Source organism: Candidatus Enterococcus myersii (assembly GCF_017316025.1).
In the GTDB taxonomy this organism is placed as follows: Bacteria; Bacillota; Bacilli; order Lactobacillales; family Enterococcaceae; genus Enterococcus_C; species Enterococcus_C montenegrensis.
In genome coordinates this window covers 1-57,671 of the sequence record NZ_JAFLVT010000013.1, presented here as the reverse complement: position 1 = coordinate 57,671, position 57,671 = coordinate 1, and the positions used below count along the sequence as shown (strand labels likewise).

General features: G+C 37.1%; 44 protein-coding genes and 2 other annotated features (1 of these 46 running past the window's edge). Of the genes, 9 read left to right on the top strand and 35 right to left on the bottom strand.

The genetic code is table 11. The annotated features are described in order from the left end of the window. A protein-coding gene (proS, locus tag JZO76_RS09520; RefSeq protein WP_206903841.1) for a proline--tRNA ligase crosses the window boundary here: on the top strand, nucleotides 1-868 show its 3' portion. 569 nt of this gene lie to the left of the window's left edge; 868 of the gene's 1,437 nt are visible here — the last part of the coding sequence; its start codon lies beyond the left edge, outside the window; its stop codon occupies nucleotides 866-868. 72 nt (nucleotides 869-940) lie between these two features. Here proS and JZO76_RS09515 read toward each other — a convergent pair whose 3' ends face one another. The 10 genes from JZO76_RS09515 to JZO76_RS09470 all read right to left on the bottom strand — a co-directional run bounded on the left by JZO76_RS09515 (nucleotide 941) and on the right by JZO76_RS09470 (nucleotide 11,636). Then, complete coding sequence (locus JZO76_RS09515; protein WP_206903840.1) at nucleotides 941-1,945, bottom strand: lipoate--protein ligase; 1,005 nt, start codon at nucleotides 1,943-1,945, stop codon at nucleotides 941-943. A 54-nt stretch (nucleotides 1,946-1,999) separates the two neighbouring features. After that, nucleotides 2,000-2,734, bottom strand: coding sequence for an MBL fold metallo-hydrolase (locus tag JZO76_RS09510; protein ID WP_206903839.1), 735 nt, complete (start codon nucleotides 2,732-2,734; stop codon nucleotides 2,000-2,002). Nucleotides 2,735-2,946: 212 nt separating this feature from the next. Beyond that, complete coding sequence (locus tag JZO76_RS09505; RefSeq protein ID WP_206903838.1) at nucleotides 2,947-4,029, bottom strand: M42 family metallopeptidase; 1,083 nt, start codon at nucleotides 4,027-4,029, stop codon at nucleotides 2,947-2,949. A gap of 150 nt (nucleotides 4,030-4,179) precedes the next feature. Then, entirely contained in the window at nucleotides 4,180-5,439 is a 1,260-nt protein-coding gene (gene dltD, locus JZO76_RS09500; RefSeq protein WP_206903837.1) for a D-alanyl-lipoteichoic acid biosynthesis protein DltD, read from the bottom strand. 2 nt (nucleotides 5,440-5,441) lie between these two features. Beyond that, on the bottom strand, nucleotides 5,442-5,678 hold the full coding sequence (gene dltC, locus JZO76_RS09495; protein WP_016172567.1) for a D-alanine--poly(phosphoribitol) ligase subunit DltC: 237 nt from the start codon (nucleotides 5,676-5,678) through the stop codon (nucleotides 5,442-5,444). Between the two features lie 16 nt (nucleotides 5,679-5,694). Continuing rightward, a complete protein-coding gene (gene dltB, locus JZO76_RS09490; RefSeq protein WP_206903836.1) occupies nucleotides 5,695-6,891 on the bottom strand; it encodes a D-alanyl-lipoteichoic acid biosynthesis protein DltB in 1,197 nt (398 codons plus the stop codon). After that, nucleotides 6,891-8,402 (bottom strand): D-alanine--poly(phosphoribitol) ligase subunit DltA, encoded by a 1,512-nt coding sequence (gene dltA / locus JZO76_RS09485; RefSeq protein WP_206903835.1) that lies wholly within the window; start codon nucleotides 8,400-8,402, stop codon nucleotides 6,891-6,893. Before dltA ends, dltB begins: the two co-directional genes overlap by 1 nt. Nucleotides 8,403-8,415: 13 nt before the next feature. After that, nucleotides 8,416-8,565 (bottom strand): teichoic acid D-Ala incorporation-associated protein DltX, encoded by a 150-nt coding sequence (locus JZO76_RS09480; protein WP_206903834.1) that lies wholly within the window; start codon nucleotides 8,563-8,565, stop codon nucleotides 8,416-8,418. Between the two features lie 265 nt (nucleotides 8,566-8,830). Beyond that, nucleotides 8,831-10,879, bottom strand: a complete 2,049-nt coding sequence (locus tag JZO76_RS09475) for an FtsX-like permease family protein (protein ID WP_206903833.1) — start codon at nucleotides 10,877-10,879, stop codon at nucleotides 8,831-8,833. Next, nucleotides 10,869-11,636 carry an ABC transporter ATP-binding protein gene (locus JZO76_RS09470; RefSeq protein WP_206903832.1) on the bottom strand — a complete coding sequence of 256 codons (768 nt, stop codon included), beginning with the start codon at nucleotides 11,634-11,636 and terminating at the stop codon, nucleotides 10,869-10,871. Before JZO76_RS09470 ends, JZO76_RS09475 begins: the two co-directional genes overlap by 11 nt. Nucleotides 11,637-12,059: 423 nt before the next feature. Between JZO76_RS09470 and nrdD the strand changes: the two genes are divergently transcribed. Then, on the top strand, nucleotides 12,060-14,249 hold the full coding sequence (gene nrdD / locus JZO76_RS09465; protein WP_206903831.1) for an anaerobic ribonucleoside-triphosphate reductase: 2,190 nt from the start codon (nucleotides 12,060-12,062) through the stop codon (nucleotides 14,247-14,249). A gap of 121 nt (nucleotides 14,250-14,370) precedes the next feature. Continuing rightward, the gene (gene nrdG / locus JZO76_RS09460; protein ID WP_206903830.1) at nucleotides 14,371-14,973 is read left to right on the top strand and encodes an anaerobic ribonucleoside-triphosphate reductase activating protein; all 603 of its coding nucleotides are present in this window, start codon (nucleotides 14,371-14,373) and stop codon (nucleotides 14,971-14,973) included. Nucleotides 14,974-15,198: 225 nt separating this feature from the next. Here nrdG and dinB read toward each other — a convergent pair whose 3' ends face one another. The 10 genes from dinB to dnaX form a co-directional block, all read right to left on the bottom strand. After that, nucleotides 15,199-16,317: a DNA polymerase IV gene (gene dinB, locus JZO76_RS09455; protein ID WP_206903910.1), complete on the bottom strand. Its 1,119-nt coding sequence runs from the start codon at nucleotides 16,315-16,317 to the stop codon at nucleotides 15,199-15,201. A gap of 98 nt (nucleotides 16,318-16,415) precedes the next feature. Then, complete coding sequence (rsmI, locus tag JZO76_RS09450; RefSeq protein WP_206903829.1) at nucleotides 16,416-17,303, bottom strand: 16S rRNA (cytidine(1402)-2'-O)-methyltransferase; 888 nt, start codon at nucleotides 17,301-17,303, stop codon at nucleotides 16,416-16,418. A gap of 77 nt (nucleotides 17,304-17,380) precedes the next feature. Further along, complete coding sequence (locus tag JZO76_RS09445; RefSeq protein WP_034864815.1) at nucleotides 17,381-17,722, bottom strand: DNA replication initiation control protein YabA; 342 nt, start codon at nucleotides 17,720-17,722, stop codon at nucleotides 17,381-17,383. Then, nucleotides 17,709-18,590, bottom strand: a complete 882-nt coding sequence (locus JZO76_RS09440) for a PSP1 domain-containing protein (protein WP_206903828.1) — start codon at nucleotides 18,588-18,590, stop codon at nucleotides 17,709-17,711. Before JZO76_RS09440 ends, JZO76_RS09445 begins: the two co-directional genes overlap by 14 nt. Nucleotides 18,591-18,647: 57 nt before the next feature. Beyond that, complete coding sequence (gene holB, locus JZO76_RS09435; protein WP_206903827.1) at nucleotides 18,648-19,586, bottom strand: DNA polymerase III subunit delta'; 939 nt, start codon at nucleotides 19,584-19,586, stop codon at nucleotides 18,648-18,650. Between the two features lie 12 nt (nucleotides 19,587-19,598). Then, on the bottom strand, nucleotides 19,599-19,928 hold the full coding sequence (locus tag JZO76_RS09430; RefSeq protein WP_206903826.1) for a cyclic-di-AMP receptor: 330 nt from the start codon (nucleotides 19,926-19,928) through the stop codon (nucleotides 19,599-19,601). 150 nt (nucleotides 19,929-20,078) lie between these two features. Further along, entirely contained in the window at nucleotides 20,079-20,717 is a 639-nt protein-coding gene (tmk, locus tag JZO76_RS09425; protein WP_206903825.1) for a dTMP kinase, read from the bottom strand. Between the two features lie 61 nt (nucleotides 20,718-20,778). Further along, nucleotides 20,779-21,375 carry a recombination mediator RecR gene (gene recR / locus JZO76_RS09420; protein ID WP_206903824.1) on the bottom strand — a complete coding sequence of 199 codons (597 nt, stop codon included), beginning with the start codon at nucleotides 21,373-21,375 and terminating at the stop codon, nucleotides 20,779-20,781. 41 nt (nucleotides 21,376-21,416) lie between these two features. Next, the gene (locus tag JZO76_RS09415) at nucleotides 21,417-21,731 is read right to left on the bottom strand and encodes a YbaB/EbfC family nucleoid-associated protein (protein ID WP_206903823.1); all 315 of its coding nucleotides are present in this window, start codon (nucleotides 21,729-21,731) and stop codon (nucleotides 21,417-21,419) included. A 32-nt stretch (nucleotides 21,732-21,763) separates the two neighbouring features. Further along, complete coding sequence (gene dnaX, locus JZO76_RS09410) at nucleotides 21,764-23,638, bottom strand: DNA polymerase III subunit gamma/tau (RefSeq protein WP_206903822.1); 1,875 nt, start codon at nucleotides 23,636-23,638, stop codon at nucleotides 21,764-21,766. Between the two features lie 208 nt (nucleotides 23,639-23,846). On the opposite strand from dnaX, the gene JZO76_RS09405 reads away from it, so the two are divergent. The 3 genes from JZO76_RS09405 (at nucleotide 23,847) to JZO76_RS09395 (ending at nucleotide 27,277) form a co-directional block, all read left to right on the top strand. Next, nucleotides 23,847-25,085 carry a DUF7130 family rubredoxin-like protein gene (locus JZO76_RS09405; protein WP_206903821.1) on the top strand — a complete coding sequence of 413 codons (1,239 nt, stop codon included), beginning with the start codon at nucleotides 23,847-23,849 and terminating at the stop codon, nucleotides 25,083-25,085. Between the two features lie 243 nt (nucleotides 25,086-25,328). Next, nucleotides 25,329-26,477 (top strand): TFIIB-type zinc ribbon-containing protein, encoded by a 1,149-nt coding sequence (locus JZO76_RS09400; RefSeq protein WP_206903820.1) that lies wholly within the window; start codon nucleotides 25,329-25,331, stop codon nucleotides 26,475-26,477. Beyond that, nucleotides 26,474-27,277 (top strand): TPM domain-containing protein, encoded by an 804-nt coding sequence (locus JZO76_RS09395; RefSeq protein ID WP_206903819.1) that lies wholly within the window; start codon nucleotides 26,474-26,476, stop codon nucleotides 27,275-27,277. The genes JZO76_RS09400 and JZO76_RS09395 overlap by 4 nt, the downstream gene beginning before the upstream one ends. A 110-nt stretch (nucleotides 27,278-27,387) precedes the next feature. Here the strand turns inward: JZO76_RS09395 and JZO76_RS09390 are convergent, their stop codons facing one another. The 8 genes from JZO76_RS09390 to ptcA all read right to left on the bottom strand — a co-directional run bounded on the left by JZO76_RS09390 (nucleotide 27,388) and on the right by ptcA (nucleotide 45,846). Further along, a complete protein-coding gene (locus tag JZO76_RS09390) occupies nucleotides 27,388-28,359 on the bottom strand; it encodes a pyridoxal-phosphate dependent enzyme (protein ID WP_206903818.1) in 972 nt (323 codons plus the stop codon). A 165-nt stretch (nucleotides 28,360-28,524) separates the two neighbouring features. Continuing rightward, nucleotides 28,525-38,811, bottom strand: a complete 10,287-nt coding sequence (locus tag JZO76_RS09385; RefSeq protein WP_206903817.1) for a SpaA isopeptide-forming pilin-related protein — start codon at nucleotides 38,809-38,811, stop codon at nucleotides 28,525-28,527. 359 nt (nucleotides 38,812-39,170) lie between these two features. Continuing rightward, nucleotides 39,171-39,968, bottom strand: a complete 798-nt coding sequence (locus JZO76_RS09380) for a MurR/RpiR family transcriptional regulator (RefSeq protein WP_206903816.1) — start codon at nucleotides 39,966-39,968, stop codon at nucleotides 39,171-39,173. 8 nt (nucleotides 39,969-39,976) lie between these two features. Then, complete coding sequence (gene aguA, locus JZO76_RS09375; protein ID WP_206903815.1) at nucleotides 39,977-41,074, bottom strand: agmatine deiminase; 1,098 nt, start codon at nucleotides 41,072-41,074, stop codon at nucleotides 39,977-39,979. A gap of 163 nt (nucleotides 41,075-41,237) precedes the next feature. Then, nucleotides 41,238-42,224 (bottom strand): carbamate kinase, encoded by a 987-nt coding sequence (gene arcC / locus JZO76_RS09370; protein ID WP_206903814.1) that lies wholly within the window; start codon nucleotides 42,222-42,224, stop codon nucleotides 41,238-41,240. Nucleotides 42,225-42,226: 2 nt separating this feature from the next. Continuing rightward, nucleotides 42,227-43,327: an agmatine deiminase gene (gene aguA / locus JZO76_RS09365; RefSeq protein WP_206903813.1), complete on the bottom strand. Its 1,101-nt coding sequence runs from the start codon at nucleotides 43,325-43,327 to the stop codon at nucleotides 42,227-42,229. Next, nucleotides 43,314-44,702: an APC family permease gene (locus tag JZO76_RS09360; RefSeq protein ID WP_206903812.1), complete on the bottom strand. Its 1,389-nt coding sequence runs from the start codon at nucleotides 44,700-44,702 to the stop codon at nucleotides 43,314-43,316. The genes aguA (JZO76_RS09365) and JZO76_RS09360 overlap by 14 nt, the downstream gene beginning before the upstream one ends. Nucleotides 44,703-44,811: 109 nt before the next feature. Continuing rightward, a complete protein-coding gene (ptcA, locus tag JZO76_RS09355) occupies nucleotides 44,812-45,846 on the bottom strand; it encodes a putrescine carbamoyltransferase (RefSeq protein WP_206903811.1) in 1,035 nt (344 codons plus the stop codon). A 394-nt stretch (nucleotides 45,847-46,240) separates the two neighbouring features. Here ptcA and JZO76_RS09350 point away from each other — a divergent pair, with 394 nt between their 5' ends. Then, complete coding sequence (locus JZO76_RS09350) at nucleotides 46,241-46,942, top strand: MgtC/SapB family protein (protein ID WP_206903810.1); 702 nt, start codon at nucleotides 46,241-46,243, stop codon at nucleotides 46,940-46,942. 55 nt (nucleotides 46,943-46,997) lie between these two features. Then, a complete protein-coding gene (locus tag JZO76_RS09345; RefSeq protein WP_206903809.1) occupies nucleotides 46,998-47,867 on the top strand; it encodes a helix-turn-helix domain-containing protein in 870 nt (289 codons plus the stop codon). Between the two features lie 58 nt (nucleotides 47,868-47,925). On the opposite strand, the gene JZO76_RS09340 is transcribed toward JZO76_RS09345, so the two are convergent. The 4 genes from JZO76_RS09340 to JZO76_RS09325 form a co-directional block, all read right to left on the bottom strand. After that, nucleotides 47,926-49,131: a M20 family metallopeptidase gene (locus JZO76_RS09340; RefSeq protein WP_206903808.1), complete on the bottom strand. Its 1,206-nt coding sequence runs from the start codon at nucleotides 49,129-49,131 to the stop codon at nucleotides 47,926-47,928. Between the two features lie 84 nt (nucleotides 49,132-49,215). After that, nucleotides 49,216-50,058 (bottom strand): MetQ/NlpA family ABC transporter substrate-binding protein, encoded by an 843-nt coding sequence (locus JZO76_RS09335; RefSeq protein ID WP_206903807.1) that lies wholly within the window; start codon nucleotides 50,056-50,058, stop codon nucleotides 49,216-49,218. Nucleotides 50,059-50,086: 28 nt separating this feature from the next. Continuing rightward, on the bottom strand, nucleotides 50,087-50,767 hold the full coding sequence (locus tag JZO76_RS09330; RefSeq protein WP_206903806.1) for a methionine ABC transporter permease: 681 nt from the start codon (nucleotides 50,765-50,767) through the stop codon (nucleotides 50,087-50,089). A 1-nt stretch (nucleotide 50,768) separates the two neighbouring features. Next, entirely contained in the window at nucleotides 50,769-51,839 is a 1,071-nt protein-coding gene (locus JZO76_RS09325) for a methionine ABC transporter ATP-binding protein (protein WP_206903805.1), read from the bottom strand. A 132-nt stretch (nucleotides 51,840-51,971) separates the two neighbouring features. After that, nucleotides 51,972-52,209: a binding site (T-box leader), on the bottom strand. Nucleotides 52,210-52,244: 35 nt separating this feature from the next. Next, nucleotides 52,245-52,487 (bottom strand) — a binding site (T-box leader). A gap of 274 nt (nucleotides 52,488-52,761) precedes the next feature. On the opposite strand from JZO76_RS09325, the gene JZO76_RS09320 reads away from it, so the two are divergent. Next, nucleotides 52,762-53,871, top strand: a complete 1,110-nt coding sequence (locus tag JZO76_RS09320; protein WP_206903804.1) for an ABC transporter ATP-binding protein — start codon at nucleotides 52,762-52,764, stop codon at nucleotides 53,869-53,871. A 154-nt stretch (nucleotides 53,872-54,025) separates the two neighbouring features. Here JZO76_RS09320 and JZO76_RS09315 read toward each other — a convergent pair whose 3' ends face one another. The 3 genes from JZO76_RS09315 to JZO76_RS09305 form a co-directional block, all read right to left on the bottom strand. Beyond that, nucleotides 54,026-55,393 carry a gluconokinase gene (locus JZO76_RS09315; protein ID WP_206903803.1) on the bottom strand — a complete coding sequence of 456 codons (1,368 nt, stop codon included), beginning with the start codon at nucleotides 55,391-55,393 and terminating at the stop codon, nucleotides 54,026-54,028. Nucleotides 55,394-55,623: 230 nt separating this feature from the next. After that, nucleotides 55,624-56,946, bottom strand: a complete 1,323-nt coding sequence (locus JZO76_RS09310; protein WP_206903802.1) for a CHAP domain-containing protein — start codon at nucleotides 56,944-56,946, stop codon at nucleotides 55,624-55,626. A gap of 500 nt (nucleotides 56,947-57,446) precedes the next feature. Next, a partial coding sequence (locus tag JZO76_RS09305; RefSeq protein ID WP_206903801.1) for an LPXTG cell wall anchor domain-containing protein occupies nucleotides 57,447-57,671 on the bottom strand: 225 nt, incomplete at its 5' end.

The window sequence follows — 57,671 nt, the reverse complement described above, 5'->3', positions numbered from 1 at the left end:
AGGGCAAAAAACGCCTTCTGAACGTTTTGCCGGTGCTGTTGATACGTTTTCAATTGAAGCAATGATGCAAGATGGTAAAGCTGTTCAAGCAGGGACCTCTCATTATTTAGGCACAAAATTTGCTGAAGCCTTTGATATTACGTATTTGACAAAAGAAAACAAACACACCCATGTGCACACAACCTCTTGGGGTATGTCAACACGTTTGTTGGGCTCATTAATTATGACTCACGGGGATGAAAAAGGCTTAGTCTTTCCACCAACAGTTGCACCAACTCAGATTGTTTTAATGCCAGTTGGTCCTTGGAAGAAAAATCCAGCCATTATGGAAAAATTAGACGCATTATTTGCCACCTTCAAAAAAGCTGGTTACCGCGTTCGTCTTGATGATACGGATAATTCGCCAGGTTATAAATTCAACGAGTGGGAATTAAAGGGCGCTTGTTTGCGGATTGAATGCGGTCCTCGTGATTTGGAAAATGGTCACGTAATGGTAAAAGTACGCGACTTAGCTGAAAAAAATAAGGTCACCTTTGAAGAATTAGATGCTTACGTAGCTGAGCAATTAGCTATTATGCCAAAACGCTTATTAGAAAAAGCCAAAGCACGCAATAAAGCAAACGAACATTATGACATTAATACCTTGGATGAATTAAAAGCTCACATTGAAAAATGTAATGAAGCCGGTACAGTTCCTGGCTTTGTTTTAGTTGGTTGGGATGGTAGCGAAGAAACCGAAGCCAAAATCAAAGAAGAAACTGGTTTTACAACCCGTAATATTCCCTTTGAAGTTCCAATGGAAAAAGAGTTTGACTTAGTGAGTGGCAAACCTGCAAAACACACTTTATGGATTGCCCGCGCATATTAAAAAATAGTTTAGATAACTAAAGGTTCTAGTAAGAAGTCATCGCGACTTTTTACTAGAACCTTTATATTTTTATTAATAAAGTAACTCTAAAAATTCTTCTTGCGTAATATTCCCAAAGTATTTTTTTACGTCAATTTTTTCAACTGCTTTTGTTAGTGCTTCTTTTTCATATTTCACACCAACGAGTGCTGTTTCAACATCTTTAATATCACCTAAACCAAAGAAATCACCATAAATTTTAGCCGCGGTAATGATTCCTTTTTGAACATTTAAACGTACTTCAATTGAGCCGATGGCAAAACGTTTACGGCGCTCCAAATCAAATTCTGGTGAGCGACCGTAATTCCAATCCCAATTGCGATAGTAATCTTTTGAAATTTGATTGATTTTTTCCCAATCATCGGCAGTCAACTCATATGTTTTAACATCTCTTGGGTCGGTAACACCAAAGACTTTCAACAAAATTTCTTGCCGGAAATCTTTCGTGGTCATGTTTTGTTTATCTGCCGGCAAGAAAGGTTTCACATTGGTTACCCGAGAACGAATCGACTTAATTCCCTTTGATTCAATCTTATCTTTGCGAACTTTTAAAGCATTAACGACTTCGTTAATATCACTATCAAACATAATGGTTCCATGAGCAAACATTCTACCGTTTGTCGCATACATCGCATTACCAGAGAATTTTTGATCATCAATCACCAAATCATTGCGCCCTTTTAATTGGGCACCTTTAACCCCCATCTCTTGTAAGGCAGCTACAATTGGTTTAGTTAATTTTTCAAAGTCTCTAAATGAATCTCCATCATCTGGCATAATGAAGCTAAAATTCAAATTCCCTAGATCATGATAAACAGCCCCACCACCACTTAAACGACGAACTACATGGATACCGTGTTCCTCCACGTATTCTTGATTAATTTCTTCGATGGTATTTTGATTGCGTCCAATAATAATGGATGGTTCATTAATATAAAACAATAAAATTGGCTCGGTTAAGGGATACTCCTGAACCAAAAAATGTTCAATTGCTAAGTTTACTCTTGGGTCATTGTTTTCATTTGGTACGAAAATCACAATACATCCTCCTCGTTGTTGACGACACATTTTTCTTGAACTTCAGCTTCATCCTTAAATCAAAAATTCTTTACCTATAGCTGCTAATTCAACTGGTACTGCTCCTGAGGCAACTTGGGCTTGCTCTTTTAATAATTGTAAGTCCCCAAATTGCGGCAAGTGTGTTAAAACCAATTTCTTAACATTCGCATTTTTAGCAAAGGTGCCTGATTCTTGCGCTGTAAAGTGAGCTTTGTGATGTTCGTGGCCGTTAAATAAATACGTGTCGGCTAAAAAGAGGTCCGCATTTGTCGCAAATTCATTGAAGTCCGCTAAATAACCCGAGTCACCAGTGAATACAAATACTTTACCTGTATCATTTTCTACAAAGCGCATTGCATAACAAGTTACAGGATGAATCGTCTTCATAAATGTAACAGAAAACGGTCCCAATTCCAACTGTTTTGATTCGTAATAAGGACGACCTTCTGATACATTGGGCATTGTTAAATCATTAAAATGAAATTCATCTAAAGTATGACCGTAAATCGGCAAAATTTTCTTGTTTTCCGCTGGAAATAGTTGAAAATAATATTGTAAAACACCCAAGTCTGCAATGTGGTCGTGATGATAGTGAGAAATTATAACAGCATCCAATGCTAGTGGATCTAAGTGTTTTTCTAATTCCACCAAAGTAGTGCTACCACAATCTAGCAATAAATTAAAATCCTTTGTTTGTAACAAGTAACCTGTAGTTCCTTGTCCTTTATAAGGATAGGCGCCTAGACAGCCTAAGACAGTTAATTTCATTTTCTTCACACCTTTCTTTTCTTTTATGCTAGCACAATCTTTTCTTTTCATGAAATAATAGCTGTTTTAAGACTCTTTTTTCAGCAATAAAAAAAGACTTTACCAGCAAATCATCTTCTTTTAAAAGTTTGACCGAAAAGTAAACTTAAAAAAACATGACAAAACTGGAAAGTCTTTTTACATTCTAATGAAACAATCCCACAGGATATAAATTAATAACTACGAATGGCCTTAACTGCCTCATCGTCCAAACGACGAACAACTTCCGTTACTAATTTAACTGTATTTAAGTAGTCGTCCTCGTGAATAATTGAAGTATGGGAATGCAAGTAGCGCACTGGTACTGTAATGGCAAGAGAAGGTACGCCATCACGAGTTAAGTGCATTTGCCCTGCGTCTGTTCCCCCACCGGTAATAACCGTATATTGGAAAGGAATTTCTAATTCTTCTGCAACATTTACAACAAAGTTCAATAATTTTTTATGTGGTACCATCGAAGCATCAAAGATTAGAACTTGCGGACCTGCACCCAATTTAGAATCGGCTTCTTTTGGCGTCATACCTGGTGTATCACCAGCCGTACCGGTATCTAGTGCAAGTGCAATATCTGGGTTTACTAAATGTGTGCTGGTTCTTGCACCTCTTAAACCTACTTCTTCCATGACATCACTACCAGCAAAAAGACAGTTTGGGTGTCCTTCTTTTGCTAAGTTTTCCAAAACACGTAATGAAACAGCCGTACCGACACGATTGTCCCATGCTTTTGCTAGTAAAAATTTACCGCCGTTTAAACGCTCATATTCAATATATGGCGTAATCATATCGCCTGGACGAATGCCCCAATCTTTTGCTTCTTTGAGACTTGTTGCGCCAATATCAATGAACATGTCTTTAATTTCATAAGGTTGTTTTCGGGCTTCTGGAGTTAGGACATGGGGTGGTTTACAACCAATCACACCGCGAATTAATTTGCCCGCTTGTGTTTTAATTTCTACTTGTTGGGCCAACATCACTTGGCTCCACCAACCACCTAATGTTTGAAATTCAATAAAGCCTTGCTCGGTGATTTTGGTCACCATAAAGCCAACTTCGTCCATGTGACCAGAAATAAAAATTTTCGGGCCACCACCTTCACCTACGTGTTTTGCAATAACACTACCTAAACCATCAAAAGAAATATCTTCGGCAAACGGGGCAGCGTATTTTTTAAAGACTTCACGTACTTCATCTTCATTGCCTGGTACACCTCTAGCTTGGGTTAATTCAATTAGTAACTGCTCTTCACTTTTGTCCATCTCAATTGCAACTCCTAGCATTATTTATTACGTCCTTGATTATAACACGGGGCATATAAAAACAGTAGCTGGGACATTAATATAATCCCAGCTACTATTTTTAATAAGTGGTGCTCTAAATGTAGCTTTGCCACCAACTGCCGTTACAAATTATTTAATTGTTTCTGGATTTTGATTTTGCCAATCTTGTGAATAAAAATAATTATTCAAGTGATAGCTTGGCTGGGCTGTTTTTTCTTCCAAAAACGGTTGAATATATTGATCTGCTGCTAACCATCCGCGCCAGCCTAAATGGATAGTATCTGTCATAAAATAAGGCTCCTGATCTTTATTGGTGAAATCAGCAATTTGATTAAAGCCTTGAGAACGTAATTGATACGTGATTTTTTTGCTAAATTCTTGCAGCATATTTTGAGATAAGCCTGTATATTCGCTCCATTTCCCGTTAATTGGCGGAATAATAAAGAGGGCTTGTGTATTTTCTTTGGCAAGTTGATCTAAAACCAATTGGAAATCTGAAAATTCTTTTGAATAACGATAATCCCATTTTACCTGTGAATCATTAAATTTAGCCAACCGCGGTTTAATGCGATGCGTATAAAAATTATTTTCAATGCCAAAAGAATTATTCGTCGTAGCTTTTTGACCAATCTCTTTGGCTTGTTCATCTAATTTTTGCTCATTGTATGCAGCTGGTAATTTTTTTGCTTGTTGTGCAATTTGTGAATTTTTTGAAAGTAAGCCAATTTCACTAAAGAGTTCGTCTTCTCGATTTAACATGTTGATATGGAATTTAGCCACATCTACTTGTTTTGTCGTTGGTACTTTACCTTTAGCAATTTCTCTTAACAAAAGCTTCAAGGTTTCATCATGGTTGACTTTACCATAAGCTAACAGACGTTTAGCTAAGTATTTGTCAGTTTCAGAAACTTTGTCTAGCTTAATCGCCCAAGTATAAGTTTGTAATTCAGAAAAATACGCATCAAAATAGGCACGTTTAATCCCGCCTTTGACAAACCACTGTGGCGAAAGAATAAAGACTACTTTTTTATCTTTCAAATCACTACCAAATGACTGCATCATCATGTATTGCGTTAAAGATTGCGTTCCTGGTGCCCCTAGTAAAAAAGGAGTGTAATTTCGATTATATTTTTTGGCTAAAACAGACGGGTGAAAAGGACTGATACGACTTAGTTCAGAAGAACCAAAAAACGGTACATATTCACCAGATTTTACGGCTTCATTTTTAATTGAATTACCCCGTAAAATATTTCCTGACATGGAGCTGCTAGCTTTTTCCCATAAGCCTTTATCTTCGTCATTAATCTTAAAAGGTGAAAAGAAAAACAGCGCTAGCAGGACCACAGCTGCTATTACCGGCCCAAAAATAGCAAGAAGCTTTTTTTTCATAATTAATTTCCTTTTAATTCAGAAACTTTAGCAATAATTTTATTTGGTGTATCCCATTCTTCGCGGTCAAATTCTGAAACAGGCACTTGAACATCTAGTTGTCCTTCTAATTCAACTAGCAATTGAACCGTTGCCATAGAATCCATTAAGCCCTCATCAAATAAATTTACATCTAAATTTTGTTTTACTTCATCTGTTCCGGTAATTTCTTCTAAAATGTCTAATACTGTGTCTTTCATTATTCATTCTCCTCTTTTAAATTAATTTATCTAAAATTCCTGAAAAAATCATAAAGCTAAAGCATACTGCCTGAAAGTTTAAGAAGATTGCCAATCCATGGGTAAACTTATTTGACGGTAAATTTTTATGTTTTTTCTTATAACGCAACCAGGCATCGGTTAAACAAATCAACGTAGCATGGTATAAACCATAGACGATATAATACCAAGCCAAACCGTGCCAGACCCCCATAATTAAAAAGAGGGCAAAGTAACCAACATTTGAAGCAACGATCCGACTTTTGAATACTTTCTTTTTCAATAAAGTAAACATTAAACGCATGTAAATGTAATCACGGAACCAAAAAGACAACGTCATATGCCAACGATTCCAAAACTCCTTGATGTTCCAAGCTAAAAATGGTTTATTAAAGTTCATTGGTGTTTCGTAACCCAAAATATTACTCGTTCCAACTGCAAACAAACTATACCCTGCAAAATCAAAGAATAAATACATACTATAAACATACATATATAAAACTAAGGCCCATGAGATACCGCCATTGACGATAGTGGCCCGCTCAATTGGTGGTAACAAAACTGAACCAAAGTAATAGCCGATAATAAACTTATATAAGAAACCGACAAAAATGCGATGAATACCAGTACCTAAAAGATCCACATATTTTTCTGGTGTTGGAGGATTATCTAAGTCCTTATCAAACCGCCGGAAGCGATCAATTGGCCCAGAAGAAATCGTTGGGAAAAACAATAGAAACTGGATGTAATGCCAAACTTTATACGATTTAATCATGCCATCACGGGTTTCCATGATCATTTGTACCGATTTAAAGGTCAAATAAGAAATCCCTAAAAAACCTAATATAGAACTATGACCACCATTAAAAAAAGGTGTGACTTTGGTAATGGCTAAAGGCAAAATTGCCAAGACAACGGCGGTATAAAAGACACCACTGCTATTTTTTTGCTGGCGATATAAAAAATAGAGGTAAACCAGTAATGTTTGCCAAACAACATAGACAATCAGCGCTACCCCTTGATGCCAACTTGCACCGCCAAAACTAACGTATAAGAAAAATAACGTCACAAGGGTTTGGTAAAAAGAAGGCCTTTTACCTGCAATCAACATACTTAAAATCAGTGGAATAAACGCAACGAGCAATAATAAAAAGTATTTAGGATCTGCATAGGGAATACTATGTGGAAAGACCATTAGCCGTTCACCTCATTTATCAGACCCTTACGATCGATTTTACCGTTTGCACTACGAGGTAATTGTTCCACATAAACAAAGCGTTGTGGGATCATGTAATCCATCACACCTTCAGCTAGTTCAGCTTTAATGGCTTTGGTTAATTGAAATTCTTTAGCAAAATCATTTTCATTGGCGACTACAAAAGCAACCAATTGCTGTACCTTGTGATCTTGATACTTGGGTACCACTGTCGCTTGTTTAACTAGCGATACTTGGTTTAAATGATGATCTACGTCTTCTAATTCAATGCGATAGCCATGAAGTTTCACTTGAAAATCAATGCGGCCTTCGTAACGTAATAATCCATCTGCTGGTAAACTCCCCGCATCTCCGGTTCGATAAGCCCAGTTACCATCTAATAAAAAGAAAGCTTGAGCGGTTTTTTCAGGATTATTCAAATAACCTTTTGAAACACTTGGTCCAGAAATGACAATTTCGCCAACCTCACCGGCTGCTAATACATTCATTTCATCCATAATGGTTACTTTTGTATCCTCTTTTACATACCCAATTGGTAAGCGGTCAACTTGTTCTAATAATGCAGGGGTAATTTCCACACCAGAAATCGCCACTGTCGCTTCTGTAGGACCATAGGTATTGTAAATATGAGCCGCAGGAAAACGTTCCAATAAACTTTGAGCCGTTTTTTTCGTTAACTCTTCACCACAAAAGATAAATGTAGTTAAACTTGGAATATTTTTTGCGTTGAATTCTTTTTCCATTAAGCAAATATCCATAAATGATGGTGTTGAAACCCAAACTTCCAATGCCAATTTTGGTAATGTGGCAAATAAGGTCTTAAAATCGTTGATAATTTCTTTTTTCAAAGGAACTAAAGAGCCCCCTGAACACAATGCCGGATAAACATCAAAGACAGATAAATCAAATGAGTACGGGGCTTGTGATAAAAAGCGACTTTGCTCTGGTAAAACAAAATCAGTTAGAGTCCAATTTACAAAGGATAATAAATTGTTATGACTAATTTGTACCCCTTTTGGAACCCCTGTGGTACCTGAGGTGAAAATTAGATAATAATTTTCATCATTTTGAACACTTTCAAATTTCGCCACAGTTTGTTTTGCAGCAAAAATTTCTGCTAATGCATTTGGTGTTATTACTTCACAGTCAGAAGAAATATCAGGCCACGCTTCCACACTAATGATTAACGCAGGTTGCGCTACATTTAAAATCAATTCCACCCGATCATTTGGCGTATTAGCTTCGATGGGGATATAGGCATGTCCTGCTTTACTAGCACCTAAAAAAGCGGCTAACATTTCAAATTCTAAATCACCGTAAACTACAATAGGTCTTCTATCAGCAAATTTTTCAGCTAAAAAGGTAGCAAGCTGATCTGACCATCTTTTTAACTGACCATAGGTATACTCTTTTTCATCAATATAGGCGATACGATTTGGTTCTTTTACGCTCCAAGAATCAATTTGTTCAATAATGTTTGTTACAGTCATCTGCTCTCACCTCTTAAAATTCATTGTAAATAAATGTGCCGCCCTGAATGTTCTTGTAGTGATACAAATAAATCAGAATCAGTAGGACACAGAAGTAAAAGAGCGTTTTGCCAATAAATGTTAACCAATAATGGGTGTTTTCTTTTTGCAACCAATTTTTCATTATCACTCTCTCCTTTTCAATTTAAGTATAGAGTATTTGTTTAAATTAGAACATTTTTTCAACTTACAGTAAAAAGAAGAATCTAACACTTTCGTCACTTAAGCCCTTTCAATTTACTCACTTAAAAGGCTTTATCTAAGTACCATCGTTACTGATTTTTTTAATATGTAATGCACCTTTAATACTCACGGCATTTTCCTGAAATGAATTCTATTTTAAAGAAGCGTGCTATTTTAGAAAACAGGCCAAAATACAGGTATTATCCTCAGCTTTCCCAGCTGTGTAAGAAAAATTTGACTGTTAAAATGTAGGCGACTAAATAAATCACTGCGACGATACCACAGAATAAATAAGCGAGCCAATAACTACCGTTGGTGACAAATTGGGACCATGTATAAATCGCAAACCCGGCATGACCACACACCAATAAAACTGGGGGAGCAAAAATCCAAGCATTTTGATAATACAAGTTGCGCTTCATTTGTTTACGACTAACGCCTAATTTTTGCAACAACAAGAAGTCTTTTTTACCATTTTCAACTTCTGAAAGTTGCCGCAACATGACAATCGCAGCAGTAGTGATCGAAGCAATCATACCTAGAAATGTTGCCACATACATGAAAATTCCCGCTTCTCTTGTGGCCCTGCGTACAATTGGAAAGCGACTCGTGTGATTTAACCGGGAATAGTTTCCAGTAAAAGCATGGGGAGTAGCATTCTTCAATACTTTGGTGGTAATTTCACCTTTTAATTTGTCATTTTTATACGTAAAGTCATAGTAAATATCATTTCCCCAATCAGATTTCAACTCTTTTTCAACTGAAGTTGCTAGTTGCTCTTCATCTTTTGTCTTTACATTGACCATAGCAATGGTGTAGTCAACCCCTTGAATATTCTGAAACTGTTCATCTGGTAAAACCAACACCCCAGCAGCATAGCGCAACAAAGCGTCCCCCAGCAAATCCGAATAAAAATGTTCTACTTTAATATCTAGCCCATTTGGCAACGTCACTTGGCGGCTAAGCTCGCTGACACTGTTAAACATCATATAATTATAATCAAATAAAATGCCACGATTAACCTGTAATGGCTCAATTTTGGGCAAATCAGGATGCTGTGCCTGAAATTTTTGATAGTCACTAAAGCGTAAAATATTAATTAAATTAAATTGCTCCATTTCTTCACTACTAAAAAGTTTTAGTGCAAAGCGGCCTGCTGTGACTTTATACTGTAAATTTTGGGTCGTGGTTACCTTGCCATCATTTTCACGAACGATGGCTTCTAGCTTTCCCAGTTCACTGCTGTGCACTTGAAAGTCAGTTGGCGTTTCATTTTGACTGACGCGACTTTGAATACTAACAAGAGAAATTGCACCGCCAATTAATGCAATGGCTAATGATGTCAAAATAGTAAGCAGTGCCAAAGAACGCCAATTTTTTAATATAGCGACCAAACTGCGACTACGTTCGTAATAGTTTAGACCTTGATAACGACTTTTCTTTTTATCAAGAAAATAAAAAATAGTTTTTAAACCATAGCGATAAAATAAATACGTGCCGATAATACAAGCAAGTAAAATACCTCCCGGTAGCCAAATTAAAATAGAAAAACTTTTTGTCAGTAAGAAAAAGCGAAAAATTAGTGGTCGAATAAATACAGCAGCCAAATAGCCACAGCTAATTAACAAAACACTGAAAATACCTAATTTAATTTCATAAGGCTTTGTCTTTAACTTTTGCAAGTCAAACTGTGACTTAACCGAGAATACACCATCCACTTGCTTTTTAGATAAAACAATAATGTTTTGAAATGCACTGATAATAAAAACAAAAAGAAAAACAGCCGCAGTAACCTGAACAGATTGCCATGAAAAAAACAAGGTACTCGTAACATCTAAAGCCATTGCCTTTACTAAAATCATGGAAAAAAGTTTGGAAAAAATGACACCCAGACTAATCCCCACTAAAAATGCCAATAAGTTCAAGGCAAAAATTTCGACTAACGATTGTAAAATAATCCGCCGCCGTTTTAAACCAAACAATTGGTAAAGTGCAACTTCTTGCTGCCGTTTTGCGATAAAAAAGCGATTGGCACTTAATACAAAAAAGACCATCATCACAATGACAAAAAAACTACCAATCGTTAAGATATTCTCAATTTTTATATCTTGGCTAGCCCGTTTTGTTAGTGGCTGATCATGCGTCATGGCATTAAAAGAATAATAAATCATCACCGCCATCGTGATACTAATTAAATAAATGCCGTAATTGCGAAATTGTTTTAAAAAACTACGCCAGGATAATTTATAAAGCATTTCGTCGTCCCCCGCCGCCTAAAGTTGCCTGCATATCAATCACCTGTTCAAAGAAATTCTGCCTGCTACCTCTTTTAACAACCTCAGAAAAAAAGACTCCATCTTTAATAAATAAAATGCGATTGCAATAACTTGCGGTATAGGGGTCGTGGGTTACCATTAAAATGGTTTTATTTTGCTTTTGATTTAATTCACTTAAATAATACAGTAACTCCGTGGCAGATTTTGAATCAAGCGCACCTGTTGGTTCATCGGCAAAAATAATCCGTGGTCGCACGACTAAAGCACGGGCAGCTGCCACCCGTTGTCTTTGTCCTACTGATAACTCTTCTGGATAACGATGTAAAATAGCTTTAATTCCTAATAAGTCAGCTGCTTCTGTCACGCGGCTTTCAATCTCTTCGACTTTTAAAAAATCAATCGCCAAAGGCAAGATGATATTATCTTTGGCTGTAAGCGTAGGCAATAAATTAAACTCTTGAAAAATAAACCCCAAATCTTTACGGCGAAAATCACTTAACTGATCTTCTTTTAGTGCAGTCAGATCTTGTCCGTCCACTTTTACTGTTCCAAAAGTCGGCAGGGCAATGGAAGCTAATATATTCATTAAAGTCGTTTTTCCCGCACCGCTTGGTCCCATGATGCCGACAAATTCTCCTTCATCAACACTAAAGGACAGATTATCTAGCACCTTGGTCTGATTAAAACGATTTCCATATGTTTTACTCAAATGTTTTACTTCTATTATTTTTTTCATATTTCAACCTCATTTAGTCCTTTTGTTAAATAATTTAAGACAACTTACTTATTATCTTTATGGTAGCACAAGGTGTTTTAAATGCGCAGTTTTTAAGGTAAGTCAAGGGAAAAATTTAAACAAAAATTTTTTCTTGTGCACCATTCATCTTTTTATGCAAATTTCTGTTTTTTATAAATAGCAAAAACCTATCCCTATCTGTTTTCAACATTTTTACATATTTTTTATACACTAGATATAGTGTTTAATAGTATTAAATTAAAACAATGGCACTATATATAGTTGTGTTTTTGGTTGCACCTGACTTACTTTTCGGCTATCATATTATGTGAGTTCAGACACAATAGTCTGCTGATTAAGCTGGTCTTTTCTAACTAGTTAACAGTAAAGGACATGGTTTAAGAAATAAAGGAGTGAGCAAAAATGATGGATTTAAAAAATGAGCAGCTAGCACGCGAGGTGCATCCCCAACTGCAAACCATTAAAATCATTAAACGAGACGGACGCCTAATGGATTTTGATGACCAAAAAATTTATGATGCTTTGGTTAAGGCAAAACAACAAATTCACGGTGAATTATCCCCGATTGATCATGAACGTCTATTAGAAATTGTTGAGCGGATTGATGCTGAAATTGGCCAACGCTTTTCAACTGATGTCAAAATTTATGAAATCCAAAATATTGTCGAACACATCCTTTTAGAAAAAGGCGAATATGAAATCGCAGAAGCTTATATTAATTATCGCACCCGCCGCGATTTTGACCGTAGTAAGGCAACAGATATTAATTTTACAATTGGGCGTTTAATTAACAAAGATCAAAGTGTCGTCAATGAAAATGCCAATAAAGACAGTAATGTCTTCAATACACAACGGGATTTAACAGCCGGCATCGTTGGAAAATCGATTGGCTTAAAAATGTTACCGACACATGTCGCAAACGCACATCAAAAAGGTGATATTCATTACCATGATTTGGATTACCATCCCTATACCCCTATGACCAACTGCTGTTTAATTGATTTTAAGGGCATGCTAAATGATGGTTTTAAAATTGGCAATGCAGAAGTAGAATCACCAAAATCAATTCAAACTGCCACTGCCCAAATCTCACAAATTATCGCCAATGTAGCTTCTAGCCAATATGGCGGTTGTTCTGCTGATAGAACTGATGAGTTATTAGCACCTTTTGCAAAATTAAATTATCAAAAGCATATGCAAGATGCACTAAAATGGATTGAAAATCCTAAACGTCGTGAAGAATACGCCAAAGCAAAAACCAAAAAAGATATTTTCGATGCGATGCAAAGTTTGGAATATGAAATTAATACTTTATTTACTTCAAATGGTCAAACTCCTTTCACTTCCCTTGGCTTTGGCCTTGGGACAAACTGGTTTGAAAGAGAGATTCAACGGGCTATTTTACAAATTCGTATTAATGGCCTAGGAAGTGAGAGACGAACTGCTATTTTTCCAAAATTGATTTTTTCAATTAAAAAAGGCGTTAATTCTAACCCCACTGATCCAAACTACGATATTAAACAATTGGCTTTGGAATGTGCGACAAAACGGATGTATCCTGATATTTTAAACTACGATAAAATTGTTGAATTGACAGGCAGTTTCAAAGTACCAATGGGTTGCCGTTCTTTTCTACAAGGTTGGCAAGATGAGTCAGGGCAAGAAGTAAACGTTGGTCGGATGAATTTAGGTGTGGTTACCTTAAACTTACCACGTATCGCATTAGAGGCTGCTGGTGATCAAGATAAATTCTGGACACTTTTAGAAGAGCGCTTAGCAACTGTGAAAGATGCTTTGGTGTATCGCGTAGAGCGTTGTAAAGAAGCAATCCCTGCAAATGCCCCAATCTTATATATGTACGGTGCCTTTGGTAAACGTTTAAGCCGGACCGATGCCGTGAATGAATTATTTAAAAATAAGCGGGCAACTGTTTCATTAGGTTATATTGGCTTATATGAAGTTGCTTCTACTTTCTTTGGTGGTGCTTGGGAAAATAATCCAACTGCAAAAGACTTTACCTTAAGTATTGTCAAATCATTGAAAGCTCACGCTGATGATTGGGGTAATGAATATGGTTACCACTTTAGCGTTTATTCAACGCCAAGCGAAAGTTTGACAGATCGTTTTTGTCGTTTGGATACTGAAAAATTTGGTATCGTTGAAAACGTCACTGATAAAGAATACTATACCAACAGCTTCCATTATGATGTTCGTAAAAACCCAACACCTTTTGAAAAATTAGACTTTGAAAAAGATTATCCAAAATATTGTTCCGGTGGCTTTATTCACTACTGCGAATATCCGATGTTGCAACAAAATCCAAAAGCTCTAGAAGCTGTGTGGGATTATTCTTACGATAAAGTTGGCTATTTAGGCACAAATACGCCAATTGATCACTGTTATGAATGTGGTTTTGAAGGTGACTTCACCCCAACAGAACGCGGCTTTGAATGTCCGCAATGTGGCAATCACGATCCTAAAACCTGTGACGTGGTAAAACGAACTTGTGGTTATTTAGGTAATCCCCAAGCGCGCCCCATGGTACATGGTCGTCATAAAGAAATTTCATCCCGCGTAAAACATATGAAATAAGGCCACTTTTATGGAAGTTAGAAAAAATGACCCGAACTCAGGCAACTGATGCTCGGGTCTTATTGCAAAGAAGTAAACCCGCTTAGCTAAATAAGCGATTAACAGAAAGAAGGCTTTTTTTATGCGCAACCCCAAGCCTAAAGAATGGCAAGCAAGTAAATATAGTAAAAATTATATTGCCGACTATAAAGCATTTAATTTTGTCGACGGTGAAGGTGTCCGCAATAGTTTATATGTTAGTGGTTGTCTTTTTGCCTGTGAAGGCTGCTTTAATAAAGCTGTCCAAAACTTTAACTACGGTACTCCTTTTACTAAAGAATTAGAAGATCAAATCATCACAGACTTATCTCACGACTATGTTCAAGGCTTAACGCTATTAGGCGGTGAACCTTTTTTAAATACAAGTGTTTGTTTACAAGTAGTTAATCGAGTAAAAAAAGAATTTGGTGAAAAAAAAGATATTTGGAGTTGGTCTGGATATACTTTTGAAGAGCTATTGCAAGAGACTGACGACAAATTGGAATTGCTAAATAAAATTGACATCTTAGTAGATGGGCGCTTTGAACTAGCCAAACGAAATTTAAATTTACAATTTCGTGGCAGTAGCAATCAACGAATCCTAGATGTCAAAAAATCATTGGCGCTTGGAAAAGCGGTTATTTGGGATAAATGTCACGATGCAACAGAAAATTTTGAACAAATAAAAAAACAAGATTTAATCTAGCCCTCCATCGCTTAGCTTCACAAAAATCAAACAATTGTCCCACTCACAAAAAAGTAGGATTTTCCCAATTTGCCTTATTTCTTAAAAGGCCTGCACCTGAAACAAACGACATAAACTTTTGTAAAGTAATTTATTTTCGTGAAAATTTTATCTTTTTCTAATAGTGTACAAAAAGTGAGGCAAAATAAAAATTCTGCCTCACTTTTTACGTATATTTACATTCCATTACTTTTCATCTTCCCACAAAGGTAAGGTCATATTTTCAAAAGTCACCGGATCCAAATTCGTCACCGTCACCCCTAAAAGGCGAATTCCCTTTTCAATGCCTGCAACGTCTTCCCAAATTAGACTAGCTTGAGAAAAAATCATTTGTTTATCAATTAAATAAGTAGGCAGTGTCTTTCTTTTGGTTACCGTTTCATAACCTGTATAGCGCACTTTTAAAACAATCGTTTTACCATGTTTGCCCACTCTTTTTAAAGATGCTGCAACTTTTTCAGACAATTGTCTCAGCTGCGTTAACACTTCTTCTTCTGTAGTAAGCGGGTTGCCATAAGTATGTTCTTTTCCAACTGACTTTCGCTGTCTTGTCACGGCAACCGGTGCATCGTGTATTCCCCGCACTTTTCGATACAAAGAGTAGCCCATTTTACCAAAGGTTTGAATTAACTCCATTTCTGTTTTCTCGTATAAGTCCGCACCGGTAAAAATTCCCATTTCATTCATTTTGGGGACTGTCTTTTTTCCGACTCCATGAAATTTTTCAATTGGTAAAGCTTTTAAAAAAGTAATCGCATCCCGTGGTGGAATAACCGTAATCCCCTGAGGCTTCATATAATCAGAGGCCAACTTAGCTAAAAATTTATTATAGCTAACTCCTGCTGAACAAGTAAGGTGAACTTTTTGCCAGACTTCTTTTTGAATTAAACGGGCGACCTTCACGGCTGAAGTACTGTTCACTTTATTTTCTGTAACATCTAAATAAGCTTCATCAATGGATACTGGCTCAATAATATCGGTATAACGGGCAAAAATCTGACGAACTTCTTCTGAAACTTTTCGATACTTCTCGTGGTTTCCCGGTACAAAAATAGCCTTGGGACACAATTCATACGCTTTTTGTGCACTCATTGCAGAGTGGATCCCATATTTGCGCGCCTCATAATTGGCAGTCGTCACAACTCCTTTACCCCCAGTATCGCTGGGATGGCGTGCAATAACTAAGGGATGCTTTGCTAAATTGGGATCGTCTCGTTCTTCAACAGAAGCAAAAAAAGCGTCCATATCAATATGAATAATTTTACGACTTGTATCATTCTTTAAAGGAAATTGCAGCTCTCCCATACCCTCACCCCACATTCTAACTTATTATACTAACACAAACAAATGTTCGCAAGTTTTCTCGTTAATAAAAAATTTTTTTAACAAAAAAATCAGCCGCTTTAATCGGCTGATTCGAGGATTTCATGATAGTTTTTATAAACAACTTGCTTTTTAACTTGATTATTTTGTGCCACTGTTTTAATCGCTTGATTGGGTTTCATCCCTGTTTTAACTAAATTTTCTACCTGCTCTTTCAAAGATAACATAGCCGTCTCAGCAGATACATCATCTTTTCTGCTACCAGAAGAGCCTGCTACCATTAAACAGCACTCACCTTTTACAGCATTTTCTGCCAAATAGCTAGCTAATTCCACCAGATTGCCCCGTAAATACTCTTCATGTACTTTGGTCAACTCACGGCAAATAACTGCCTGTCGACTGCCAAAAACTTCAGCTAAATTTGCAACGGTTTGTTTTAAACGATAAGGTGATTCATAAAAAATTAAAGTTGCCATCTCGTTTTTCAACGTATTTAAAACTGTGAGCTGTTCACTTTTCTTGCGGGGCAAAAAGCCATAGAAATAATTAGGTTGCGGGTTTAGCCCGGAGGCAATTAAAGCCGTTAACCCAGCAGTTGCACCAGGTAGCGCAACAACGTTTATCTCCTCTGCGATACACGCCACCACTAATTCATGACCAGGATCACTAATTGACGGCATGCCGGCGTCGCTTACTTGGGCAATATTTATTCCTTGCTGTAACAAAGTAATTAATTCTGGCACTCGTTCTTTAAAATTATGTTCATGTAAACTTTTTTGTGGTGTTTTAATTTCAAAATGATTCAATAATTTTTGCGTATTGCGAGTATCTTCACTGGCGATTAATTGTACCGTTTTTAACGTCTCCACGGCACGATACGTCATGTCTTGTAAATTGCCAATTGGTGTAGGTACCAAATAAAGCGTTCCGCTTATTGGACTTCCTTTAAAACTGCTTTGCTTTTGCACTTGTTATCACCTTTTCATAAAGTGAAAAAGAATTGATTGAAAAGGATAGAATTACCTTTTAATCAATTCCTCGTCACTTAATTTTGACTTTCACGATATAATACTTCCAAACAAAAAACGCATTGCTCGTCGTTTTCTCTTCTGGCACCATAGGATTCACGGCAAATATGAAAACCTTCTTCATAAATCTTTTCCAAGTTCATCCGGGATTTTGACATACCCTGTTTAACTTCTTCCGCGGCATTTTCTTCTTTTAACTCTTGCAAGTATTCCCGTAGTTTTTGATTTTCTAATTCTAAGGTTGTATTCTTCTCAACAATTTCTTGCAGGGCCGCTTTCATTGCTGTCAATTGCTGTAACGAACTCTCTAAATCTAACTCTAATTTACTTAATCCATCATAAATATCACGTTTGTCCATGCTCACTGGCATCACCTGCTTTTTTTGCTTCATCGGCTGTGGCAGCTAGACTGGCTACTTGTTGCGCCTTGAAGTCTTTTAGTTCCTCATAATGATACTCCACCGGCGTTTCTTTTTGGAATAGCCGCACTTTTACAATCCGACTTAATAAATTCAAACCGATAACTTTTCCCTTGCCATCTGGTGTCTCAATCTCTTTACCATAATCTGGTAATTCTCGTTTTGCCGCTTCATATTCATCATTTTCATATTTCAAACAACACATTAAACGGCCACACAAACCAGAAATTTTGGTTGGGTTTAAAGATAAGCCTTGATCTTTAGCCATTTTAATCGAAACAGGAATAAAATCACCTAAAAAAGTCGTACAACATAACGGTCTACCGCAAGGCCCGATACCGCCTAATAATTTTGCTTCATCCCGTACACCGATTTGGCGCAACTCAATTCTTGTTCTAAACTCACTAGCTAAGTCTTTTACCAACTCACGAAAGTCAATTCGACCATCTGCTGTGAAGTAAAAAATCATTTTACTCCGGTCAAAAGTATATTCAACAGAGACTAGTTTCATCGCTAATTCATGTTGTCGTATTTTCTTTTTTCCAATCACAAAGGCCGCTTTTGCGTCTTCTTTGTTTTGGGCTGCTCGTTTTAATTCTGCGCTCGTTGCAATATGTAAAATCGGCAGCACTTCATCAGGTAAATCCCCACTGTCAATTTCCACTTTAGGAATGACAACTTCTGCCATTAATTTGACTTGTTGGGATTCAACTATCACTTTTTCTTCATAACGATACTCTTGATCTTTACCAGGACGATAATAATAAACGTGACCTGCTTCTTTATAGCGGACTCCCACTACTTCCATTTAATTCCCTCCCTTACTTTAAATTTTAAAAGCTCGGTAACTACTCCCTAAACTTTTTTATGAAAGACGAACAATCCGCAAAACCAATTGTTCACATACATTTTGAAAGGCAACATTGGCCCGTAATTTTTGTTCAGCTTGCAAGATCAACTCTAAAATACCGTTAACTTTTTGCAGCTGCGGCAAGTTTGCCACTTCTTTTTTTCGTTGTTGGCGAAAATAAAACAATAACATTTGTAATAATGTAAACTGTTGCTCTTTTTCTTTTGCCAAAGGCGCCAACTTCTTTTGAACAAAAATAAAGGCTTGTAAATCTGCTTTTTCAAGATAGCGATGCCAAGTTAAAACAGCATCCTTAGCACTATTAAACCATTCATCTTGTGAGAATTCAATTGCTTTTTCAAAGCTATTGGTAAGGCTTGCAAGTAAAGTTGCACTTTTTTCCCCCACCCCTTCAGCGATCAAACTTTCAAAAAGGTGAGTCTTTGATAAGGGGGTAAAGTGGATAAGCTGACAGCGGGATTGAATAGTTGGTAAAATGCGTCCTAACGCACTGGTCTCTAAAATTGCTAAAAGGCCTGCTTGGGGTTCTTCTAAAAATTTTAACAAACTATTCGCTGCGCTAACGTTCATTTTGTCCGCATCTGAAATAATGAAAACTTGTCGCTTTGCTTCAAACCCTTTTTTACTAAATTCAGCCTGGAGTCGTCGTATCTGATCAACTTTAATCGTTTGGCCCTCAGGCTTTATAACTTGAACATTCGGGTGCTCGTTTAACTGAATCCGGATGCAATTATTGCACACATTGCAAGGCTCGTTAGCTATTACATTGGTGCAAAAAAGACGTTTAGCCAGCCACATACTCATTTGATGTTTACCAGTGCCACTCTCCCCTTCAAAAAGATAAGCATGAGACATACGCTCATGCTCAATACTTTTTTTTATTTGGGCAAAGACCTGGGGCTCATTTTTTAATAAAAATTCTTGCTCCGTCATTTTACTTGCTCCTTAATATTGATGGAAACCTTCGACTGGTAGAACAAAAACTGTTGCGCCACCGACTTCAACTTCGACTGGATAGGGTACTTGTCCGTCTAGGGAAATATCTAAAGACATGGGGGTTGAAACATACTGTTTTCGTGACTGGCACGTCTTTTTAATCAATTCAAGTGCTTCTTGCACCCGTTCATCTTCAATCCCGATAATAAACGTGCTGTTACCAGCTTTTAAAAAGCCGCCGGTTGAAGATAGTTTTGTGGCCCGAATATTATTGTCAATAAACTCGTTAGCCAAACGGTTACTATCTTTATCTTGTACAATTGCCATAACTAATTTCATAAAAATTGCCTCCTTTTAATTGGAAAGACTTCACAAACTGACGTGACTGCAATGTATTCAGCTAAATTATTCTAAGCAAAGCTGGCTTGCCTTTGTGGATACTCGCTTTTCCAGTAAATCGCATTTCATTGTATCCTATGCTTTTGTTCTTTAGAAAAATTGAGGATATGCTTCAGTGATGGCAGTAAAACTCGCATCCACTACATCTTGTAAACTCATTCTGGCATCAACTTTGTGAATCCGAATGGGATCTTCTTCGGCCAATTTCAAATAGGCATGACGCACCCGTTGATGAAATTCCAAACTCTCAATTTCCAAGCGATCTGCTTCGCCATGACGGGAATTTTCGATCCGTTTTAATCCTGTGTCTGAATCGACATCAAGATAAAGGGTGAAATCTGGCTTTAAACCTTCTGTTGCAAATTCATTAATTTTAGCAATTTCCGGAATACCAATTCTGCGTCCAGCTCCTTGATAGGCCAAAGAACTATCTACGAAACGATCACAAATCACGATTTTACCAGCGTTTAAAGCAGGCATAATAACTTCAACTAAATGTTGACGTCTGGCTGCTGCATATAATAAAGCTTCTGTGCGATCATCCATTTCTTCATTACGAGGGTCTAAAATAATTTTTCTGATTTTTTCAGCGATTTTTACACCACCGGGTTCCCGCGTTTTAACGATGCCGCGTTTGGCAATCAGCTGAATCCGAGGAAATAATTCATTAACAACGCTCGTTTTTCCTGCGCCATCTGGTCCTTCAATCGTGATAAATAATCCGTTCACAAGTTTGTCCTCCAATTATCTATTAACATTATTGTACAAAAAAATTCTAAATTTTGAAACTTTACAACTCACGGCGTCCTTCCACCGCTTTTAAAAGGGTTACTTCATCGGCATACTCAATATCACTGCCGACAGATAGACCGTGAGCCAATCGGGTTACTTTAATTCCAGCTGGTTTAATTAAGCGGGACAAATAAATGGCGGTCGCTTCTCCTTCGGTCGTAGCATTTGTCGCCAAAATTACTTCTTTTACTTCATCATCATGTAATCTTTTCAAAAGAGTTGGCACGTTAATATCTTCTGGTCCGGTTCCTTCCATTGGCGATAAAACGCCATGTAAAACGTGGTATAAACCGTGATACTCCCGCATTTTTTCCAAAGCCATCACATCTTTTGGTTCTTCGACGACTAAAATTGTACTGCGATCCCGAGTTTGATCGGCACAAATTGGACAGGGATCTTCTTCTGTGATGTTGCCGCAAATGCTACAAAAATGTAGGTCCCGTTTAACACTTAAAAGGGATTTGGCAAATTCATTGACGACCTCGTCTTTCATATCGATTGTATAAAAAGCTAACCGTGTGGCGGTTTTTTGTCCAATCCCGGGCAGTTTCATATAGCTGTCAATTAATTTGGCAATTGGTTCTGGGTATTGCATAAACATTTCTCCTTAAGCTAAAACTGCTGTGCGACACTTTTTTAAAATCCTGGCATACCTTTTGTATATTTTCCTAACGTTTGTTCGGTTTCTTTTTCGATTTTACTTAAAGCATCATTGACTGCCATCATGACTAAGTCTTGTAGCATTTCACTATCTTCTGGATCAATCACATCAGAGACAACACTTAAGCCAGTCATTTTTTTATCGCCAGTAAACGTCGCTTTTACATATTCATTGGTTGAAACACCAACAAATTCTTTTTCATTTAAAGCCGCTTGTGCTTTTGTCATTTCCTTTTGCATTTTTTGTACTTGTTTCATCATGCCTTGCATATTTCCCATGCCACGCATCATATTAACCACTCCTTCAATTTTTAAAATTTAGACTAATCGTCGATTACTTTGACCACATCTGAGCCAAATAAAGCGACTGCTTTTTGGGCTGGATCTTCATCTTCTGTAGCAGTCGCATCTGGTGGCAAATGATTTAATAAATCGTCATCTAAAATACCAGCTTCCACTAAATCTAGCCCGTTATTTTGCGCTTGCCTATTTTCATTTGCAGCATTTTCGACTACTTTTTCTTGCTTGTTTGCTTTATTTTCTTCTTTTTGTGAATCATCATCAGCTAATAGGCTGCCATTTTTTTGCGCTGTCACAAATTCGCGCCTTAACTCTTGCCAAGCAGCACTGGTTAAATAGACCGGCTGCGGCGCATAATCTGGGATCATTTTGCTCAAATTATTGCCAATGAGCTGACTCATCTCCTCATCGGCAATAGCTTTTTGACAGATAATTTCATAATCAAAGGTCACGACAATTCCATTTGCACTAGCAGCTCGCACTTGCCCTTGCCGTAAAACTGCTTTTTTTGTAATCGGTAAACTTGCCAATAAATCTTCCCAGACGATTTGCGTTTGATGTAAATTATCTTTTGTTGCTGCTTTCAAAACGTTAAAGACTTGATTTCTGGGAACGCGCAGATTATTTTGCTTCCGATTATGATTTTTTTCCGGAGCTTTTGAAACGGTTGGCTCCTGCTTCACCACACCTGTTGATTGGAGTTGTTTTACCTCTTGTTCCAATTGTTCAACTTTTTGTTTTAAGGCAACAACTGAATTATCCGCATTTGATAGCGCAACTGGCGTGTTGGCCTCAGTTGAAGCTATGGCGGTAGTCGTTTTAATTTCAGCTAATTTAACAATACAGACTTCCAAATAAATTGTGGGGGAATTTGTAAAACGGACTTCATTTTGTGTCTCATTTAAAATTTTAATCCAATCAAAAATCTGTTGGCTACTTAACTGCTCAGACAAGTTTTTAAAAGCAGTAGTTAAATGCCCTGCCTTTTGTTGCAGTAATTGTGGCGCTTTTTGATACAATAATAAATCGCGACAATAAACCAATAAATTTTCAAGTAACCGCTGCGCTTCTTTTCCTTCGGCTAAGATAGCTGCTAAATCCGTTAAAGCTGCGCCGGCATCATGACTTAAACAATGGCCTAAAAGTTGATCCATCATTTCATACGTTAGACTACCTGTAACTGCCATAACATCAGCTAAAGTAATGGTCCCATCAGCAAATGAAATTGCTTGATCCAACATCGACAGGGCATCTCGCATACCCCCTTCGGCTGATTGTGCGATTATTTCTAGGGCTTGCTCTTCATAAGGTTGATTACTTTCTTCTAAAATATATTGCATTCGCCCCACGATTGCTTTGGTGTCGATGCGTTTAAAATCAAAGCGTTGCGTTCGAGAAATGATTGTCGCCGGAATTTTATGAGGCTCAGTTGTTGCTAAAATAAAGACAAGACTTTCTCTTGGTTCTTCAAGTGTCTTTAATAACGCGTTAAAAGCCCCCGTTGAAAGCATGTGGACTTCATCGATAATATAGACTTTATATTTACCCTTGGTAGGGGAATAATTAGCACGCTCGGTTAAAAAGCGAATTTCGTCAACACCATTATTACTAGCTGCATCGATTTCAATAACATCATCAAATTGGCCGTTAGTAATCCCGCGACAATTTTCACATTCATTACAAGGCTCTCCATCATGACTATTAGGACAGTTAATCGCTTTAGCAAAAATTTTGGCTGCACTGGTCTTCCCTGTTCCTCGTGGTCCGGTAAATAAATACGCATGGGAAATCTTCTGTTGGCTAATAGCATTTTTTAAGGTTTGCGTAATCGCGTCTTGTCCGACTACGTCATCAAAACGTTGTGAACGCCAAACACGATATAGGGCTTGATAGGCCATTTTTTGCCTCACTTCCTTTAAATTCACTATTTTCTATTATACGCAATTTCTGATAAAAAAACTAGTTTTGCTCTGTTCTTTTATCAATTCTAAAACCTTGTTTAAACAAAGCAGGCAGTCTGTTGCACCTATGCTATAATTTTATTATAGTAGGCGCTTTACTACTATTAAAAAAAGTGCCACGAAATAAAAAGGAGGATTTTTGAGTATGGGAATTATTAAAGCTGCAGCCGGGGCTGTGACAGGCGGTTTAGCCGATCAATGGCTTGAGGTGATTGAACCTGCTGATATGGGGGATAATACTGTCTTAACAAAAGGTGAAAAAGTTAGAAAAGATGCCAAGCGTAACGCCAACAAAAAAGGAACAAGCGACGTTATTACAGATGGTTCTGTCATTCATGTTTATCCAAATATGATGATGCTTTTAGTTGACGGTGGTAAAATCATTGACTATACCGCCGAAGAAGGTTATTACACAGTCAAAAATGATACCGCTCCTTCTCTTTTTAATGGCTCTTTAAAAGATGCCGTTAAAGAAACGTTTAGTCGCGTTAAATTTGGTGGAACGACACCGCAAAAACAACAAGTCTTCTACATTAATTTACAAGAAATTAAAGGCATCAAGTTTGGCACCCCTGCACCGTTAAATTATTTTGATAATTTTTACAATGCGGAATTGTTTTTAAGAGCCCACGGAACTTATTCAATTAAAATTACCGATCCGATTTTATTTTATACAAATGCAATCCCTAAAAATAAAGAGCAAGTGGAAATTGACGACATTAATGAACAGTATTTAAATGAGTTCTTGACTGCTTTACAGACTGCTATTAACCAAATGTCAGCTGATGGCGTCCGTATCTCTTATGTTCCATCAAAAAGTATGGAATTAAGTAAATATATGGCCAATGTTTTGGATAGTGATTGGAATACTTTGCGAGGAATGGAAATTGTAGCCGTTGCACTAGCAAGTATTTCTTATACCGATGACTCGACTAAATTAATTAATATGCGTAACGAAGGTGCTATGTTAGGCGATCCAAGTATTCGTGAAGGATACGTACAAGGATCAGTGGCACGAGGCATGGAAGCTGCTGGCAAAAATGATGCCGGCGCAGCAACGGGATTTTTTGGCATGGGAATGGGGATGAATACAGGCGGGACTTACCTAAACCAAGCTAGCCAAAACAATCAACAACAGCTAAATAATCAACAACAAAAACAAAATGAAAAAGCAGATGATAATACATGGACTTGTCCGCAATGTGGCACAGAAAATACCGGTAAATTCTGCAGCAATTGTGGCACACCAAAACCAGCTGCATCTGGAAAAGTTGATTTAAAAATGAAATGTAGCGAATGTGGCAGTATCATTGATCTTTCCAATGGAATTCCAAAATTCTGTCCGGAATGTGGCAAACCATTTAAAGGCGTCCCTATTGATTAAGCAGTTGTAACAGAATTGTTACATTTAAAAAATCAATGAGTTACTATTTCACATCAACGTAGCTGACTTATTGCAGCTAGTCAAAACAATAAGTCGGCAAATCCCAAAATAGCAACTCATATTTTTATGATTGTTCGGCTTGGTTTAAAAAAGTTAACCTTAAAACACCACTATTTAAAAAAAGAGGTGTGACAAGACTTTTGTTATATCGCTAACACCTGACAAAAAATAAGGAGTGACGCCATGGACGCCTTAACACATAAATGTCCCAATTGTAACGGTGCGCTAACTTTTGATCCCGATGACCAAAAGTTTCATTGTCCTTATTGCGGTAGTATTTTTACCGTAGATGAGTTAAGCGCATTTGAAGTAAAACAAGCTAGTTCACGAGACATATCCACCGATAACACAAAAACAATAACGCCACCCACTACCACAGATGAAACTACAAGCAAAAAAGAAAATGCAACACTTGATAATTCACTTACAGATATGACCGTGGCAGATGAAGGCGCAATGGAGCTCTACCTCTGCCCCAACTGTGGTGCTGAAATTGTAACAGATGCTACCACGGCGGCAACTTATTGTTATTATTGCCATAATCCCGTCGTCTTAAAGGGCCGTTTATCGGGGGAATTTTTACCAGACAAAGTCTTACCCTTTGCAATTGGAAAAGAAAAAGCAACCGCAGATTTTCTAAATTGGGCTCAGAAGAAATTTTTCGTGCCAAAAGATTTCTTTAACAAAAGCCAAGTAGAAAAACTGACGGGAGTGTATTTTCCTTATTGGCAAGTTGATGCTAAAGGCAGCGGCAGTTTGACGGGAAATGGTACTTCTATTCGTGTTTGGATTGTCGGTGATATTGAATATACCGAAACCAAACAATACGCTATCAGTCGAAAAGGAAACCTTATTTTTAAAGAACTTGTTAAAAATGCTTTAACAAAAAACACGCCACAAAAAATGGTCGCAAGCGTCCAGCCTTTTCCACTAGAAAAAGCAGTAACGTTTCAAAATCAATATCTCGCCGGCTTTCAAGCTGAAAAACGCGATATTGAATACGATAGTTTAAAAGATGAAGTAACAAACGAATTAGCTGATTACGGTGAAAAAAAGTTGCGAGAAACAGTGGGAAGCTACACAACCTTTACCAAAACGCAGCAAGACCTCAATTTAACAGAAACTAAAGCCTCTTATTTGTTGTTACCCGTCTGGCTCGTTACTTATCGCAGTTCAACTAATGATGAGAAAGTTTTTTATTATGCGATGAATGGCCAAACTGGAAAAGTGAGTGGTGTTTTGCCTATCAGCTACAAAAAATTAGGACTGGTATCAGCAGGTATTTTCTTAGGGCTGTTCGTATTGTTTTTACTAGGAGGTTATTTCCTATGAGAAAACTTTATGGTAGTTTAGTTCTTATTGTCACCTTGTTTTTTTCTTTAATTGCGTTACCTGCTCATGGTGCAGTAAGTAACGTTGAAGATGCGGCTAATATTTTTGAACCAAATCAACTGAGTCAATTAAATGAAGGCGCAAAAAAACTCGGCCAAAAAATAAAAGGCGGCATCTACATTGTAACAACGACAACCAATGAAGAAGAGCCTCGTACTTTTGCCAATGAATACTTGCGGGATAAGGTCGGAAATAATCAAAATGGGGCCGTCTTTTTAATCGATTTGAACCAACGGGAAATGTACATCGCCACGTCAGGAAATATGATTGATTATTTAACAGACAGCAGACGGGAAGATTTTTTTGATAAGGTTAGTTCCGAAATGAGTAATGGCGATTATTACGGGGCTAGCACAATCTTTCTAGAGCAAATGACCGCCTATGTAAATGCTGGCGTACCTGGTGGACATTATCGCATTGATGAAGAGAGTGGCAAAATTACCTATTACAAAACAATCACCCTTTTAGAAGGACTCATTGCTTTTGCTTTGGCATTCGTAGGAAGTATTGCCTTTTTTATTATCGTTAAATCACGGTATCAATTAAAATTAGGAACTTATAAATATCCTTTCCGTCAAAATACACAGCTGGAACTAACGGAAAATGAAAATCGCTTAATTAATTCTTTTGTCACCACCAGGCGCATCCCTAAAAACAACTCAAGTGGTGGCGGCTCTGGCGGCAGTACTACAAATTCTAGCGGTGGCGGTACCTTTGGCGGCGGTGGTCGCGGCTTTTAAAAATAAAAACTAACTCTTAGTCACGTCACGTAAAAGTGACGACAGCTAGCTAAGAGTTAGTTTTTTTATAAACAAATAAAAAAATTTTAATGCCGTTTCCCCAGACTTACTTAAATAATTTCTTTAAAAACAGAAAAATCAATATTGCCACCAGAGACTACTGCGATCGTTTTTTTTCCATGAAGCAAGTGATCAATATGACCACTTAAAATTGCTGCCGTACTTAAGGCACCAGCACCTTCTGCAATGACTTTTTCTTTTAAGGCCAAATAATGGATCGCTTGTTCAATCTCTTCTTCTTCTACCAGCACCGTTTCATCGATTCGATCTTTCAAAATTTCATAAGTTAATTCACCGGCAAGAGCCACATCACAACCATCAGCTAATGTTTTATGACTACGATTGGCAATTAATTTTTGCTGCCAAATTGACGAAATCATGCCATGAACGTGATAAGATTGCACACCAATAATTTTAACTTCTGGTCGATAAGATTTAATGGCTAACGCAATTCCTGCAATTAACCCTCCACCGCCAATGGGTACGATAACATTATCAACTTCAGGCAAGTCTTGTAGTAATTCAATTCCAATCGTTCCCTGACCTTCCATAACTGCACAATCATCAAAAGGCGAGACAAAAACTTCGCCACTTTTTGCTGCTTCTGCTAGGGTTTTTGCTTTTGTTTCATCAAATGTTTCTCCGACTAATTCAACTTTAGCACCATAATTCTCTGTAGCAGAAATCTTAGTTTTGGGTGCACTTTTGGGCATAAAAATTCGTGCATCAATCTTCAGCAGTGAGGCTGCTAGCGCCACACCTTGGGCATGATTCCCCGCCGAGCAGGCAATAACACCGCGTTTTTTTTCTTCAGGTGTTAAGGTTGCTAGTTTATTATAAGCTCCTCTAGCTTTAAAAGAGCCAGTGCGTTGCAAATTTTCTAGTTTTAAATAGATTTCACCTTGTTTTTCCTGGCCCAAAATATTACTCGGTGCCAAAGGTGTATGAATCATTAATGGCATTAAGCGTTCATAGGCTTTTAAAATACCGTAGAGTGCTTGGTTCTGTGTTTCTGAAATCATTTTTTCACCTTCTTGTTAGCGTTTACAAACAAATTAAAACATGAAATACGGCAAATAGCAATGGAAAAATATTACAATAAAATAACTAACATTCAAATGATCATAAAAAAACGAAGCCAAGCCAATGGAATTGACCATGGCTTACGACTTCGCTTTTTTATTTACTTACGATTGATGAAATTTTCTTTTCAAGAACATTCCCACTGCGACTCCTAGTAACCCAATTCCAATTAAAGCAAGAGAATAATTCACAATATCTCCTGTTTTTGGATAATGAGTACCTGGTGGTGTTTTTTGAGGTGAATTTTTTACGATTACTTGTACTGAGGCAGGTTTACCTTTTGCCTGATCGACAATTGTAAATTTAACAACGTTAGATTCTAAAATGTAGCCTGTTGGTGCTTTAATTTCTTTAAAGTAATAAGCTCCTGGAGCCAAATTCAGAACTTCAATCTCGCCTTTGTTATCCGTAACCAGATTTGTTTTAACAATCTGGTGCTGTTCATCCAATAATTGGAATTGTGCATCTGCAAGTTTTTTCTCACCTTTTGCATCCAATTTCAAAAGTTTCACAGTACCTTGATAATTTGTGGCAGTCACTTGAATTGGTGTTGGACCTTTTTGTGGATCATAGTTTCCTTTTGCTGCAATTGTAAATTTAATTGGTGTTGTATTTAAAAGATAACCAGCTGGTGCTTTTGTTTCTATAAACTGGTAATCCCCTGGAGCTAAGTGTTCTACCATAAGTTTACCCGTATCATCTGTCGTATCTTCTGTTAATGGTAGCTCGTTTCCCTTAGCATTCAGCAATTTAAACTGAGCGTTTGCCAATTTTTCGTCGGCAGCATCTTCTTTAGTTAGTTCTACTCTGCCTTGATAGTTGATAAAAGCACTGGCTGCTTGAACTTCTTCAGGTTTGCCTGCTGCATTACTTGAAATTGTAAAGTCAATTGGTTTTTCGTTTAGAATATAATTTTCTAAACCTTTGCTCTCAGTAAATTGATAATCTCCTGGCGCCAAGTTTTCAACTTCAATTCGCCCCACTTTATCAGTAGTAACACTCGTTATCACGTCATCAGAATCTTTTTCAGATAAGTTAAAGACTACACCTTCCAGTGGTTCGTTTTTCTCATTGACCTTTTGTAGATAGGCTGCACCTTGATAGTTAATAAAATTATCGTCAGTCATAACTGTAGTTGGTTTGCCCTCATTTTCATTTGGAATGGTAAACAAAACAGGCGTCGTATTCACAAGGTAGCCAGTTGGTGCCTGGGTTTCTTTCAGCTGATAGTCTCCTGGGGCCAAATTCTCCACTGACACGATCCCCTTTGTATCAGAGATAAGATTTTCAACGATATTACCTTGTTCATCTTGAAGCTCAAAAATTGCACCAGATAATACCTTGCCCATTTCATCTTTTTTGACTAAGGTAGCTGACCCGCGATAATTAATAAACGGTTGGCCTGCATTTGCTAAAACATTTTCTGGTTGCCCAATTGCACTATTTTTTACTGAAAAAGTTATCGGCGTTGTATTAATCAAGTAGCCCGCTGGTGCTTGTATTTCTTTTAGCTGATAGTTTCCTGGGGCTATTCCCGGGATCGTCATCACGCCACGACCATCTGTCATAATGCCTGATTGGATTGGTAAGATATTATCTTCTTGATAAAGATCAAAAACTGCACCGCTTAAAGATACGCCTGTTTCATTTGTTTTGAGCAATTGAACAGTTCCTTTAAAATTATTGAAATCGATCCCATTATTTGCAATAACTACATCTGGCTCACCAGCAGCAAAATCAGCGATTGTAAATGGAATCTCAGTTGTATTAATAAGATAGGCTGGTTTACCTGTTAGCGGATCAAAAGGCGCTTGTTCTTCAACTAAGCGATAATCTCCAGGTGCTAAATCAGCTATTTCGATTAGTCCACCATCTTTTGATACCTGCTTAATCTCTTGATTATTTTCATCTCGTACTGGCTTTCCTTCATGATCTAAAATACCAAATACAGCCCCATCTAATGGAATAGTCGCAGTTGGGCCCTCAGAATCAGAAGTTGGCGTAGTTTTTCGTAAGCGAACACTTCCCTTGTAATTAATAAAGGCTTTGCCATCATTTGCCAAAACAGTCGCTTCATCTTCACTGGCAGCTTTATTTGAAATTTCAAAAGGAATTGGGGTTGTGTTAATTAAATAACCAACAGGAGCTTTAGTTTCAACTAATTGATACTTTCCTGGCGCCAAATTATGAATCGCTAATTTTCCATCACTATCCGTTTGGGTAATGATTTCATTACCTTCATAATCTTTGATAGGGTTGCCCACGGTATCTTGTAAAGCAAAAGCAGCTTCTGGCAAAACTTTTTGTTTATCTGACTCTTTTGTTAATAAAACTGAACCTTGATAATCAATAAACGTTTCATCAGCCAAAGCGTTTACGGTTGGCACTTCACCAGTGTAGCTAGCTTGAATAGCAAACGGTATCGGTGTTGGATTAATCAAATAGCCAACAGGAGCCGTAATTTCGACAAACTCATAATTTCCTGGTGCTAAATTTTCTGCAAATACGCGCCCATTTTCGTCTGAGATAACGGTATCCACCACCAAATCAGTTTCACTGTCCGTTCCTTTTTTAATAACTTGAAATTCTGCATTTTTTAATGGGTTCTTATCGACATCTGTCTTAACGAAGCTAGCAGAACCACGGTAATTAAGAAATGCTGCACCATCATTTGCTAGGACAACCTCTGGTTTTCCAGCTGTCGTTTTATTGATAGAAAACTGAATTGGCTGCGAATTAATCAAGTAGCCATTTGGTGCTTCTTGTTCCACAAATTGATAATTACCTGGAGCTAGGCGTGCAACAATTAGTTCGCCATTTTCATCAGTTTTAAGCCCTGTTTGCGCTACCTGATAGTTACCTGTCTCACTATCAAGAATTTCTAAATTGAAAATTGCGTCTACCAAAGCCTTTCCGACAGAAATGCCCGCAGCGGGCTTGGCTGTCTTAAACAATTTTACTGTGCCTTGATAATTTGCGTATTCTCCTAGATCAACTACTTGCGGTTCGCCGCTTTGGGGATGAATTGTAAAGTCGTGAGTCTTCGTATCCAGCATATAATCTTTTGGTGCTGTCACTTCTTTTAGTACATAATCCCCCGCGCTCAATCCTTTGGCATAAAATTCACCAGTTGCATCTGTTTTTATTTTTGTTCCCTGCTCGTGATTGTTTTTATCATAAGTTGTGAGTGGATTTGAAAATTCGGTATCTGATTTTTCAAACACCTGATAAACGGCCCCAGACAAACCATTATCCTTATTATCAGTGCTGCCATCGATTTTCTTACCTGTGATAGCTGCTTGATAATTATTAAACGTAAAGCCAATCGTTTTTTCGTCGGTATCTGTCACAGTGAAATAAACTGGTTGGCTACTTAATAAAAAGCCTGGATTTGTTTTGGTTTCAATTAGTTTATAAAAACCCGGATTTAACTTACTTAAGTCAAACTCGCCATTTGCATTTGGACTTAAATTATCATCAATTAAATCTTCTTGCCCTGTTGCCTCATCGTAATGATACAGTGAAAAAGCAACTTCATCAAAATCAAAGGAAACATGGCTTTCCCCATTTTGCTTTTTCAATGAAATATTATTAGTAAAGTTCTGGAAATCGGCAGCGTCTAGGACATAATAATCGCCATCGATTTTTTGTGTATTTTGATTTTCATCGACTTTTGGTAAATTCTTGACCGCTTCTGCTTGTGCTGGAATGACAAAGGTAATGGGATAAGGATTTAATAAGTAACCATTTGGAGCTGCAACTTCTTGCACGTGATAGGTGCCTGGGGCAAGATCTTTAAACGCAACTTCCCCATCTTGATCCGAAGTAACCGAAGTAATCGGCTCGTTCAGATCATTTTCATTATAAAGATTGAATGTTGCACCTTCTAAAGGAATAATTGTTTCATCTTCTTCACTTGTATTCCCAACTTTATGCAATTTAATTGCACCTTTGTAATTGATGACATCTGGTAATTGAATTGATTCTGGCTTGCCCTCATTTTGCGCTGGGATAGTAAAATCAATTTTTTCGCCGGAAATCAAATAACCATTTGGGGCTGTTTTTTCTTTAAAATAGTATTCTCCTGGCGCTAAGCCCTCAGCTAAAACGATTCCCTCAGCGTTAGATGTCGTTGTTGCAACAACTTCATTCTCACTGTCAAATACTTCAAACACCGCATTTTCTAATGGGGATCCTTTACTATCAGTCTTTTTAAATTCAGCAGCACCTTTGTAGTTAATAAATTGCCCTGCGTCGACAATCATTTCTGCATCTTCTGATTCTGCCGGGACAGTCACATCAACAATCGCCGTATTTAACACGTATTCTGAAGATGTACCAATTTCTTTAATTTGATAATTTCCTGGAGCTAGATTCTCAAAAACAACCATTCCTTGTTGATCTGAGGAAGCTTCACGAATTGGATGGCCTTCTTCATTCAATAGCTGGAATGTAGCGCCGGAAATGGTATTTTTATTCTCATCTATCTTCACAAATTTAATCTGCGCTTGGTGGTTTATAAACGCATCAAATTTTACTGGTGTTGGTTGGCCAGAAGCAGTTGCATTTATCACGACCTCTACTTCTTTATTGTTAAGTAAATACCCATCTACGGCTGTCGTTTCTTTAATTGTGTAATTTCCTGGCGCTAATTTATCGAAAGTAACTTTCCCATCAAAATCCGAGCTGGCTGATTTTATTTCGTTACCATTTTGATAAATTGTAAACGTTGCCCCACGTAAAGCTTTACCACCACTATCTGTTTTATAAAATTCAACAGCACCTAAATAATTACGCAAAGTTAATTTTCCACCAGGAGGGGTATCCTGATTCGTCGTTACGATATCTGGACTTCCTTTAGCACTTTGAGGAATAGTGAATGGTATTGTTTCTTCATTCAATACATAGCCATTTACACTCACTTCTTTAAAATAATAGTCTCCTGGTGCTAAACCTGCTGCAATCACATTACCATCATTATTTGAAACCAGATTACTTTGAATTAAGGTATTATCAGCAGTATAAACATTAAATTTCGCTTGAGATAACGGGCTAAAATTATTGTCATTGGCATCTTCTGCCTCTTTAAATAGTTGGGCGCTCCCTTGATAATTAACATTTGCATCTGAGGTAATTGGAATATCCAAAATAGCAGGATCCCCTTCTGCCTGTAGACTAACTACAAAAGGAATCTCTAACGTATTTAGCAGATAATTATCAGGTGCTATTTTTTCAACAAATTTGTAACTTCCCGGACTTAAATTAAGCGCACTAACAATGCCTGTATCTTGATCAGAGGTAAAATAACCGTCCTCACCAGCACCATATTGAATATCGTCAATTAGCAGCCAATCATCGTTTTGCAAATTAAACAACTGATATTTTGCCCCACCTAAAGGCTCGTTGTTGACATCCACTTTTTTAAAGCGCACATGTTCTTTATAATTTTTAAATGGTGTTTGTTCATCAACGACTAACTGTTGATCACGCGTATTAATCGCAACCGTATTTCCAGACGCACCAGTAAGAGGCGTTGTAAAGCGAACCAGCTGATCATTTAATAAATAACCATTTGGTGCTTGTACTTCTTTAAAGCTGTATGTCGTACCCGGTGCCAAATTTGAAAAGACGAAATACCCATCCGTAGTTGAAGTTATCACATCACCAATTGGTGTATTTCCTGTCATGTCATACAGTTGAAATACTGCACCAGCCAATGGTACGCTTTCTCCTGCAGCATAGCGATGTCCGTCCACTTTTTTAAAACGTGCTTGTCCTTTGAAATTAATCAGTGATTCGCCTGCATTTAATGCTACCGTTTCAGGTGCACTATCACCTTGTGAAACAGGCTGAATGACAAAGTCCATTTCTGTTGTATTGAGATAATAACCATTCGGTGCTTTACTTTCAATTACCTTGTATTTCCCAGGAGGTAGATTATTTAGATAAAGCTTGCCATCATTATCTGTTACATAACTACTTTGATTACCAAAATCTGAAAATTCATTACTACCTAACGCAGCTTGTTGTACGTTAAATTGCGCGCCAGCTAAATTAGCGCCATCCGCATCAGTCTTTTGCAATATAGCCGAACCTTGATAATTTTTTAGCGTTAGTGTACCTTGAGGCTGTTTTTGACCGTCAATATACACACTACGCGTATTATCAGCATTAAGTTTTACTTCAAAGTTTATTGGCGTCAAATTCATCTGATAGCCATCTGGGGCAATAGTTTCTCTAATTTGGTATTGTCCATCACTTAAACCAGATAACGTTACCCCTTTTTCATCAGCACTAAAAGACTTTTGCATTGTAAATACAGGGGTTGTTGCCGTTCCCGTATTTTTAAATAAAGCAAATAGGCCACCACTTAAAAGGGTATTGCTATCATCCGTTTTATTAAAGATTATCGGCACTAAATTATTTTTAAGTATCGTTATTTTACCGCTATTTGTCGTATCAATATCTTTGGTCACTTCTACGCCGTTTAATAATTGATCGGAGATGGTATAGCCATCCGGAGCTTTGATTTCTTTGACGTAATATTTATAGTTATCACTTGTCGCAATTAAATTACCAAATGTTACTTTACCTTGACTGTCCGTTGTTGCTTCGTATAAAACGTCCTTTTCATTTTTAGCAACGTTTTCGCGAATTAACTGTAAAACTGCTCCTGGCACCACAGCGTCATTATCATTTATTTTTTGAAGATTTAATTGTCCTTTTTTACCAAAAGCACTACCGCCAGAGGTCTGCAGTTTAATTAACGTCGTGTTCTCCGCATTCGGTCCTGGTAATTCACCATCTTCACTGGTAATTTCTGCGCCATTGGTGACATTTTCAGATTGCGTTGCAAAATTTGGCTCCGCACTATAAGTTAGTACATAAGGTTTTTCAATAATTCCCGTTAAGTATTGTCCTTCATTATTTGGATCTGGCTTTTCCTTGATTTTGGACATATCCAATTGAAAACTCTGTTGTCCACTAGCAGGATCTGTGACAATTGAAAGATCATACTGATCTTTTGGAATAACCTGACTAGTATCAGCAACGACTGTTGTATTACTACCACTACCTGCATATTTGCCAGCATAAAGAGTAAAGCTATCGGCTGCTAAAATTTGATTGGAACTAGGATTATCTTGTACTTTTACATTTTTCAATAAAGATTGCGCTGGATTGATAATTAAATTCCAATTTATCAAATTTTTACTTTGATCGTATGACACATTCTTTAAGGCTGACTGGCCACCAAATGCAATTGAAATAGAAGCACTTAAATCTTGTTCACCTCTATCTACGATTGTTTTGGCAACATTGGTATAAGTAGATTGGTCATAGACAATTTTTCCTGCTAAAGAAGTTTTAAACTGAATTTGAAAGACCATTGGTGCGCCATCGGTTGCCCAACCAGGGATATAGTGATTGCTGTCTTTTCCTAAATTTATTGTTAGTATTCCTTGCTTATCTTCACCAGTCACAACAGGGTTAGTTACCGCTATATAATCTTTATCTTTTTGATTGCCACCATAGTTTGGATCATTGGCTGCTACTGCGTTGAAGTTACCCCCTCCATCAATCGTTCCCCGCAAAATACTTAATGAGTCTGGTTGATAGACTTGGTTACCGGTAATCGGATCTTGTAGTGACATAGCGCTCATGCCTAAGTTATTGTAATTTGTGACAATCGTCCACGTAATTTCTTTAGTTACCGGATTATAACTCCCCGACTTCATTCCCTGATTCACTTCATTTGTGCTGGTTGTAAATGATGTTTTTCCTGAAGAAGTATACGGTGTGCCATTGTTTTTAAAATCTATCCGCATTTCATTGTTATAAGTTAATTGACTCGGTGTGCTGGTATTACCAGAGAATTGATTATATTCAATATAGTAATCCATTTTTAATTGGGATGATGTAGTGACATAATCATTTACCAACTCAACGGTAAAATCTGCATAGCCTGCGTCATCTGCATCCAAATGTACTTTTACAATATAGTCTAAAGTTGGATCAGCAATATTCTCAGGATTGGAATATAATATGCTACCATCTGCTTCAATAACTTGAAAACCGCCGTTAAGCTCGCTTTTCTTTGTTACATCATATAAATTAACTCCCGCATCTGTAATGGCAGGATTTTCAACTTTTGAAGGTACAGAAATATAATTTTGATTTGAATAATCCATCTTATCTGTAAAAATCGCATTATCTAGTTCATACTGATTTTTATTAATATCAATAGTGTAATGGGCTGTTTTATCTGCTAGGTTTATAGTTGGTTTATTTTTGATCACCAATTGTGGCGATGGCTTACGGGGAGTCACCGGAACAGAAGGTAAATTACCAGCAGAAGCTTCATTTTTTATCGTCATTTGATTTTCAACAGTCACAATTTGATTAACTTTTGTTTGGTAGTCAATATTGATTGCCTGTCCTTTTTGAACATCATTTTTAAACGTGATGGTAAAAGGATTTTTACTTGTGTCAATGGTGTAGTCGGCTGGATCAATGGGAGCACCTTTGATTACTTTGCCACTTTGATCAAAACTTACCGCATAAACTCTAAAGCTATCAGGAACTAAATCCATATTACTAGAATAGGCATCTTCTATCACCGAATTATCGCCAGTTAAATCTTTTTGGCCATAATTATATTGAATTGACCAAGAATATTCTTGATTTATTGCATTATAGCCAGTATATTTTTTATCCAAAGACTTGCCATAATTTAAATTTACCGATGCTTTCGCTTTGATATCTTTGCCACCACTTGTTAAATTAACATTATTGGTAAGGGTAAGTGTTCCTCCGTTATCCGGTTTTTTACTGTCTTTAATTGGCGTTATATAGGTAACACGATAAGCATGATTAAGGGAATTATGAAAGGTGATTGTGCCATCAGCGGCAACACTATACTCACTGGCATCCATTGGAGTAGGATCTGTTCCGATAATATTTCCGTTAACATCAATATTTAAAGGATAAATCGTTACTGCCCCATTCATGCTGGGATCAAAGTTTACTTCATCTGGAAAATTTTCTGTTAAAACCGGATTAGTCAGTTGGCTAAAATCTTTATTGAAATCTACTGTCCAAATTACCTGGTTGGGATTATGCCCATTATCAGAATGTCCTTCTTTACTAATCGAATCCCCACTAGTGGGATGAATGACAAAATCAACCGGTGGAATTTGTGTCTTACTTGGAAAAATAATGGTATTGGGTCCTGAACGGTTAATTACTTGTTTGTCAAAATTTATATTCGCATTTAACTCTCCTGCCGAAGCTGGCGTAAAATCCCCTTCATCGTTATTTACAAAAGTAATCCGAATCTTTTTAGTAGTTGGATCAATACTGTAGGTAGCATAACGGTACCCATTTCCATCTTTCAGATCCCCCATTAATGCTGCTCCAGTAACAGCAAGTCCTGTGGGAATATCCATTTCATAATAATCCCCTGGTAAAAGCTCACTTCTCACATCATCAGGGATGGCAAATTCTAAATGAAAAGCTACATTTGAATTAATGGTGGGTGGGTCAGGATCAAAAGCTAACGCAAGATCACTGATAAAGTTTTCGCCAGGCGCATACTGAGTAAATAAGTCATCTATATTCATCGGTTCACGCAGATCAGCGGAATCTTTTTGAACTTCAGCTTTTGGTACCGCTATTGTTTGCTTTTTAGAACTATTGGCTTTTTTTGTTGTGTCTTTTTTACCTGAATCCTTTTCCTCTTTGTCTTTTTGTGTACTAGTTGTTGTTTGTTCTTCTAACGGTAATGGCAGAGAAAAGAACTTATTTTCACCTTGATAGAAATCTAAGGTCTGCTCTAGATTAGGAGCACGAGTTATACTGCCAATTAGTATCAATTTAAAATAGTTTTTGCCCTTGGCCAATTGATTAAAATTAAGAATAACTCGCATCTTAGCCTTATTTTTTTCAGTTGTATTTTCTAACTTCACTATTTCATATGTGCCAATCACATTTTTATTTTCATCTAAAATATTCGTCTCATCTTTTTGATCTTCTAGGGTAAACGCATCCGTTAAATCAAAGACTACTGCTTCTTTATTTGCAATTGTGCTTGTTACTTCACCTACTATTGCCAAATTGAAATCTGACGCTTTTGCGTTTTCAATTTTTTCAAAATTTGTTTCCTTAATAAGACGCAATTTATTGTTAATAATTTCATCATTACTACTGGAAGTAATCGTTTCATTTGTCTTCTCTTTTATTGCCGTTGATGCTGTCGTTTCGCTGGTGGCTACAGTGCTACTGACTGTAGTTTCCTCAGTCACACCACTTTGTGTAACTGCGGTAGCAACCAAGGGTGAGGCAAAGTTTCCTAAAATGCTTACAAGCATTAGCCAATTTATCCATTTTTTCATAATTAATCCCTCCAACACTAAAAATCAATATCCTAATAGCAGAATGATAGCCATCACAAAAATTAAAATATACTTATATTTATTATCTAATTTTTCTTATATTTCTACAAACAAAACACTCAAAAATATTCATTAGTTTGGATATATTTTTTTTATTTCGAATATTTTTTCAAAAATAGTGGAAATAAAACAAAACAATACCAAAAGTAGACAATAAAGAATTAAAATTAAACATTCGAAAAAATATATAAATGAGATTTAAAAAATAACTTTTAGAATCTTAAAAATATTTTTGCAAAAAAAAACAGTATAGACAAACTACGCTGTTTTTTTCCTATATTCTGTATATGTACCCACGATCAACGAAACACCAAGTGATACGTATCGCTCCCACTCGTTTCAATAAATTGATACAAAATCAATTCCATCAGAGCTACCATCGAAATATGTGAAGTAATATCCAGATGGTTTAAACTAATTTCGTCGGTAAATAAATAAAGATTTAAATCACTAGAGTTTTGCAACAGATTATTATCTGCACCTGTAATTGAAACAATTAACGGGTGATTTTGATTTTTCATCTTACGCACAGCCTCAATTAACTCTAAGTCCTCTCCTTTATAACTGAAAATAAAGACAATATCATTTTGTTGCGCTTGTTGTTGCGCAATCGCCCGAGTCTGATGGTCTTCTGGAAAAATGACAAAAAAACCTGCCGTGTTATACAAATATTTAATGTAACGCATGATTTCTTTGCTTAACCCTTTGGCAAAAAGAAAAATTTTAGGCTTTTTTTGCAATTGTGCTACAATTTGCGTTACCTTATCCGTGTCCATAACGCGAACAGATTCCACCATATTTTTTAAATATTCTTCTCGATAATCTTTTTGACTCACAACAAAGGGTGAGGAATCTGGAATCGTCTTTTTATTTAAGAGCGTATACTTAATAACTGTTGTAAATTCACTAAAGCCAGAAAAACCTAGCTTACGTACAAAACGTAAAAAAGTAGTCGTCGAAACGAAACAGTCATCAGCAACCTCGCGAATACTTTTATTTTTGATGCTGTCGAGATTTGTAATGACATAATCAAACAGCACTTGTTCATTTTTAGTCAATTCGGCAATATGACTGTTGACTATTTCAAAAAAATCCATCGCTTCCCTCACCTTTCATGTTGTGGTATGCCCTGGGCAATACAGTGAATATTACCACCACCAAGTAAAATTTCCCGTGCTTGTACGCCAATGATTTCATATCCTGGATAAAGTTCTCGTAATAATTTTTCGGCCTTTTGGTCGTTAGGATCATCAAAAAGAGGAAAAACAATGCCATTATTGGCTGTGTAATAACTAACATACGTTGCCGTTAAACGATCGCCGGCAAAGCGGGGCAACATGCCATTGACCGGATCAACACCGGCAGCCTCTTCATTAGTAATATACAAAGATTTTGGCAATTCCAATTTATGTATCGTAAATTTTCTTCCCCGTGCATCCCTTTGGCTTTGCAACACCGCTTCTGCTTCGCGGGTAATTTCATACATCGGATCTTTTTTGTCTTCACACCAAGTTAAAACAACTTCTCCCGGCCGCACAACATTTAACAAATTATCAATATCGCCATTTGTTTCATCTAGAAAAAAACCTCTGGGAAACCAGACAATTTTTTCAATCCCACAATACTCTTTTAAAATTTCTTCAATTGCTTGTTTTTTCAGTTGAGGATTGCGCCCTTCTGATAATAAACATTCTTCTGTTGCAAAAAGCGTGCCCTCTCCATCAGTATGAATTGAACAGCCTTCTAAAACAAAGTCTTTTAATTGATAATAATCAATTCGCTCTAAATCACAAAGTTTACGCGCTAGTAAATCATCTTGGTCCCAGGGAAAGAATAAACCATCTAAAAGTCCGCCCCACGCATTAAAACGAAAATCAACTCCGCGTAGTTTTCCTACAGCATTCATAACCAATACGGGCCCTGTATCTTTTAACCAGGCATCATCATTACTCATTTCGACAACGCGAATATGATTAGGTAACTGGTGACGGGCATTTAGAAATTGTTGCTTTGAAACCAATACCGTAACATTTTCAAAACGACTAATCGCTTCTGCCACCTGTTGGTAAATTTTTTGGGCTGGTTTTCCTCCTAAACGCCAATTATCCGTACGTTCTGGCCAAATCAGATAACATTCATTATGGGGTAACCATTCCGGTATTATTTGAAAACCATCTCGCCTTGGTGAAGTTTCTACTAACATCAAAGCTTCCTCCTTTATTTTGCTTACTTTAATTGAATAATTTTATCCTTATTTATTGAAACAACTGATTTTTCACTGCACTTTAAATATACCACAGCTACAATCTGATTTTTATTTTTTGTCAGAAAAAGCCGACCCTTTTGGCTCGACTTTTTTCTTTGGTTTAATTGGTGATGAAATCTTTTAAATGACTTTTTTGTTCTAAATTTTGATTGCCATAAATAATCGTACCGGCATCTTCATTTAATAACGCATCTAAATTATCTAAAGAGGTAATCACAGCTCTGGCATTTGGTTGTGCTTTGACAAAGGCTAAGGCGGCTTCCACTTTTGGCAACATACTCCCTGGAGCAAACTCGCCAGCTTTTTTATACGTTTCTAAAGTTTCAATATCCACTGTAGCGAGATTTTTTTGCTCCGGTGTATTAAAGTGAACCGCAACATTAGGTACACCAGTTAAAATGATTAGCTCATCGGCGGCAACGATTTCGGCGATTTTTTCAGAGGCAAAATCTTTATCAATGACTGCTTCTACACCAACTAGTCCCGCAGCTGTTGTAATGACGGGAATACCGCCACCACCACCTGCTACAACTAAAGTATCCGTTGCAACCAAAGCTTTAATCGTTTCAGCTTCAACGATTCCAATCGGTTTAGGTGAAGCAACAACTTTACGCCAACCGCGACCGGCATCTTCTTTGTATACGGCGTCGCTGATTTTCATTTCAGCTTGCGCTTTTTCGGCTGTCAAAAATGGGCCTACTGGTTTAGTAGGATTAACAAATCCCGGATCCTCCGCTGCTACGATAACTTGCGTTAAAAGCGCTGCAACGGGCTTTTCTAGTCCTCTTTTTTTTAATTCATTATCCAAAGCTTGTGTTAACCAATACCCAATGCTGCCTTGTGTCATGGCAACACTCGTATCCAATGGCATTTCTGGATTTTCCGGGGAAGCGGCTGCTTTTTGCTGTAATAATAAATTTCCTACTTGTGGACCATTGCCATGAGAAATCACTACTTTGTAGCCAGCTACAACTAAACTAATCAAAGCAGTTGCAGTTTTTGCCAATGCTTTTTGTTGTCCCGTTGCAGTTGGATCGTCAGTTAAAATAGCATTACCTCCTAAAGCGACGACAACTGTTTTTGTCATTATTATGCCTCCCCTTTAGGAATTTGTTGCGTAATACAGTGGATATTCCCACCACCTAATAAGATTTCACGGGCGTAAACACCAACGATTTTACGATCTGGATATAATGCTTGTAAAGTTTCTTTGGCCTTTTCATCCATTGCATCTCCAAATAACGGATAAATAATGCCGCCATTTGCAGTATAGTAATTCACATAACTAGCTGCTAGACGATCGCCCACTTGTCGTGGCAGAGTGCCATCTACCGCGTCAACACCACCACTTTCTTCTTCATTAATTAAAATTGGTTTTGGAACATATAATTTGGTCACATTGATTTTACGTCCTTTGGCATCTGTTTCATTTTCTAAAATATCCAAGCATTCTTTTGAAATTTCATATTGTGGATCATTCTTATCATCTGTCCAGGCCAAAGCAATTTCACCAGGTGCCACAAAATTGGCAATATTATCAACATGGCCATTTGTTTCATCTAAATAAATACCACGTTTTAACCAAATCACTTTTTCAATATTCAAATATTCTTTTAAAATATTCTCAATCTGTTCTTTAGACAATTGTGGATTGCGTCCTTCTGATAACAAGCATTCTTCTGTCGTAATTAACGTACCTTCACCATCCACATGGATTGAACCACCTTCTAAAACGAAATCATTTAATCGATAGCGATCTTTCCATTCATTCTCACAAATTTTTTGAGCGACTTGATCATCTTTATCCCATGGAAAATACAGCCCATCTACTAAACCACCCCATGCGTTAAACGTCCAATCTACTCCACGGGTCTCGCCTTTGCCGTTGGTTACAAAAGTTGGTCCGCAATCTCTTACCCAAGAATCATCACTTGCAATTTCTACTACGCGAATATTGTCAGGTAACATATGCCGTGCATTATTGTACTGATCGAAATTTACTCCCATGGTTACAACTTCAAATTCCGCAATTGCTTTGGCTACTTCGACAAAAGCCTGTTGGGCAGGCTTGCCACCATCACGCCAGTTATCCGGACGTTGTGGCCATAACATGTAAACTCCTTCATGTGGTGCAAATTCTCCAGGCATTTTAAATCCATCTTGACGTGGTGAGCTATCAATTGTTTTCATCTGTAATGACTCCTTTTCCATGTTTTTCTTTTGCTGAATATCGGATTACGATTTCCCCAATAACAAAAGCCAAAATCGTACCGATTAAAACAGGTATTTTAGCATTCATTTCCGCGGCACTACCATCTAGGGGCACGATAGAAAAAATTAACGTAATAATTAATAAAATCATTGGGACAAAGGTCATAATTTTCATTAACCAGTTTGGTCCAGGGACTTTAAAAGGACGAACAGCATTAGGATCAATTTTTCGTAATTTTAAAAAGGCTGGAAACATCATAATATAAGAAAGTAATAAGGCTACGACATTTAATGAAAAGAAGGCCCAAAAAATATTTTCGTTTGGAATAAACGGTGCGGCAACAACCAAAATCGAGGCAATGACACCATTGACGACTGAAGCTCCCACTGGCATATCATTTTTAGGATTTTCTTTTGCAAAAATGGCTGGCATATCTTGATTTTTAGCCGCATATAAAGCAACATAGTTTACCCCTAATGCCCATGAAATAAGATTAGCAGCAAGCGTGTACATAAATAAGATGCCAATAATCACTACAAATGGATTTAATCCGCCAACTAATAAAATAAAACTATCAATTAATCCCCCGGAAGCGGAAAGTTGATCTGCTGGTACAGCTGCCCCCATTCCAAAAGCGGCAAACAAATAGAAAAAGGCAATTAGAATTCCGCCATAAATAATTGCTTGGGGAATTTGCTTTTTAGGATTATCCATATCACTTGCTAAAGTAGTTACTACTTCAAAACCCAAGAAGTTAAATAAAATCACGGATAAAAAGCTTAAATTTTGAATATCAAATTTTGGTAACAAAGCCGCACCAGAAAAATCATTTGCCATCCCTTTAGTCATGGCATGGTAAATCCCTAAGATTCCCAAACAAACCATAATTGCCACTTTAGCAAAAGCCGCTAAATTTAAAATCCATTTACTATCACTAACAGGATAGCAGCTGATAATCGTTACAAACCAAATGAAAATCAACTGAATTAAAATTAAAACCGGTGTGCTTAACTGTAGTTGAAAAATTTGGCTTAAAACTTCTTGGAACAAAACTGCAAGGCTTGCCATCCAAATTGGAAAGTTAATCCAATAAAACCAAGCTACTCGAGCTCCCCAACGACGACCATAGGCTTTTTTTACCCAATCGTAAATGCCGCCTTCGTCATCATAAGTGGTACCAAGTTCTGCGGAGATTAAACCGTAGGGTAGGAAAAATAAAATTAACAATAAGCCCCACCAGAAAAATTGCGAAGAACCGATTGCAGCGGCCGGCGCGGCAGACTCTACTACTAGAATAACAACTACGGCCATTAAGACCGCATCAAAAAGACGAAACTTTTTCTTTTCCTTCATAATCGTGCTCCTTTCAATGAGCCAAAGATGAAAAACTGCTGCAAACTTGACGCAGTTTATATGAAAGTACGTCAAGTTTGTCACAGCTTTTCAAATTTCAGAAAGCTTACTAGTCTTTACGTTCTAATTGACGTTTTGGTTGCAACATGTATTGCAATTCGCCATCAAATTTAGCAGCCAATGCATCATCGGCATAATCCAAATAAGGATTTAAGAAATAAACTAATAATGCCCGCATTGCTGTCAAACGATTTTCGGCTTCATCTAAAACAACCGATTGACTGCCATCTAATACTTCATCCGTAACCTCTTCACCACGTGTGGCAGGCAAGCAATGTAAAAATTTAGCATCTGGTGCAGCTTTAGCCATTAATTCATCATTGACTTGATATTTAGGATAGAAAACATTCATCCGCTCTTCTTCTGATAATTCTGCTTCATACAAGCCATACCAAACATCGGTGTAAACAAAATCAGCATCTTTTAACGCTTCATCAGCATCTTCTGTGATTAATACGCTACCACCAGATTTTTGGGCATTGGATTTGCCAATCGCCAACGTTTCTTCTTTAATTTGGAACCCTTTAGGCCCAAATTGAACAAAGTCCATTCCCATTTTTGTGGCCATAAACATTGTTGAAACACAAACTTGCGTTGCATCGCCAACAAACACAATTTTACAGTCAGACAATTTTTTACCAGCTGGTAGATGTTCTGTCATCGTGATAATGTCGCCTAATTCTTGAGTTGGGTGGTTATAATCACTCATTCCATTAATAACTGGAATTGTCGCATCTTTGGCAAGTGCAACAACAGATTCATGACGTTCTACTCGTGCCATTAAAATATCTACTAAGCGAGATAATACCCGAGCTGTATCAGCTAGACTTTCGTGTCCACCTAATTGAATTTGACCAGGGGCTAAGTATTGCGCATGTCCCCCCAGTTGTGTCATTGCAGTTTCAAAAGATACACGCGTACGGGTAGAAGATTGTTCAAAAATCATCCCCAATGTTTTATTTTTAAGTAGCAAAGGATAATGCCCATGTTTGATACTATCTTTAATTTTTAAGGCTAATGCGATTAAATATTCAATTTCTGCTTTAGTAAAATCATTTGTGTCGATAAAATCTCTTTTTTGCATGGTATAACGCTCCTTTAGATAATTAATATAGTTGTCTTTACTCGAGTAATGCTTTTGACATACTCAGCATAGCGTGACACCAAGATTTTAGAAAGGGTTTTCAAAGTTTTAGAATGCAACTTGTGATAAAGAAAACATGTTACATTTCCCGTAACATGTTACAAGCAATTAAATAATAAGATTCAAAAGGCTTTTGTATAAACTTTCAATTATCTAAAAACTCTTTTTTTGCTAAGGTCAGAATTTTATTTGCGGAATTTTTGCCAGAAGATTATAGTGGAAGAGAAGCTACTGCAGGTTTTAGCCAAAAAATGCTATTGTCATTTATTCCTTTCATTTCAGCTTGTAAAGACTGCTTTTGGCAGTTGCTCATTATTGTAAAGGAGGAGAGCTCATGTTTCGTGTTAGTGTGGGGGAAATTTTATGTCGTCTTGCTTTAGTGATTTTAACCAGTGGCATTATTGGTTTTGATCGCGAACAAAAAAATCGGCCAGCGGGAATGCGGACCCATATTTTAGTTGGAATCGGGGCGTGTATCATTGCCATGATGCAGCAAGAAATTGCCGCCCAAGCCGTTATCTTTGCTAAAAATAATCCGCAAATCGCAACTGTAATCCGGGCGGACCAGGCGCGTTTAATCGCGCAAGTGGTTAGTGGTATTGGTTTTTTAGGAGCTGGGACAATTGTTGTTACCCACCATTCCATTCGCGGGTTAACTACTGCTGCCTCGCTTTGGGCGACTGCAGGATTAGGTCTTGCCATCGGCATGGGGTATTATGCCATTGCCTTACTTAGTTTTATCGCGGTCATTGCAGTTTTGGTATTGCTAAAAAAAATCGTCCATGTCCCGACAAACAAAAATTTTCAAATTAAATATATTCATCCAGATGAAGCTGAACCTTTTATTCATGAATTTTTCAAAAGTCGCGGGATAAAAGCTATTACGACCGATTACTATGTGGATACCCAAGACGAAATCAAAATTTTCAGAAAAAATTATGTCATTGCTTTTATTAGTGCAGATAGATCGGCAGAAATTATCGATGGTTTAGCACAAAATGAAAATATTATAGCGGTCCGCGCTTTAGCCAAATAAATTGCTTTTTATGTATTCCCGATAAAATTTGTACCAACTACTAAAGGAGTCTATTATGACCTTTGATAAAATCCAACAAATCTACCCCGATGCGCGCTTTAGTAACATTGCCCTAGATGATCCAAAATTTTATTGTATCCCCCTTGAAGAAGGATATGCCTTACTCATTGCCAGTCAATTAAATGAAAATGAACGTAAATTGCTGCAGCTATTTTTACCTACTATTAGTGAACCAAAAGATGTCATCAGCCACCGTTTTTACCGCATCTTATTTAAAGGGGAAATTCCTAGTCACACAGGATACGTACGCATTTTGCAAATAAAAGTAAAAAGCGGCAAATCTTTTGAAAAAGCCGCTTGGCAGCATGCAGCAAGTGAAATAATCCAAACTGTTTCTGATAGTTTTTGGCTTAGTTTTGACACTTTTATTTTAGTCGAAAATAAAGACGTTGGAAATTTTTCAACCGATGAATTGTTTGGTATTTTTCAAGCGCTGGATAGCGACTTCAACTGTTACAGTCAAGTCTTTGTCGGAAGCTTCCACAAGCTCAGCCAAGCATTGGCTATAGATTTTCAAACCGAACGCCAAATCTTTTTGCAACAATCTCATCGGAACAATAGTCAACAAAATTTTACACTTTCAAATTCAGCGATTATGTACCTGATTGGAGATACCATGGGGGAAATTACGTTGTTTAAAAACTTACATGACCGCTGGTTTAGTGACTCAGAGATGGTTTCCATTTTGGAAGCCTTGTGGCAGGCACAAGGAAATGTTAGTTCAGCTGCTAAGACGTTATTCTTACATCGTAATACCATTAGCTATCGGATTGATAAATTTCAAGAGGCAACTGGTTTAGACTTAAAAAAAATGGATGACCTGATGTTTTGTCATCTACTAATCACCTGTTTTTCTGAATTATAAATAAAAAAATCGTGCCCAGTTGTTTTGGGCGCGATTTTTTTGACGCATTTAGAAAAAATTAGTTTCCCTTTGCCAAGCTTGTTTTATGATCGCCCTTAATTTTAGCCAATAATTCGGGCTGTTCAAATAAATCTAAGGCTGTTTGAGCTAGAAGTTGTGCTGCAATAGCAATAGATGCCAATCCCTTTTCACTTTTAGCCGCTGCTTTAAATTCTTCAGAGTGACCGGCGATATAATCATCTGAAATAGAAACTGTCGGTTGAATTGTTGGAACAACTTGACTAACATTTCCGACATCAGAAGAGCCTAAACTTGTGCGTATTTCTGTTTCTATTTCCTCAGTTGGAATATTCAATTGGGCTAAATGGTTGAAAAACAATTCGTCAAAACTTGGAGTTACAATCACATCGTCGACTGAATTTTGGAAAAGACCAAATTCATAGCGCGCTCCAGTTGCTAATGCAGCGGCTTTTACCACATTTTCTACCTTTTGATATACTTCATTTAAAGTACTCCGATTTTTAGCCCGCAGATAAAAGCGGCCTGCCGCATATTCAGGAATTACATTGGCTGCTAGTCCGCCATCAGTAATAATGCCATGAATGTTTACATCTTTTGGCAAATACAAACGTAAACCATTGATTCCATTGGAAACTTGTAATAATGCTTCTAAGGCACTAATCCCTTTTTCTGGTGCTCCGGCGGCATGGGAGGCACGCCCATAAAATTTAATGTCGACAGGATCATTGGCTAAAGAAGCTGTCGTTTTGCCATAATGGTAAGCTGGGTGAACACACAAAGCTGCATCAACATCAGCAAAGAAACCATCTCGCACAAAACTTCCCTTCGCTGAACCATTTTCGCCCCCTTCTTCACCAGGTGTACCATAAACGCGAATTTCGCCACCAAAATCTGCAATCAAATCTTTCAATGCACTCGCAGCTAAAACAGAATAGGTTCCAAAAAGATTGTGTCCACAAGCATGACCAATTCCAGCTAACGCATCAAATTCAGCTAAAAAAACAATCACGGGTCCAGGTTTTCCTGCAGTAAAGCGGGCGTCAAATCCTGTTCGGTGTCCGGCGACATCTTTTTTGACAGAAAATCCTTCTTTTTCCAATTGTCGAATTAAAACATCTGAAGAATAAAATTCATAATTACTGACTTCGGGATGCTGATGAATATCTAACGCAAGTTCTTGATAAGTTGGTAAATGCGTTGCAATAAATTCTTCAATGTGTTGTTTTCTTGTTGTTGTTGGCATACTGTTCACTCCTCAATTTTTTATAAATATAACCGAATCGTTTTAACGTGCAGTTTTCTTTTCTATTATTGAAATGCTAGTTAATCACTTACGACCAAAAGTTTCCCACGCTGGTACACTTGAACCTTTTGACGTTTCTTCAATCACTTTTTTTGTTTCATTTGTTTGGTAGACTGTTACAATTTTTTGATAAATTTTATTATTTTCATCTTCTTTACGTGCAACGATAATATTGACATAAGGGCGTGCGTTATCATCCACCGGTTCTAAAAAGATTGCATCTTTAGTAGGTGTAAATCCTGCATCAACTGCAACACCACTGTTAATAACAGAAATCGCAACATCTGATAAAGCCCGCGCTGTTTGCGCAGCATCTAATTCAGTGATTTTCAAATCTTTTTTGTTTTCTGTAATGTCAGAAACTGTGGGCGTTTGCTTTTTAGCTGGATCTACTTTAATTAAGCCGGCTGTTTGTAAAAGCAGTAATGCCCGTCCGCCATTTGTCACATCATTTGGAATCGCAACCTTAGCACCGTCTTTTAATTCTTTCACATCTTTTAGTTTGTCTGAATAAATTCCTAATGGTGCATTAACAGTATTCCCAATTGACACAAGATTGGTCCCATGTTCTTTGTTGTAATTATCTAAGAAAAATTGATGTTGAAAAGCATTCAAATCAATGGATTTATCCGCTAACGCTGCATTAGGCTGATTGTAGTCCGTAAATTTTACGTATTCTAAATTAATGCCGTCTTTTTTGAGACGTTCTTTTACATTATCCCAAACATCTGTATCTGAACCGATAACCCCTAATTTGACCGTAGTTTCTTTTGTATCATCCTTTGTTTTGGCATTTCCTTTTGAACATCCTGTGGCAACTAACAACAACGCGACTGCGACAAAACCTAATTTAACTAATTTTTTCATTTTTTATTCCTCCAAATAATTTCGTATTCTAATGACTAATTTTTTTAATAATTTGATTGCTAATAAATTGACTGATAAAGACTAAAATTAATATCAACAGTGTTGCAACAATCGTCACGTCGGTTTGAAAACGATTATAGCCCCTAGAAATAGCTAGATTTCCTAAACCACCAGCTCCGACAGCTCCTGCCATTGTGGTTAAGCCAATAACGTTAATAATGGTTAGAGCACTAACACGGATGATTCCTGGCAAACCTTCTAATAAATACACCCTAAAAATAATGCCCACCGGACTTGTTCCCATTGCTTGCGCTGCCTCCACTACTCCTGAATCAACTTCTAACAGAGCATTTTCAATTTGACGAGCAAAAAATGGCACTACCCCCACCACTAAAGGTACTAAAGCGGCTTTTTCCCCAATAGTTGTCCCCACGATAAAGCGAGTAACTAAAGCTAAAAGCGACAACATAATAATAAAAGGAATCGAGCGTACAATATTAATTAATTTATCTAGAACATTGTATAATGGCCGTTTTTGTAAAATTCCACCAGGACGACTTACAACTAACACAACACCTAATAAAATCCCCAAAACGCCTCCAAACAATGCGGTCCAAAATGACATGTACAATGTTTGTTTGGTTGCTTCAATAAATTCGTCTGGTATTGCAAGTACATTGGGGAAATATTTTTCTAATAATGCCTGCATTCTAAAAACCTCCACTCACAACTTTGGCGCTTTCTTTCGAGTATTTTAAAACATTCGTATAAACGCCAAGTTTTTGTAAATGTTTTAAGGCTTGGCGTCGCTGATTTTCTTCTCCTGCCAACGTCACAACTAAACTTCCTAGTGGCACATCTTGAATAATTTCAACGTTGCCATATAAAATATTGGTCACAACTTGATAGCGGCTATATAGCTGTGCAATCAAAGGTTCGTTGGTCTGATCGCCTACATACGCCAATTCCACTAACCATTCATTTTCTGCTAAGCGACTAAATTTTTCGCTTGTTAAAATAGTCTCGAGGGCTTGATCAATATGGGTTGCTGTCCGAATAAAATCGCGGGTTAATGCTTGCTTTGGTTGGCTAAAAACTTGAATACTGCTACCTTTTTCAATAATTTTGCCAGCTTCCATGACAGCGACTTTATTACAAATTTCTTTTACCACCTGCATCTCATGTGTAATTATGATAATTGTTAAGCCCAATTTCTTATTTAGATCTTTTAAAAGGGCTAAAATCTGTGATGTTGTTTTAGGATCAAGTGCACTCGTCGCTTCATCACATAATAAAATACTCGGATTATTCGCTAAAGCACGTGCAATCGCCACGCGCTGCTTTTGACCACCGGATAATTGTGCGGGATAACTATTTGCTTTATCTTTTATACCCACCAACGCTAATAGTTCATCGACTTTTTGTTGACGCTCCTGTTTGGATTTTCCTGTGTATTTAAGGGAAAATGCCACGTTTTCAAAAATCGTTCGACTATTCATCAAATTGAAATGTTGGAAAATCATCCCAATTTCTTTGCGTTTTTCTCGTAGTTTTTTATCCTTTAAGGCAGTTAATTCTGTATTATTAATCGTCACCGTACCCCTTGTTGGTCGTTGCAATAAATTAATCACACGCACTAATGTACTTTTACCGGCTCCTGAATACCCGACAATTCCATATACATCTCCTTTTTGGATATGCAAATCTACATCGGTAACAGCATTGATCACCTTATCTTTATCTTGGGTAAATGTCACCGAAATATTTTTTAAATCAATCATGTTTCTCCTCCTAAAAATCCGTCTTATGCCGTCTTTTCAAAAGCATCACATTCGTTTTTGCCCCATTATCTTCATCCTTTCAAAAAATCATTGATACAAAAAAAGCATCCTCAAACAAAGAAATTTTCTTTGCTTGAGGACGCTTTTTGCGTGTTACCACCTCATTTTGAATTTAGCTCACGCTAAATTCCTCTTCAAGTACTAGCATACTCTAGCGCTGTAGCGGGCGCCCCCGTTATCTTCTTACTTTTTAGCTCGAAAATAATTTACTATCAGGCCATTTTCAACAACTTCATTTTTACTTCTTCTCAGCTACCGAAGCTCTCTGTTAAAAAAATTCACTGTCTACTTACCTGGTCATCGTAATTTATATATAAAAAAAGCCCTTTTATAGAAAATAATCTATAAAAGGACGAATAATCGTGTTACCACCTTTGTTTGAAAGCTATGCTTTCCTCTATCCAACGTTTACCAAATATCCCGTAAAGTATTGGTGTTTCTTTTAACGGTGAAACATTCCGAAGCTGCCTACTTATCGACATACTTTTTCTCCAAGGCCATTTTCAGTATTTTGTCCATAACACTTTCCACCAACCAGTGTCTCTCTAAAATGTCCGCCAAACTTACTTTCCTCATCAACGAAAGTTTATTTATTTGTTGAAATGAAGTTTACGCTAGTCAAATTTTTTTGTCAACAAAAAAAATAAAATTTTTTTCGCTCATTGTCTGTATATGCGCTGAAAAGTCGGTCAATTCAAGTTTTAATAAACAAAAAAATTTGCTGCTACAAAAAATGAAACCATTTTCAAAAAAGTGCACAAAAAAAATGACTGATTTTGTGCATTCTGACCTAACAAATAAAAACGGTTACATATATACTAAGTTCATAGCAAAACAATAAAAAGAAAAAGAGGTAATCATTATGGTACAAATGGCATTAAATCATGTCTATAAAAAATACGACAATGCGGAAAACTATTCTGTTACAGATTTTAATTTGAATATCGCAGATCGCGAATTTATCGTTTTCGTTGGTCCTTCAGGTTGTGGTAAATCAACAACTTTACGAATGATTGCTGGCCTTGAAGATATTACAGAAGGCGAACTTTCAATTGGCGAAAAAGTCATGAATGACGTTGCACCAAAAGATCGCGACATCGCCATGGTATTCCAAAACTACGCATTATACCCACATATGACAGTATTTGATAACATGGCTTTTGGTTTGAAATTACGTAAATATGACAAAGCAGATATTAAAACACGGGTTGAAAATGCGGCTGAAATTTTAGGCTTAACAGAATATTTAGACCGTAAACCTGCCGCTTTATCTGGTGGACAACGTCAACGGGTTGCGTTAGGTCGTGCAATCGTTCGTGATGCAAAAGTCTTCTTAATGGATGAACCTTTGTCAAACTTAGATGCAAAATTACGTGTTGCCATGCGTGCTGAAATTGCGAAATTACACCAACGCTTAAACACAACTACAATTTACGTAACCCATGACCAAACTGAAGCTATGACAATGGCTGACCGAATTGTTATCATGAAAGATGGTTTTATCCAACAAATCGGCACACCGCAACAAGTATACGATACACCGGTAAATGTCTTTGTTGCAGGCTTCATTGGCTCTCCTGCTATGAACTTCTTCAACGTTACATTAAATAACGGAGTAATCACAGATGGCTATGGCTTAAAATTACGTATTCCAGAAGGAAAAAATAAAATTTTAGTTGAAAAAGGTTACGAAGGAAAAGAAGTTATCTTTGGTATTCGTCCGGAAGATATTCACTCTGAACAAGTCGCAATTGACGCTTCACCAGAAGCAACAGTTAACGCTGAAGTCGTTGTTTCAGAATTACTTGGAGCAGAATCCATGTTGTATACAAAAACTGGCGAAACTGAATTTGTATCAAAAGTTGATGCCCGTGATTTCCATAAACCAGGTGAATTCATTGACCTTGCTTTCAATATCAATAAAGCTCATTTCTTTGATAAAGATAGCGAAAATGTTATTAAATTACCTTAACCTTGTTCATTTCTTATTTTCCCATAAAGGCAAAAAACGTTCGCAAATGCGAGCGTTTTTTGTTTTAGTCAATTTCATTGCATATGTTTAATAGGATAAATTTTTAGATAGACAATCAATAAAATTTCTATTTTTTATAGCGAAACACTTTTCACTAGCGAAAATAATCTTTCGCAAGTTTTTCATAAATCACTTGTTCTTTTGGATTTGGTACAAACTGGTATTCTGCTCTTTGTGCGGGTATTTCTGGCTCGAAATACAAATAGTACAAGCCAAAAATGGGCTCGTTTTCTGGCGCATAAATACACTTGGCACCCAAAATTGTACTAGCCAACTGCGCAAGTTCCGTCGTTTTAAAAAAGCCACCGCTTACTGATAACACTTGCTTTGGTGCTACCAATTTTACTAAACGCCTAATATTTAATAGCATCCCTTCAATGACACTGCGTAATAAATCTTCGCGTGTATGTTGTAGAGTTAAGTTATAAAACCCGCCCCTTACTGTTTCATCCCAAAGTGGTGCTCTTTCACCATTTAGATAAGGCAAAAAGCGTAATCCCTTCGCACCGATCGTCGTTTTTTCTAGTAGCTCTGGTAATTGGGTAAAAAATAAAGAGGAATCTTTTGCTAATTGCGCAGCTGACCACTCCAATAATGACGCACCGTTATTAGAAGGTGCACCAATTACAAAGTATTTTTCATTCAAATAGTAACAAAAATTTTGTTTATTTGGTTCTAATTGCGCAGTGGTAACAATTTGTCGGACTGCTGCACTCGTTCCAATTGTTAAACTGGCTGTTCTTTTCGTGCGATAAAAACTGGCATAAGCTGCCAGCGTGCCATCGCTAGCACCAACTGCAACTTTTATCCTTGGTGCAAAACCAAAGTGTTTAATTTTATCTATCTTCATAGCCAGTGTTTTCGTCGTGTCGACAATTTCAGCTAATTGATTTGGCTTAATTGCCAGATAAGATAGAATTTCTGTACTCCACGTTTTCTTTTCCAAATCATAATATCCTGTAGCTGAAGCACAAGCGCGATCAATGATAAATTCCCCAGTAAAGTATTCCAAGACCAGTTCTTTTAACCCCGACCATTGTGTCACTTCTTGATATTTATTAGTTTCTTTAAAATAAAGCAGTTTTGCAAAAGGCGACATTGCATGAATCGGTGTGCCTGTTAGTTGATAAAAATCTTTTGCTAATTTTGTTTTAGAAAATTCCGCAATCGTTTCTCCTGCCTGTAAGTCTGACCACAAAAAGACCCTTTGACTATTAGCCGGCCGTAAACTGTGCATTGCCGTACTAAAACTCATTATTGAAATTTTTTTTCGTAGATCTTTCGGAATTAGAAAAATCCCTTTTTCTAACAAAGCGATAATTTCTGAGGCACGTTGGTATCTTGCTGCTTTATCTTCATAAGTCGTTAATTTCACACTCGTTTCAAACAATAGTTGTTGCTCATAAATTACCCCTAGCTTAATTGCTGTGGTTCCAATATCGATTCCTAAAAATACAGCCAAATTTATCCACCTCTATTTTAGCTCACTTCATGTTATTCTTCTTATTCTAGCATAGAAGTGTTTCTCTCTAAAATAAAGTGACGTTAAAAATGCGAACTATACCTCCTAACTTTTAGTCGTAACGATTTTATTGCAGTCAAATCAATTTTTTTCGTGTGGAAAGTTTATACTTCCTTTACAGAACAAAAAAAGACGTCGAAATATTATCGACGTCTTGAAGATTCATTACATTAACGGTGAATATAAGTTAAGCCAGATGCGCTTAATGTTTCGATGTTTGGACCAGTTGGTGATGAGAAGCCCATACCACCTTGTGAAATTGTAATTGTGTTGTTGGCTGCATTGTATGATTCAACGTAAGCTACATGACCATAAACTGGATCAGCATTCCAACTACCAACACTTTGGCCACCAGCAAATACTACAACTGCTCCAGCAGCTGGTGTTCCATCAACGCGGTAACCATCAGCAGCAGCTGAACCACCCCATTGTGCACCATTACCCCAGTAAGTACCTACCCAAGGCGCAACTTGTTTTACATACCAAGTACATTGTCCTTGTGCATACATATTACCTGAGCCAGAATGATCGATTCCATTACCTGAACCACCCCAGTTATTATTACCAGAGTCGTTATTGTCATTGTTTGTATCGTTATCATTTGAATTATTATTATTGTTATTATTACCAGTATTACCTGTTTGGTTATCTTGCGCAGGTTTATTTGTTTCAGTTGATCCTGCAGTTGAACCAGATTCATTATTAGCAGGAGTAGTAGTTTCTTGTTGTGCTTGTGCTGCTAATTTTTCTTGACGAGCTGCTTCTTTTGCAGCAGCTGCAGCTTTTGCTTCTTGTTCTTTGCGGATACGAGCTGCTTCTGCTTCTGCTTGAGCTTTTTGTTTATTTAATTTATCTTTGTCGCTTTTAGCAGTTGCTTCTTCAGCAGCTAAGTTAGCTTTTAAGACATTTAATTCGGCTTGCTTATTGGCAATCGCATTTTTTTGTGTTTCTAACTCTTTTTGGTTAGCAGCTAGTGCGTTAACTTTTTCTTCATTTTCTTTAACTTTTGTTTCAACTGCTTGTTTGTCACGTTTTTGTTGGGCAACCAAGTCGTTGTTGGCCTTAACAATTGTTGTCATCGCTTGAACGCGGCCAATAGCATCTGATAGAGAGTCAGACTCAACAACTGCATCGATAAAGTTTGTGCTTTGACCGTTCACTTGAACATCGCGAGCTTGTTTTTTGATTGCTTCTTCGCGTTTAGCAATTCGCACTTTTAATGTAGCGATTTTATCTTGCAATTTCATTGTGTCTTCATTTAATTTAGCTTGTTTATTTTCTAAGTCGCTGACTTTTTCAGCAACTGCGGCAATTTCAGCTTCTAATGAACTAATTTGATTGGAAACATCAGCCTGTTGACCTTGTAAGCTGTTAATTTTTTGATCCTGTGCTTCAATTTTCTCATCAATAGTATCTGCAAAGGCTACATTACTTGGTACGGCTGCAAGTGTTAATGAGCAAACTAATAATGCTGATAACAAACTCTTCTTCACGTAAAATTCCTCCGAATGGCGTCTTATTTTCTTATTTAATAAATAATAATTACAGGTTAAAAATTTCTCTTCTCTTTTAACGCTAAGAGCAGTTTAACACAGTGATATGTCAAACAAATAATAGCTATGTTACAAAAACATTTCAAAACACAATGTTTTTTTTACAATTGTCAAAGAAGCACTATTCCATTATTTATAGTGATTAATAACTATACTTTTTATTATTTCTTGTTCTTTTTAATCAAGAAAAGATGAAAACCATTCAATTATCCAACCTTTTTTCAATTGAAAGCCAAAAAATTTTTTTCTTTGTAAAATAATTTTTAATCTGAAATGAACACTATAAAGACGCTAGGAGAAAAGTCGAGTGGACTTTTTTCCTAGCGTCTTTTTTATACAATATAATAAGGGGAAGATTACGATTTGCATGACCTAAAATACTTCATAATATTTAACTTTAACAGCTTTCAACTTAACGGCTAGCACTTAAATCATTCTATTTATTTACGAAATTTCCAAAAGATTGGCACAGATAATGACAAAATTCCACCCAAAATAACTAGCCAAACATTTTCTTTTTCACCCATCTTAGGTAATAGTTTTTGCTTTTTCGTTTCTAAAATTGAACTTTCATCTTTCTCAACGTTACCTTGCTGCTTTGGTTTACTTGGCTCACTTGGCTCGCTTGGCTCACTTGGTTTACTTGGCTCACTTGGGTCACTTGG

What these genes read in the sequence shown, in the direction of transcription:
- JZO76_RS09340 (WP_206903808.1), bottom strand. Translation starts at nt 49,131, where the DNA reads ATGCCAACAACAACAAGAAAACAACACATTGAAGAATTTATTGCAACG.
- dltD (WP_206903837.1), bottom strand. Translation starts at nt 5,439, where the DNA reads ATGAAAAAAAAGCTTCTTGCTATTTTTGGGCCGGTAATAGCAGCTGTG.
- JZO76_RS09440 (WP_206903828.1), bottom strand. Translation starts at nt 18,590, where the DNA reads ATGGAAGTAGTGGGAGTCCGCTATAAAGAAGCAGGTCACGTTTATTAT.
- dinB (WP_206903910.1), bottom strand. Translation starts at nt 16,317, where the DNA reads ATGGGAGAGCTGCAATTTCCTTTAAAGAATGATACAAGTCGTAAAATT.
- ptcA (WP_206903811.1), bottom strand. Translation starts at nt 45,846, where the DNA reads ATGCAAAAAAGAGATTTTATCGACACAAATGATTTTACTAAAGCAGAA.
- JZO76_RS09390 (WP_206903818.1), bottom strand. Translation starts at nt 28,359, where the DNA reads ATGATTTCAGAAACACAGAACCAAGCACTCTACGGTATTTTAAAAGCC.
- JZO76_RS09470 (WP_206903832.1), bottom strand. Translation starts at nt 11,636, where the DNA reads ATGAAAAAAATAATAGAAGTAAAACATTTGAGTAAAACATATGGAAAT.
- JZO76_RS09320 (WP_206903804.1), top strand. Translation starts at nt 52,762, where the DNA reads ATGGTACAAATGGCATTAAATCATGTCTATAAAAAATACGACAATGCG.
- JZO76_RS09350 (WP_206903810.1), top strand. Translation starts at nt 46,241, where the DNA reads ATGTTTCGTGTTAGTGTGGGGGAAATTTTATGTCGTCTTGCTTTAGTG.
- JZO76_RS09345 (WP_206903809.1), top strand. Translation starts at nt 46,998, where the DNA reads ATGACCTTTGATAAAATCCAACAAATCTACCCCGATGCGCGCTTTAGT.
- JZO76_RS09480 (WP_206903834.1), bottom strand. Translation starts at nt 8,565, where the DNA reads ATGAAAAATTGGTTGCAAAAAGAAAACACCCATTATTGGTTAACATTT.
- nrdD (WP_206903831.1), top strand. Translation starts at nt 12,060, where the DNA reads ATGATGGATTTAAAAAATGAGCAGCTAGCACGCGAGGTGCATCCCCAA.
- JZO76_RS09510 (WP_206903839.1), bottom strand. Translation starts at nt 2,734, where the DNA reads ATGAAATTAACTGTCTTAGGCTGTCTAGGCGCCTATCCTTATAAAGGA.
- aguA (WP_206903813.1), bottom strand. Translation starts at nt 43,327, where the DNA reads ATGAAAACAATTGATAGCTCACCACGTCAAGATGGATTTAAAATGCCT.
- aguA (WP_206903815.1), bottom strand. Translation starts at nt 41,074, where the DNA reads ATGTTAGTAGAAACTTCACCAAGGCGAGATGGTTTTCAAATAATACCG.
- JZO76_RS09430 (WP_206903826.1), bottom strand. Translation starts at nt 19,928, where the DNA reads ATGAAATTAGTTATGGCAATTGTACAAGATAAAGATAGTAACCGTTTG.
- holB (WP_206903827.1), bottom strand. Translation starts at nt 19,586, where the DNA reads ATGACGGAGCAAGAATTTTTATTAAAAAATGAGCCCCAGGTCTTTGCC.
- JZO76_RS09415 (WP_206903823.1), bottom strand. Translation starts at nt 21,731, where the DNA reads ATGATGCGTGGCATGGGAAATATGCAAGGCATGATGAAACAAGTACAA.
- JZO76_RS09380 (WP_206903816.1), bottom strand. Translation starts at nt 39,968, where the DNA reads ATGGATTTTTTTGAAATAGTCAACAGTCATATTGCCGAATTGACTAAA.
- JZO76_RS09395 (WP_206903819.1), top strand. Translation starts at nt 26,474, where the DNA reads ATGAGAAAACTTTATGGTAGTTTAGTTCTTATTGTCACCTTGTTTTTT.
- nrdG (WP_206903830.1), top strand. Translation starts at nt 14,371, where the DNA reads ATGCGCAACCCCAAGCCTAAAGAATGGCAAGCAAGTAAATATAGTAAA.
- JZO76_RS09405 (WP_206903821.1), top strand. Translation starts at nt 23,847, where the DNA reads ATGGGAATTATTAAAGCTGCAGCCGGGGCTGTGACAGGCGGTTTAGCC.
- JZO76_RS09385 (WP_206903817.1), bottom strand. Translation starts at nt 38,811, where the DNA reads ATGAAAAAATGGATAAATTGGCTAATGCTTGTAAGCATTTTAGGAAAC.
- JZO76_RS09400 (WP_206903820.1), top strand. Translation starts at nt 25,329, where the DNA reads ATGGACGCCTTAACACATAAATGTCCCAATTGTAACGGTGCGCTAACT.
- JZO76_RS09505 (WP_206903838.1), bottom strand. Translation starts at nt 4,029, where the DNA reads ATGGACAAAAGTGAAGAGCAGTTACTAATTGAATTAACCCAAGCTAGA.
- recR (WP_206903824.1), bottom strand. Translation starts at nt 21,375, where the DNA reads ATGCAATACCCAGAACCAATTGCCAAATTAATTGACAGCTATATGAAA.
- JZO76_RS09445 (WP_034864815.1), bottom strand. Translation starts at nt 17,722, where the DNA reads ATGGACAAACGTGATATTTATGATGGATTAAGTAAATTAGAGTTAGAT.
- JZO76_RS09475 (WP_206903833.1), bottom strand. Translation starts at nt 10,879, where the DNA reads ATGCTTTATAAATTATCCTGGCGTAGTTTTTTAAAACAATTTCGCAAT.
- dltC (WP_016172567.1), bottom strand. Translation starts at nt 5,678, where the DNA reads ATGAAAGACACAGTATTAGACATTTTAGAAGAAATTACCGGAACAGAT.
- dltB (WP_206903836.1), bottom strand. Translation starts at nt 6,891, where the DNA reads ATGGTCTTTCCACATAGTATTCCCTATGCAGATCCTAAATACTTTTTA.
- JZO76_RS09335 (WP_206903807.1), bottom strand. Translation starts at nt 50,058, where the DNA reads ATGAAAAAATTAGTTAAATTAGGTTTTGTCGCAGTCGCGTTGTTGTTA.
- JZO76_RS09325 (WP_206903805.1), bottom strand. Translation starts at nt 51,839, where the DNA reads ATGATTGATTTAAAAAATATTTCGGTGACATTTACCCAAGATAAAGAT.
- dltA (WP_206903835.1), bottom strand. Translation starts at nt 8,402, where the DNA reads ATGACTGTAACAAACATTATTGAACAAATTGATTCTTGGAGCGTAAAA.
- JZO76_RS09360 (WP_206903812.1), bottom strand. Translation starts at nt 44,702, where the DNA reads ATGAAGGAAAAGAAAAAGTTTCGTCTTTTTGATGCGGTCTTAATGGCC.
- arcC (WP_206903814.1), bottom strand. Translation starts at nt 42,224, where the DNA reads ATGACAAAAACAGTTGTCGTCGCTTTAGGAGGTAATGCTATTTTAACT.
- JZO76_RS09330 (WP_206903806.1), bottom strand. Translation starts at nt 50,767, where the DNA reads ATGCAGGCATTATTAGAAAAATATTTCCCCAATGTACTTGCAATACCA.
- dnaX (WP_206903822.1), bottom strand. Translation starts at nt 23,638, where the DNA reads ATGGCCTATCAAGCCCTATATCGTGTTTGGCGTTCACAACGTTTTGAT.